52 protein-coding genes (2 of these 52 cut by a window edge) are annotated in these 57,671 nt (G+C 30.3%); 33 read left to right on the top strand and 19 right to left on the bottom strand.

From position 1 onward, the window contains the following. Positions 1-532, top strand: the 3' portion of a protein-coding gene (locus FYJ83_RS02070) for an NAD(P)H-dependent oxidoreductase (protein WP_154438599.1). Its footprint begins 770 nt before the window's first position; the window shows 532 of its 1,302 coding nt (coding positions 771-1,302); the start codon falls outside the window, past its left edge; the stop codon is at positions 530-532. 10 nt (positions 533-542) lie between these two features. Here FYJ83_RS02070 and FYJ83_RS02065 read toward each other — a convergent pair whose 3' ends face one another. Next, positions 543-1,184 (bottom strand): hypothetical protein, encoded by a 642-nt coding sequence (locus tag FYJ83_RS02065; RefSeq protein WP_154438597.1) that lies wholly within the window; start codon positions 1,182-1,184, stop codon positions 543-545. 206 nt (positions 1,185-1,390) lie between these two features. Here FYJ83_RS02065 and FYJ83_RS02060 point away from each other — a divergent pair, with 206 nt between their 5' ends. From FYJ83_RS02060 to FYJ83_RS01970, 19 genes are all read left to right on the top strand, one after another. Then, positions 1,391-2,773, top strand: coding sequence for a Wzz/FepE/Etk N-terminal domain-containing protein (locus FYJ83_RS02060; protein WP_154438595.1), 1,383 nt, complete (start codon positions 1,391-1,393; stop codon positions 2,771-2,773). Between the two features lie 21 nt (positions 2,774-2,794). Beyond that, positions 2,795-4,705, top strand: a complete 1,911-nt coding sequence (locus FYJ83_RS02055) for a polysaccharide biosynthesis protein (protein ID WP_154438593.1) — start codon at positions 2,795-2,797, stop codon at positions 4,703-4,705. A gap of 186 nt (positions 4,706-4,891) precedes the next feature. Next, the gene (locus tag FYJ83_RS02050; protein ID WP_154438592.1) at positions 4,892-5,521 is read left to right on the top strand and encodes a winged helix-turn-helix domain-containing protein; all 630 of its coding nucleotides are present in this window, start codon (positions 4,892-4,894) and stop codon (positions 5,519-5,521) included. Between the two features lie 12 nt (positions 5,522-5,533). Further along, positions 5,534-6,646 (top strand): DegT/DnrJ/EryC1/StrS family aminotransferase, encoded by a 1,113-nt coding sequence (locus FYJ83_RS02045; protein ID WP_154438590.1) that lies wholly within the window; start codon positions 5,534-5,536, stop codon positions 6,644-6,646. Between the two features lie 12 nt (positions 6,647-6,658). Continuing rightward, complete coding sequence (locus tag FYJ83_RS02040; RefSeq protein ID WP_154438588.1) at positions 6,659-7,294, top strand: sugar transferase; 636 nt, start codon at positions 6,659-6,661, stop codon at positions 7,292-7,294. Beyond that, positions 7,287-7,832: a GNAT family N-acetyltransferase gene (locus FYJ83_RS02035; protein WP_154438586.1), complete on the top strand. Its 546-nt coding sequence runs from the start codon at positions 7,287-7,289 to the stop codon at positions 7,830-7,832. Before FYJ83_RS02040 ends, FYJ83_RS02035 begins: the two co-directional genes overlap by 8 nt. 6 nt (positions 7,833-7,838) lie before the next feature. Then, positions 7,839-8,771: a 1-aminocyclopropane-1-carboxylate deaminase/D-cysteine desulfhydrase gene (locus tag FYJ83_RS02030; protein WP_154438585.1), complete on the top strand. Its 933-nt coding sequence runs from the start codon at positions 7,839-7,841 to the stop codon at positions 8,769-8,771. Continuing rightward, positions 8,764-9,738, top strand: coding sequence for an ATP-grasp domain-containing protein (locus FYJ83_RS02025; protein ID WP_154438583.1), 975 nt, complete (start codon positions 8,764-8,766; stop codon positions 9,736-9,738). The genes FYJ83_RS02030 and FYJ83_RS02025 overlap by 8 nt, the downstream gene beginning before the upstream one ends. A gap of 8 nt (positions 9,739-9,746) precedes the next feature. After that, positions 9,747-10,973, top strand: coding sequence for a glycosyltransferase family 4 protein (locus FYJ83_RS02020; RefSeq protein ID WP_154438581.1), 1,227 nt, complete (start codon positions 9,747-9,749; stop codon positions 10,971-10,973). Further along, positions 10,966-11,985 carry a polysaccharide biosynthesis protein gene (locus FYJ83_RS02015; RefSeq protein WP_154438579.1) on the top strand — a complete coding sequence of 340 codons (1,020 nt, stop codon included), beginning with the start codon at positions 10,966-10,968 and terminating at the stop codon, positions 11,983-11,985. Before FYJ83_RS02020 ends, FYJ83_RS02015 begins: the two co-directional genes overlap by 8 nt. After that, complete coding sequence (locus FYJ83_RS02010) at positions 11,985-13,094, top strand: capsular polysaccharide biosynthesis protein CapF (RefSeq protein WP_154438577.1); 1,110 nt, start codon at positions 11,985-11,987, stop codon at positions 13,092-13,094. Before FYJ83_RS02015 ends, FYJ83_RS02010 begins: the two co-directional genes overlap by 1 nt. Positions 13,095-13,099: 5 nt before the next feature. Further along, positions 13,100-14,224, top strand: a complete 1,125-nt coding sequence (gene wecB, locus FYJ83_RS02005; RefSeq protein WP_154438575.1) for a non-hydrolyzing UDP-N-acetylglucosamine 2-epimerase — start codon at positions 13,100-13,102, stop codon at positions 14,222-14,224. 446 nt (positions 14,225-14,670) lie between these two features. Next, positions 14,671-15,450 (top strand): O-antigen ligase family protein, encoded by a 780-nt coding sequence (locus tag FYJ83_RS02000; protein WP_195837890.1) that lies wholly within the window; start codon positions 14,671-14,673, stop codon positions 15,448-15,450. Next, positions 15,440-16,501, top strand: a complete 1,062-nt coding sequence (locus FYJ83_RS01995) for a glycosyltransferase family 9 protein (protein ID WP_195837889.1) — start codon at positions 15,440-15,442, stop codon at positions 16,499-16,501. The genes FYJ83_RS02000 and FYJ83_RS01995 overlap by 11 nt, the downstream gene beginning before the upstream one ends. Positions 16,502-16,522: 21 nt before the next feature. After that, positions 16,523-17,971: a D-glycero-beta-D-manno-heptose-7-phosphate kinase gene (rfaE1, locus tag FYJ83_RS01990; protein ID WP_154438569.1), complete on the top strand. Its 1,449-nt coding sequence runs from the start codon at positions 16,523-16,525 to the stop codon at positions 17,969-17,971. A gap of 15 nt (positions 17,972-17,986) precedes the next feature. After that, the gene (locus FYJ83_RS01985; protein WP_154438567.1) at positions 17,987-18,568 is read left to right on the top strand and encodes a D-sedoheptulose-7-phosphate isomerase; all 582 of its coding nucleotides are present in this window, start codon (positions 17,987-17,989) and stop codon (positions 18,566-18,568) included. Positions 18,569-18,639: 71 nt separating this feature from the next. After that, positions 18,640-19,284: a D-glycero-alpha-D-manno-heptose-1,7-bisphosphate 7-phosphatase gene (locus tag FYJ83_RS01980; RefSeq protein ID WP_229768458.1), complete on the top strand. Its 645-nt coding sequence runs from the start codon at positions 18,640-18,642 to the stop codon at positions 19,282-19,284. A gap of 189 nt (positions 19,285-19,473) precedes the next feature. Then, positions 19,474-21,027, top strand: coding sequence for a murein biosynthesis integral membrane protein MurJ (gene murJ, locus FYJ83_RS01975; RefSeq protein WP_154438565.1), 1,554 nt, complete (start codon positions 19,474-19,476; stop codon positions 21,025-21,027). Positions 21,028-21,266: 239 nt separating this feature from the next. Then, on the top strand, positions 21,267-21,734 hold the full coding sequence (locus tag FYJ83_RS01970; protein ID WP_154438563.1) for a VanZ family protein: 468 nt from the start codon (positions 21,267-21,269) through the stop codon (positions 21,732-21,734). On the opposite strand, the gene FYJ83_RS01965 is transcribed toward FYJ83_RS01970, so the two are convergent. The 3 genes from FYJ83_RS01965 to FYJ83_RS01955 all read right to left on the bottom strand — a co-directional run bounded on the left by FYJ83_RS01965 (position 21,706) and on the right by FYJ83_RS01955 (position 24,432). Next, a complete protein-coding gene (locus FYJ83_RS01965; RefSeq protein WP_154438561.1) occupies positions 21,706-22,503 on the bottom strand; it encodes a DUF92 domain-containing protein in 798 nt (265 codons plus the stop codon). The genes FYJ83_RS01970 and FYJ83_RS01965 overlap by 29 nt on opposite strands. Positions 22,504-22,515: 12 nt before the next feature. Continuing rightward, a complete protein-coding gene (locus FYJ83_RS01960; protein ID WP_154438559.1) occupies positions 22,516-23,181 on the bottom strand; it encodes a diacylglycerol/polyprenol kinase family protein in 666 nt (221 codons plus the stop codon). Between the two features lie 252 nt (positions 23,182-23,433). Further along, positions 23,434-24,432: a stalk domain-containing protein gene (locus FYJ83_RS01955; protein ID WP_154438557.1), complete on the bottom strand. Its 999-nt coding sequence runs from the start codon at positions 24,430-24,432 to the stop codon at positions 23,434-23,436. 205 nt (positions 24,433-24,637) lie between these two features. On the opposite strand from FYJ83_RS01955, the gene FYJ83_RS01950 reads away from it, so the two are divergent. Next, entirely contained in the window at positions 24,638-25,804 is a 1,167-nt protein-coding gene (locus tag FYJ83_RS01950) for an ATP-binding protein (RefSeq protein WP_154438555.1), read from the top strand. Between the two features lie 83 nt (positions 25,805-25,887). Here the strand turns inward: FYJ83_RS01950 and FYJ83_RS01945 are convergent, their stop codons facing one another. The 4 genes from FYJ83_RS01945 to FYJ83_RS01930 form a co-directional block, all read right to left on the bottom strand. Then, a complete protein-coding gene (locus FYJ83_RS01945) occupies positions 25,888-26,808 on the bottom strand; it encodes an SGNH/GDSL hydrolase family protein (protein WP_154438553.1) in 921 nt (306 codons plus the stop codon). 10 nt (positions 26,809-26,818) lie between these two features. Then, positions 26,819-28,174: an MBOAT family O-acyltransferase gene (locus FYJ83_RS01940; RefSeq protein WP_229768457.1), complete on the bottom strand. Its 1,356-nt coding sequence runs from the start codon at positions 28,172-28,174 to the stop codon at positions 26,819-26,821. 194 nt (positions 28,175-28,368) lie between these two features. Beyond that, the gene (locus FYJ83_RS01935; RefSeq protein ID WP_195837888.1) at positions 28,369-28,920 is read right to left on the bottom strand and encodes an RNA polymerase sigma factor; all 552 of its coding nucleotides are present in this window, start codon (positions 28,918-28,920) and stop codon (positions 28,369-28,371) included. Further along, positions 28,910-29,407: a hypothetical protein gene (locus FYJ83_RS01930; protein ID WP_154438548.1), complete on the bottom strand. Its 498-nt coding sequence runs from the start codon at positions 29,405-29,407 to the stop codon at positions 28,910-28,912. Before FYJ83_RS01930 ends, FYJ83_RS01935 begins: the two co-directional genes overlap by 11 nt. A 351-nt stretch (positions 29,408-29,758) precedes the next feature. On the opposite strand from FYJ83_RS01930, the gene FYJ83_RS01925 reads away from it, so the two are divergent. After that, positions 29,759-31,513 carry a methyl-accepting chemotaxis protein gene (locus FYJ83_RS01925; RefSeq protein ID WP_154438546.1) on the top strand — a complete coding sequence of 585 codons (1,755 nt, stop codon included), beginning with the start codon at positions 29,759-29,761 and terminating at the stop codon, positions 31,511-31,513. Between the two features lie 47 nt (positions 31,514-31,560). Here the strand turns inward: FYJ83_RS01925 and FYJ83_RS01920 are convergent, their stop codons facing one another. Genes FYJ83_RS01920 through FYJ83_RS01910 form a run of 3 tightly spaced genes read right to left on the bottom strand, consistent with a single transcriptional unit; the run spans position 31,561 to position 32,187 of the window. Further along, complete coding sequence (locus FYJ83_RS01920) at positions 31,561-31,701, bottom strand: YvrJ family protein (RefSeq protein WP_154438544.1); 141 nt, start codon at positions 31,699-31,701, stop codon at positions 31,561-31,563. 17 nt (positions 31,702-31,718) lie between these two features. Next, complete coding sequence (locus FYJ83_RS01915) at positions 31,719-31,937, bottom strand: DUF2922 domain-containing protein (RefSeq protein WP_154438542.1); 219 nt, start codon at positions 31,935-31,937, stop codon at positions 31,719-31,721. Between the two features lie 31 nt (positions 31,938-31,968). Further along, positions 31,969-32,187 (bottom strand): DUF1659 domain-containing protein, encoded by a 219-nt coding sequence (locus FYJ83_RS01910; protein WP_195837887.1) that lies wholly within the window; start codon positions 32,185-32,187, stop codon positions 31,969-31,971. A 160-nt stretch (positions 32,188-32,347) separates the two neighbouring features. Between FYJ83_RS01910 and FYJ83_RS01905 the strand changes: the two genes are divergently transcribed. From FYJ83_RS01905 to FYJ83_RS01895, 3 genes are all read left to right on the top strand, one after another. Then, positions 32,348-34,342: a methyl-accepting chemotaxis protein gene (locus tag FYJ83_RS01905; protein ID WP_154438538.1), complete on the top strand. Its 1,995-nt coding sequence runs from the start codon at positions 32,348-32,350 to the stop codon at positions 34,340-34,342. 129 nt (positions 34,343-34,471) lie between these two features. Next, on the top strand, positions 34,472-36,256 hold the full coding sequence (locus tag FYJ83_RS01900; protein WP_154438536.1) for a 5'-nucleotidase C-terminal domain-containing protein: 1,785 nt from the start codon (positions 34,472-34,474) through the stop codon (positions 36,254-36,256). 96 nt (positions 36,257-36,352) lie between these two features. Continuing rightward, positions 36,353-37,975, top strand: a complete 1,623-nt coding sequence (locus FYJ83_RS01895) for an amidohydrolase (RefSeq protein WP_154438534.1) — start codon at positions 36,353-36,355, stop codon at positions 37,973-37,975. A 42-nt stretch (positions 37,976-38,017) separates the two neighbouring features. Here the strand turns inward: FYJ83_RS01895 and FYJ83_RS01890 are convergent, their stop codons facing one another. Next, complete coding sequence (locus FYJ83_RS01890; protein WP_154438532.1) at positions 38,018-40,240, bottom strand: methyl-accepting chemotaxis protein; 2,223 nt, start codon at positions 40,238-40,240, stop codon at positions 38,018-38,020. Between the two features lie 261 nt (positions 40,241-40,501). Between FYJ83_RS01890 and FYJ83_RS01885 the strand changes: the two genes are divergently transcribed. The 8 genes from FYJ83_RS01885 to murJ (FYJ83_RS01850) all read left to right on the top strand — a co-directional run bounded on the left by FYJ83_RS01885 (position 40,502) and on the right by murJ (FYJ83_RS01850) (position 49,724). Further along, positions 40,502-41,665, top strand: a complete 1,164-nt coding sequence (locus FYJ83_RS01885) for an ABC transporter substrate-binding protein (RefSeq protein WP_154438530.1) — start codon at positions 40,502-40,504, stop codon at positions 41,663-41,665. A gap of 21 nt (positions 41,666-41,686) precedes the next feature. Continuing rightward, on the top strand, positions 41,687-42,577 hold the full coding sequence (locus FYJ83_RS01880) for a branched-chain amino acid ABC transporter permease (protein ID WP_154438528.1): 891 nt from the start codon (positions 41,687-41,689) through the stop codon (positions 42,575-42,577). Between the two features lie 3 nt (positions 42,578-42,580). Then, on the top strand, positions 42,581-43,612 hold the full coding sequence (locus FYJ83_RS01875; RefSeq protein ID WP_154438526.1) for a branched-chain amino acid ABC transporter permease: 1,032 nt from the start codon (positions 42,581-42,583) through the stop codon (positions 43,610-43,612). Further along, positions 43,599-44,363 carry an ABC transporter ATP-binding protein gene (locus FYJ83_RS01870; RefSeq protein ID WP_154438524.1) on the top strand — a complete coding sequence of 255 codons (765 nt, stop codon included), beginning with the start codon at positions 43,599-43,601 and terminating at the stop codon, positions 44,361-44,363. Before FYJ83_RS01875 ends, FYJ83_RS01870 begins: the two co-directional genes overlap by 14 nt. After that, entirely contained in the window at positions 44,363-45,070 is a 708-nt protein-coding gene (locus FYJ83_RS01865; protein WP_154438522.1) for an ABC transporter ATP-binding protein, read from the top strand. The genes FYJ83_RS01870 and FYJ83_RS01865 overlap by 1 nt, the downstream gene beginning before the upstream one ends. Positions 45,071-45,217: 147 nt before the next feature. Continuing rightward, the gene (locus FYJ83_RS01860) at positions 45,218-46,084 is read left to right on the top strand and encodes a protease complex subunit PrcB family protein (RefSeq protein ID WP_154438521.1); all 867 of its coding nucleotides are present in this window, start codon (positions 45,218-45,220) and stop codon (positions 46,082-46,084) included. 96 nt (positions 46,085-46,180) lie between these two features. After that, the gene (locus tag FYJ83_RS01855) at positions 46,181-48,202 is read left to right on the top strand and encodes a sensor domain-containing protein (RefSeq protein WP_154438519.1); all 2,022 of its coding nucleotides are present in this window, start codon (positions 46,181-46,183) and stop codon (positions 48,200-48,202) included. Beyond that, the gene (murJ, locus tag FYJ83_RS01850) at positions 48,195-49,724 is read left to right on the top strand and encodes a murein biosynthesis integral membrane protein MurJ (RefSeq protein WP_154438517.1); all 1,530 of its coding nucleotides are present in this window, start codon (positions 48,195-48,197) and stop codon (positions 49,722-49,724) included. The genes FYJ83_RS01855 and murJ (FYJ83_RS01850) overlap by 8 nt, the downstream gene beginning before the upstream one ends. 132 nt (positions 49,725-49,856) lie before the next feature. Here murJ (FYJ83_RS01850) and FYJ83_RS01845 read toward each other — a convergent pair whose 3' ends face one another. The 7 genes from FYJ83_RS01845 to FYJ83_RS01815 all read right to left on the bottom strand — a co-directional run. Then, entirely contained in the window at positions 49,857-50,810 is a 954-nt protein-coding gene (locus FYJ83_RS01845; RefSeq protein WP_154438515.1) for an ABC transporter ATP-binding protein, read from the bottom strand. Continuing rightward, complete coding sequence (locus FYJ83_RS01840; protein ID WP_154438513.1) at positions 50,810-51,811, bottom strand: ABC transporter ATP-binding protein; 1,002 nt, start codon at positions 51,809-51,811, stop codon at positions 50,810-50,812. The genes FYJ83_RS01845 and FYJ83_RS01840 overlap by 1 nt, the downstream gene beginning before the upstream one ends. Positions 51,812-51,823: 12 nt before the next feature. Next, entirely contained in the window at positions 51,824-52,768 is a 945-nt protein-coding gene (locus FYJ83_RS01835; protein ID WP_280634062.1) for an ABC transporter permease, read from the bottom strand. Beyond that, positions 52,768-53,697 (bottom strand): ABC transporter permease, encoded by a 930-nt coding sequence (locus tag FYJ83_RS01830; protein ID WP_154438511.1) that lies wholly within the window; start codon positions 53,695-53,697, stop codon positions 52,768-52,770. Before FYJ83_RS01830 ends, FYJ83_RS01835 begins: the two co-directional genes overlap by 1 nt. Positions 53,698-53,744: 47 nt before the next feature. Next, entirely contained in the window at positions 53,745-55,424 is a 1,680-nt protein-coding gene (locus FYJ83_RS01825) for a peptide ABC transporter substrate-binding protein (RefSeq protein WP_154438509.1), read from the bottom strand. 277 nt (positions 55,425-55,701) lie between these two features. Then, a complete protein-coding gene (locus tag FYJ83_RS01820) occupies positions 55,702-56,619 on the bottom strand; it encodes a GerAB/ArcD/ProY family transporter (protein WP_154438507.1) in 918 nt (305 codons plus the stop codon). Between the two features lie 21 nt (positions 56,620-56,640). Continuing rightward, positions 56,641-57,671: the 3' portion of a Ger(x)C family spore germination protein gene (locus FYJ83_RS01815; protein WP_195837886.1), read on the bottom strand. It continues 106 nt past the right edge of the window; the window shows 1,031 of its 1,137 coding nt (coding positions 107-1,137); the start codon falls outside the window, past its right edge — the gene reads right to left on this strand; its stop codon occupies positions 56,641-56,643.

Here is a 57,671-nt window from a genome sequence, read left to right as displayed (position 1 = left end):
TTTAAAGGAAAATGGAGGACTATTAGATAAGTATAAAATAGTGGATTATGCCCATGGTATAGCTCCCGGAGTATTTGTGGTGGTAACCACATCTTTACCTCAAGTACATCATGAAATGCAGTTTCTAAAAATGGGAACAGGACCAAATTATGTGCTTTATAGACCATACCATTTAACAAGCTTAGAAACACCAATTTCCATTGCAAGGGCATATCTATATAATGAACCTACTATAGCACCAAAATATAACAAGCTAGTGGCAGAAGTAATTACAATGGCTAAGAAAGATTTAAAGGCTGGAGAAAGGCTAGATGGTATGGGAGAATATACAATTCTAGGAAGTATAGATACTTATGAAGTAGCCAAAAAAGAGAATCTAGTTCCCATAGGACTTATAGATAACAATACTATAGTTAAGAAAGATATTAAAAAAGGTGAGTTTATTACCTATGATATGGTGGAATTAGATAAGAATACAGAGATATATAAATTAAGACAAGAACAAGAAGGTAAAGAAAAACCATGGGTCTAGATTCCATGGTTTAATCTACATGTTTCATACCCCTATCAATTAAATCTGTTTTTTTTGCATCTTTGAAAGATGTATAATAATTTTTTATTTCTTTAGTAATAGAAGTATCATGACCATTGGATTTTAATTCTTTTTCCATTTCTTTTAATATCTTATTAAACTTAGCATCGCTAGACTTCTCAAGGTCAGCACCTATAGATAAATACTTATTGGCTAATTTAGTAGTAGATACTCCTCCATTAGAATATTCTGCAATACCTTTCTTAACTAAGGAATTCAATTGAGATTCAAATTCAGATTGTAAATCTTCAAATGTAGAATTATATCGGTCTATAATATTGATATAGTCTTTTTTTCTATCATCAGAAATATTGATTTTATTAGAGCTTTTCTTATTTTCTTTATTAGTATCCTCAATATCTTTAGAATTGTCCATAACACCTACAGATTCCAATATATCCTTTAGAGGATTATCCACAATAGGTTCATTATTTGCTTTATCGTCTATTGTAGATTCGATTTTCTTATCTTGACCATATAGTCGTAAGATACTTAATGCAAATCTAATTTTGTGAAAGTTTAAAGAAATTACAATATAAAGAATAGCTAATATTCCTATGAAAAATAGCTTACTTTTTCTGCTTTTTGTCACATTATCAACTCCTAATATGTAATAAAAATATTATATCATATATTGTTATATTTGAAATGTTTTATTTTGAAGAGTATTTGTTTGTCATCGTTGTAAAAATATAAAGATTATTATATTAAATTTTGTAAATATGTGGAATATATTTAAAAAGTTTGTTAAGATATAGATATGAATTAATGTCTATTTATGGATGAAAGGAGATTAAAATGGAAGAAAGAAACGACATAGAAGAAATTTCCCTAAGAGAGTTAATAGAAACCTTACTGAAGGGAAAAAGACTAATTGCATTAATTGTAGCAGTAACTTTAGTATTATCTTTTGGAGTATCTTTTTATATGAAAGAAAATAGTCAAAGGGCTAAAATAATTATTTCATTAAACTTCAAAGGAATTGAATCTGGACTAAATCCAGATGGCACTAAGTTTGACATCCAAAAAATTAAATCACCTACAGTTCTAATGCCAGTTATCGAAACACTTGAACTTAATGAAGAAGTAACTACAGATAGTATCAGGAGAAATATAAACATTACACCAATAGTACCTAACCATATAGTTACTTATATTCAAAAACAAAGGGAAGAAGGACAAGATTATACATATTTTCCCAATGAATTTGTTGTTACTTTAGATGTGGATAAATCAAAGGGGATTACTACTCAAAATGTAACAGAAATTCTAGATTCTATAATTGATTCCTATGGAGACTATTTTAATGACAATTATTCAGAAGAGGCAGTATTAGCAAATGCCATAGGTACCATAGACTATAGTTCTTATGACTATCCTGAGACTTCTAGAGTTATAAACAATCAAATCTCTATTATGAAGAGTTATTTAAATACTAGAATTGGGGAAGCACCTGAATTTAGATCTACACGTACAGGTATGACTTTTGCAGATATTAGTAAATCCTTAGATATTATAGATTCAGTTGAATTAAATAGAATGGATTCCTTAATAGGTGCTTTTAATTTAACTAAAAATATGGAAAAATTAATTATAAACTATGAGTATAGAATTAAAAGAGATGAACTGGAAAAAAACAAGAAGCAATCTGAATTGTCAGTAGCTAAAGGAATGATGGAAAGTTATAAAAGGGAAACCAATGCCTTACTTATTCCAGGAATGAGTACTGAAGGATTAGAGATAGATAATTCTGAAAAATATTATGATAAATTAGTAGAGAAAGCTACTAATGCAGGAGTAGATGCTAGTAATAAATCCCATGATATTAATTATTATCTAAATGAAATAGAGAAACTAAAAAATGATGATGTAGATATTGAAATCAAACAAAGAGCTGAGAAAGATGTATTAGAACTTGCAGATATTATTAAAGTAAAACTTATAGAATGGATAGATATAATCAATGAAACAGCTTCAGAATATTATGAAATTAAGTTCTCCAAAGCCATAATGAAAATATCACCAGTGGAAATATATAATGACGTAAATATGAAATTAAATGTGGCAATTGCTGGAGTTTTAGGGCTTATGTTAGGTATATTTGTAGTTTTCTTTAGAGAATACTGGAAAAATACTAACCCAAATAATACTAATCCTAAAACAGTGAAAAGTACAAAATAGAAAAGATAAAGAGTGATAGAGATGAGAAGTAGACGAGCGGTGTTTTTAATGTTTATGGATATTATCGCTATAAATATTTCATGTTTACTAGCAATTTATATTAATTTTGATAGATGGAATCCTATTTTTGAGAAGAAAGAACTAGTTGTAAGATATATGGTGGTAATAACCATAATTAAAATTATAACCTTTGGATTTTTCAAACTTTATAATAGTTTATGGGAATATGCCAGTATTGATGAAATGATAGAAGTGGTAGCAGCTGTTATTACTGCAAATATTCTATCTGTAATATTTTTAACTTTCGCAAATATAGGATTACCTAGAAGTATCTATGTAATAGCTCCTATGATGGAAGTTCTATTGGTAGGGGGCAGTAGATTTTTTTATAGAATATTTAGGCGAATAAAACATGGTATGACTAGTATAGATAATTATAAAAGGGTACTAATAATTGGAGCAGGGGCTGCAGGAGTTATGGCATTAAAAGAACTAAGAAATCATGATAACCTTAGGAGTAAGCCAATAGCTTTTATAGATGATAACCCTAATAAAAAGGGAAAACATATAAATGGAGTTCCAGTATTAGGGAATAGGAAAGATATATCAAAGATATGTAAAAAATATAATATAGATGAGATAATAATAGCTATGCCTTCTGCTAAATCAGATGATAGGAAAAGTATATTAAATGAATGTAAAAACACTAAGTGCAAGACTAGAATCTTACCAGGGGTATATGAACTTATAGATGGAAATAAAGATGGTTTTAAAATCCGTGATGTTCAAATAGAAGACTTACTAGGTAGAGATGAAATAAAACTTGACTTAGAAGGACTATCATCTTTTATCAGTGGTAAAAGAGTATTGGTAACTGGCGGTGGAGGTTCCATAGGATCCGAACTATGTAGACAAATTGCTAAGTTTAGACCTAGTGAACTGATGATATTGGAAATCTATGAAAATAACGCATACGATATTCAAAATGAACTTTTAAAAAGATATAAGGACTTAAATTTAACTGTATTTATTGCATCCATAAGAGATAAAAAGCGAATGGAAGAAATATTTGATGAAAAAAAACCTCATATTGTATTCCATGCTGCAGCACATAAACATGTACCTCTAATGGAAAGCAATCCAAAGGCAGCTATAAAAAATAATGTCTTTGGAACATTAAATGTAGTACAAGCTGCAGATAAATATGGAGTAAATAGATTTGTTATGATATCTACAGACAAAGCAGTTAATCCTACAAATGTAATGGGAGCTACTAAAAGAGTTTGTGAGATGATTATACAAACATACAATGCTATTAGTAAAACAGAATATGTGGCTGTTAGATTTGGAAATGTACTAGGCAGCAATGGTAGTGTAATACCTTTGTTTAAAAGACAAATAACAGAAGGTGGACCAGTTACAGTAACAGACGAAAGAATTATCAGATATTTTATGACCATACCAGAAGCTTGTCAATTAGTTCTCCAATCAGGTTCTATGGCAAAGGGTGGAGAGATATTTATTTTAGACATGGGAGAACCAGTTAAGATAATAGACTTAGCTAGAGATTTAATAACTTTATCAGGACTAGAGCCAGATATAGATATTAAAATAGAGATAACAGGACTTAGACCAGGGGAAAAATTATTTGAAGAATTACTCCTAAATACAGAAATAATGGAAAAAACATCTCATGATAAAATTTATATAGAAGAACCTATGGAATTTAAACATGATAAAATGATGGAGTTTATAGATGAGTTAAAATATGCTATAAAGACAAATAATTCTATGAATATAAAAAAAGTGCTATCGGATATAGTGCCTACCTATATACCATATAACCCAACAATAAACTTAGAAGACTCTTTAGCCCTAGAAGAAATAAATATGGGATTAGATGAAGTGGCAGTTAATATAGATAGCAACTAGATATTAATTTTAAAAGGTAAAGCATTAGTTGATATGCTTTACCTTTTTATATTTTTATTAAGCTTATAATAATAATTATCTTTTGCTATTTGCCAAAATATGCTATAATATTATTATTCGTTCATTGAATGATTATACTATAGCATATTTTAATTTAATGAAGAATTAAAAAGGAAGGTGGTTAACATGAATTTTATAAAGGAGATTAGATTTCTTACTCCAACATCAGAGCTTAAAGAACTGACCATACTTCAACATATAGAAAATAACGAAGATACTACACAAAAAGAATTGGCGGACATGGTCAATGCAGCGCCTTCCATGATCAATGTATATATTAATGCTTATGAAGAAAAAGGATATATTGAAAGAGAATATATATCTTCAAAGGTAGTGAAATATAAAATAACATCAGATGGAATAAGAAGAAAGAACTTTCTATTGATTACTTATTTACATGAATTGATGAAACTATATAAATTAGCTAAGGAGAATATAGAAAGGTTTATCAAAGATTTAGAAAATAGAGGATATAAAAATATACTTCTATACGGAGCAGGAGAAGTTGCTGAAACTATACTCAGTGTAATAAGAGATAGAGAAAATATTAAATTAAATATAGTAGCATTAATAGATGATGATTTATCATTACAAGACAAGATGCTCATGGGATATAAAATTATTCCATTGGAGGAAGCAAGAAACCACAATCATGATGCCATAGTTATTACCAGTTATACATATGAGGATAGTATAAGAAGGAGACTTGAAGAAGTGGGATATGATGGGGGTAGGGTAGTCAGATTTTTTGGATAGGAGGGAAGAGTAATGGATAATAAGATTTATCTTGCTTCACCACATATGAGTGATGAAGGATATGAAATGGAATATATAAAGGAAGCATTTGACACAAATTGGATAGCACCACTAGGTACAAATGTAAATGAATTTGAAAAAGAACTAGCAAGGAAAGTGGGAAGTGGATATGCCGCAGCATTAGTATCAGGAACATCTGCTATACATTTAGCTTTAAAAGCAGCTGGAGTAGGAGAAGGAGATATAGTATTTTGTCAATCATTAACTTTTTCAGCAACAGCAAATCCAATTATTTATCAAAATGCAATACCTGTATTTATAGATAGTGACTATGAAACATGGAATATGTGTCCAAAAGCATTAGAAGAAGCCTTTGAGAAATATCCAAATGTAAAGGCAGTAATAGTAGTTCATCTATATGGATTATCTGCTGACATGGATAGGATAGTGGATCTTTGTAAAAAACATAATGTAAGATTAATAGAAGATGCAGCCGAAAGTCTGGGTACTACATATAAGGGAAAACATACTGGAACCTTTGGAGATTATGGAATATTTTCCTTTAATGGAAATAAGATAATTACTACTTCAGGGGGTGGGATGCTTGTAAGTGAAAATGAAAAAAGAATAGCAAAAGTAAGATTTTGGTCAACCCAAGCAAGAGATCAAGCAAGACATTACCAGCATAGTGAAATTGGATTTAATTATAGGATGAGTAATGTGGTGGCTGGAATTGGTAGAGGGCAGTTGAAAGTGCTTGATGAAAGAGTAGCTAAGAAGAAATATATATTTGAGTTTTATAAGAGAGAGTTAGGTGAACTTGAAGGAATAGACTTCATGCCTATAAATGAATGGAATGATCCTAATTGTTGGTTATCTTGTATTACTTTAAGTGGACAAGTTAGACCTATTGATATAATGGAAGCTTTGGAGAAGGAAAATATAGAGAGTAGACCTGTGTGGAAGCCGATGCATATGCAGCCTTTCTTTGAGAAGTATGATTTTGTTGGTGGAGATGTGGCGGAAAGATTATTTGAGAATGGAGTTTGTTTGCCTAGTGATACTAAGATGACGGATGAGGAATTGGGTAGGGTAGTAGGGATTATTAAAAAACTTTGGGAGTAAGTAGGTGGTAGAATGAGAACTTTTAATTTAGTTTTAAAAAGGTTAATGGATTTCTTTGGGAGTCTAGTAGGGGTTATTATTATTTCGCCTATTTTACTAATCATAGCAATATTAGTTAAACTTAATTCAAGAGGTCCAGTGTTATTTAAGCAAGAAAGACTAGGAAAAGATGGTAAGGTATTTAAAATATTAAAGTTCAGAACTATGGTGGTAAATGCTGAAAATATTGGAGATGGGATTAGAGTAAAAAGCGAATTAGATAATCGTATTACAAAGATTGGGAAAGTGCTTCGTAAAACTAGTTTAGATGAATTGCCACAGTTAATTAATGTCATTAAAGGTGAAATGAGTCTCGTAGGACCAAGACCGCCAGTTGTATATCATCCATATAACGGATATGCCAATTATCCAGAAGGGTCAAAGAAGAGATTTTCAATGAGGCCTGGAATAACAGGATTAGCTCAAGTCGCTGTTAGAAATTCAGTAACATGGGATGAAAGAATCGTAGTAGACAATGAGTATATAAATAAATTTAATGTTTGGCTAGATATTAAAATTATTTTATTTACAATAATACAAGTTGTAAATAAAGAAAGTGTGTACGGAAATTTAAATATAGAAGTATCGGAGGATGAATTAAATGTATAGATATAAAGATTTAATAATAAGAAAGTTTAAATTTGAAGATATTCCAAATAAAATAAAGTGGATAAATGACAGTAAAAATAATACTTATTTACACTATGATTTACCTTTAGAATATGATAAGACATGTGCTTGGTTTGAAAAAAATAAAGACAGACAAGATCGATTTGATGCAGTGATTGAATATAATGGAATACCCGTAGGGTTAATTGGGTTATTATCTATAGATTATAAAAATAAAAAGGCAGAAGATTATATAGTAATTGGAGAACATCAATATAAGGGAAAAGGTATTGCAACTCGTGCAGGTCATCTTAACCAGTTATATGCATTTGAGGATTTACAATTAAATAAAGTATATGCATATACAGAGGTTGAGAATGAAAAAGCCATGAAATTAGACTTGAGAAGAGGATTCGAGGTAGAAGGTTGCTTAAAGCAAGATTTATATATGAACGGAAGATATATTGATAGGTATTGTTTGGGAGTATATAAAGACAAATATGTTATTCCAGAAGGAGTATTTAGAGAGGATGTTTAATCGATAATGGACTCTGGAGCAATTAGTAAATTAAGAAGTTGTTTGAATTTAAATAATGATTTTTATATAAAAAGAGACGACTTATTTCCCACATCCTTTGGTGGAAATAAAGCAAGAAAAGCTAAATTATTCTTTGAAGAGATAGATAAAACTAATGTAGACGCTATAATTACATATGGTAGTAGTAGCTCAAATCATTGTAGAGTGATAGCGAATATGTCAGCAATGAGAGGATTACCGTGCTATATAATTTCTCCAATAGAAAATTATAAATCGACCTTTAATAGTAAAATGATTGAGCTGTTTGGGTCAAAGATTATTCAATGTCCAGTATCTGATGTAAAAGAAACTATTGATAACAAAATACTAGAACTAAAGAATAAAAGTTACAATCCTTATTTTATCCAAGGTGGAGGACATGGAAATATAGGTACAAAAGCGTATATTGATGCATATGAAGAAATTAAAAAATATGAATCAATCGAAGGAATTAAATTTGACTATATATTTCACGCATCTGGAACTGGAACAACTCAAGCAGGATTAATTTGTGGAAAAATATTAAATAATGACATCAAAAAAATAATTGGAATAAGTATAGCAAGAAAAAACCCTTATGGGGGACAAGTAGTATTAGATAGTGTAAATAGTTATTTAGAATATCTAAAAAAGGATAAAGTGGATATAGGTAAAGTTAATTTTATAGATGATTATGTACTTGAAGGATATGGTTGTTATAATAAAGAAATTTTAGATAAGATTAAAAAGTTTCTTATAGAAGATGGAATTTATTTAGATACTACCTATACTGGGAAAGCATTTTGGGGAATGTATGAATACATTAAAAAAAACAAGATAAAAGGTAAAAACATACTTTTTATCCATACAGGAGGTACACCGTTATTTTTTGATGATTTGGAGGTATTAATTAATGAATGAAGATATTAATATACTAATATTAAGTTGTGGTACAAGAAATAAAATAGTTCAATATTTCAAAAAAGAATTAGTTGGGAAAGGACAAGTTGTAGCAACAGATTGTAGTGAACTTGCACCAGCATTATATGATGCAAATAAACACTTTATTGTTCCTAAGATGGATGAAGAAGGATATTTGGATACTATTCTTTCAATTTGTAAAGAAAGCAATATAAAAGGTGTATTTTCACTAATTGATTCCGAGCTTAGTCTGTTAGCAGAACATAAACAGAAATTTATTGAGATAGGTACAACTCCAATAGTATCAGATTATGATGTGGTAGAATTATGTTTTGATAAGTATAAGATGTATAAATTTTTGGTTAAGAATGAATTTAAAACCATAAGAAGTTATATGGATAAAGAAGAATTCTATAAAGATATAGAAAAAGAAGTGATAAATTATCCTGTATTTGTTAAGCCAGTAAAAGGAAGTGCAAGTATAAATATAAATAAAGTTAATTCAAAAGAAGAAGTAGAAGTACTATTTGGTCAGTTTGATAATCTAATGATACAGGAATTTATGAATGGAATTGAATATGGTGCAGATGTTTATATAGATATGATTTCAGGTGAGCCAGTGGCTATGTTTACAAAAGAAAAGATTAAGATGAGAGCAGGGGAGACTGATAAATCAGTGTCTATTAAGGATGAGAAGTTGTTTAGATTAATTGGAAAGCTTGTAAAGAAAGCTAGATTTAAAGGAATTATTGATATTGATATTTTTAAGGTTAATGGTGAGTATTATATTTCAGAAGTAAATCCCCGTTTTGGTGGGGGATATCCTCATGGATATGAAAGTGGAGTAAATATTCCTAAGATGATTATTGAGAATATTAAAGGAAATAAAAATGAGAATGTAATAGGGAAGTATGAAGAAGGAATTTATATGATGAAATATAATGAAGTGAAGATTGTTAGGAAGTAGGTGGAGTTTTGAATATATTATTTCTAACATTATCAAAAATGGAAGACATAAATCAAAGAGGCATATATACAGATTTAATAAGAGAATTAAGTAACAGAGGAATAAATATATATATTGTTTCTCCAAGGCAAAGACGTGAAAATTTACCAACAGAGTTATTGAAACAGGATAATATTAATATTTTAAAAGTAAAAACAGGAAATATTACTGCTACCAAGTCTTTTATAGAAAAAGGAATATCTACTTTAATGATAGAAAATCAATATTTAAATGCTATAAAAGATAATTTCAACGATATTCATTTTGATATGGTAATGTATTCAACTCCACCTATAACATTTAATAAGATTATTAAATACTATAAGAAACATCATAATAGTAAAACATATTTAATTCTTAAAGATATATTTCCTCAAAATGCAGTAGATATAGATTTGATCAAAAAGGATAGTATCTTGTATAAATTTTTTAGAAAAAAGGAAATTAACCTATATAAGAATTCAGACATAATTGGATGTATGTCTCAAGGGAATTTGGATTATATTTTAGAACATAATAACTATATAGATAAAGATAAAATGGAGATATTTCCAAATGCTATAGAACCAATAAATAGAAAAGAAAAACTAGAAAAAAATAAACAAATTTTAGATAAATATAATATTCCAGAAGACTCTACCTTATTTGTGTATGGAGGAAATCTAGGGAAACCCCAAGGAATAGACTTTCTTCTTAAAATTATTGATGAATTCTATAAAATTGATAATGGACATTTATTAATAGTTGGAAGTGGAACAGAATTCAGTAAAATAAATAGCCATATAGAAAACACCAAACCTAAAAAGGTAAGTATTTTTGAAAGATTACCTAAAGAAGAATATGATAAATTAATAGGTTGTGCTGATGTTGGGTTGATTTTTTTAGATCATAGATTTACAATACCAAACTTTCCATCGAGGCTTACTTCTTATATGGAAAATTCATTATCAATATTAGCAGCAACAGATATTAATACAGATATAAAAGATGTATTGACTCAATCAGGTAGTGGGTTGTGGTGTGAGAGTACAGATGTAGATGGATTTATCAAATATGCTCAAGAGCTATCATTGGATAAAAATCTGAGACAAGATATGGGACGGAATGGTAGAGAATACTTAGAGCAAAATTATGATATAACAAAAACAGTTGAGATATTATTAAAGCACTTAGAAGGAGAGGTTAAAAATGTTTAAAAATAAGACCTTGTTAATAACAGGTGGTACAGGATCTTTTGGAAATGCAGTTATGAAAAGGTTCTTAGATACAGATATAAAAGAAATCCGTATCTTTTCTCGTGATGAGAAGAAACAAGATGATATGAGAAAACAATATAAAAATGATAAGTTGAAGTTTTACATAGGAGATGTACGTGATTTAGCAAGTGTAAAAAATGCAATGCATGAGGTAGATTATATTTTCCATGCAGCAGCATTAAAACAAGTACCATCATGTGAATTTTTTCCTCTAGAAGCTGTAAAGACCAATGTACTAGGTACAGACAATGTTCTTACAGGAGCTATAGAGATGGGTGTTAAGAAGGTAATATGCCTTTCTACGGATAAAGCAGCTTATCCAATAAATGCTATGGGAATTTCTAAGGCTATGATGGAGAAAGTATTTGTTGCTAAATCTAAGACGGTTAATCCAGATAAAACTCTTATTTGTGGAACTCGTTATGGAAATGTTATGGCTTCAAGAGGCTCAGTTATTCCGCTATTTATTGAACAAATAAAAAATGGACAACCTTTAACAATTACAGATCCTAATATGACAAGGTTTTTAATGAATCTTGAAGATGCAGTAGAACTTGTAGTATTTGCATTTCATAATGCTAATGCAGGAGATATTATGGTTCAGAAGTCACCTGCATCTACAATAGGTGATTTGGCTCAGGCTTTAAAGGAATTATTTAATGTAGATAACGAAATCAAGATAATAGGCACAAGACATGGAGAGAAGCAGTACGAAACTTTACTTACAAAAGAAGAATATTTGCCAGCAGAAGATATGGGTGGGTTTTATAGAGTGCCAGCAGATCAAAGAGACCTTAATTATGATAAATACTTTATAGAAGGAAGTAGAGAATTATCTACCCAAAATGAATATAATTCAAATAACACAGAGATTTTAAATATAGAACAAATTAAAGAAAAATTATTACAGCTAGATTATGTAAAGGATGAATTGAAAGGTTGGAATAATTAATGAAGATATTAGTCACTGGAGCAAATGGATTTGTGGGAAAAAACTTAATTGCTGAATTAAACAATAGAGGATATAAAGATATATATAAATTCACTAGAGAAACAGATATTTCATTACTAGATAATTACGTTAAAGATTCTGATTTTGTATTTCATTTAGCAGGAGTAAACAGACCTAAAGAAGAAAAAGAGTTTATGGAAGGTAACTTTGGTTTTACATCAGAACTTCTTAGTTTACTAAAAAAATATAAAAATAAGGCACCAGTACTTATTACATCATCCATTCAAGCTGAAAGAGATAACCCTTATGGGATAAGTAAAAAGGCAGGGGAAGATCTATTATTTAAATATGAAGAAGAAACTGGAGCTAAAGCTTTTGTATATAGACTCCCAAATTTATTTGGGAAATGGAGTAGGGCAAATTACAATTCAGTAGTATCTACATTTTGTTATAACATATCTAGAGATTTAGAGATACAAATAAATGATTCAGAAGCAGAAATAGAATTAGCCTATATAGATGATGTAGTTAAAGAATTTATAAATGTATTAGAAGCAAATACATCTAGAATAGGAAGGTATTGTATCTTATCAGTTTCATACAAGATAAAACTAGGTAGATTAGCAGAAATTTTAAAAGGTTTTAAAGAAAGTAGGACTAATCTTTATGTGCCAAATATGAAAGACCCACTTACTAAAAAACTTTATAGTACATACTTAAGCTATCTGCCAGAAGATAAGTTTTCATATCCACTAAAGATGAATATAGATAATAGAGGTTCTTTTACAGAATTTTTAAAGTCTCCTGAGAGAGGACAAGTGTCAATAAATGTATCCAAGCCAGGAATTACAAAAGGAAACCACTGGCACCATACAAAAAATGAAAAGTTTCTTGTAGTAAGTGGAGAAGGGATAATAAAGTTTAGAAAGATAGATTCAGATGAAATAATAGAATACAGGGTCAGTGGGACAAAACTTGAAGTAGTAGACATTCCTACTGGCTACACTCATAATATAATAAATGTAGGGGATGAAGACTTAGTAACTGTAATGTGGGCAAATGAAACTTTTGACCCAGAAAATCCTGATACATATTTCTTGGAGGTTTAAAATTCATGAAAAAGCTAAAAGTGATGACAGTAGTAGGTACTAGACCAGAGATTATAAGACTATCTGCTGTAATAAACAAACTAGAAGAGTCAAATGCAATAGATCATGTTTTAGTACATACAGGACAAAATTATGATTATGAACTAAATGAGGTTTTTTTTAAGGATTTCAATTTAAAAAAACCCAATTATTTCCTCAATGCAGCTACAGGAACAGCAGTGGAGACTATTGGAAATATTCTTGTTAAAATAGACCCAATTCTTGATGAAGTTAATCCAGATGCATTTTTAGTACTTGGAGATACTAACAGTTGTCTTTGTGCTATAGCAGCTAAAAGAAAACATATACCCATATTCCATATGGAAGCAGGGAATAGATGTTTTGACCAAAGAGTACCAGAAGAAACAAATAGAAAGATCGTGGATCATATTGCAGATATAAATTTAACTTATAGTGATATAGCAAGGGAATATTTATTAAGAGAGGGATTACCAGCAGATAGAATAATTAAAACTGGAAGTCCAATGTTTGAAGTTCTTAATTCAAGAAAAGAAGATATAGAGAAATCAGATGTATTAGAAAGATTAGAACTTGAAGAAGGAAATTATTTTGTTGTATCAGCTCATAGGGAAGAAAATATAAATTCAGAAGAGAATTTCTTAGATTTAATAGAAAGCCTTAATGCTGTAGTAGAAAAGTATAATATACCTTTAATAATAAGTACACATCCTAGAACTAGAAATATGATTGAGTCTAAAGAAATTGAATTCAACCCATTAATTAAGATCTTAAAACCTTTAGGATTTAATGACTATGTAAAACTTCAATTGAAATCAAAAGCTGTTCTTAGTGATAGTGGAACTATAAGTGAAGAATCTTCAATTCTTGGATTTAGAGCACTGAATATAAGACAAGCCCATGAAAGGCCAGAAGCAATGGAAGAAGCATCAGTTATGATGGTAGGTCTTAAAAAGGAAAGGATACTTCAAGGATTAGAAGTATTAGAGACACAAGAGAAAGATACTTTGAAACTAGTTGGGGACTATAGTATGCCTAATGTGTCGGAGAAGGTACTTAGGATAATATTGAGTTATACTGATTATGTAAATAGAGTTGTTTGGGGCGAGTAGTTTAGTTATGACAATAAAGATATAGTAGGTAGATAATAATGTATAATATAAAAAAACAAAATAGCAAAAAACATATTAATTTTTTATTAATTTTTTTAATATTTATTCCTTTATATAATTTTGAGAATATTTACTTCAGATATTTAGGGATAAGCTTTATAGGGCTTCTCTTTTTCGTAAGTAGTTCGTATTTGTTCAAGTTACGAGGTGAAAATAAAGATTATTATTTAAATAAAAATATGATAAAGCCAATAGTATATAGTTTTATGGTTATATGCAGTTATATTATAACAATAATGATAGATTTTAGTATAATTAATATCAAGCCATTAATACAATTTATATTATTATTAGTATACCTTTTATTTTTAGTCAATATAAATTTTTCAAAAATATGTTATAAAAAGTTAGCCTATGTTTTTCTAATTATAATTTTTTTATGCTATATGCCCATGTTTTTAGGATATGGTTTCATTCCCATAGGATATAAAGCATTTTTTTCAACAACCACATTTTTAGGTATATTTTCTCTTTTGCTTATAGAATTATCATTTTTAGCATATAAATTTAGTGAAAAAAAGATTTTTGTTCTATATATATTTTTATTCTTAAACTTAATGCTCAAAGCACAAACTAGAGCAGCTTTATTAGGGCTAATCTTAGTAGTTTTTACTTATTTACTATTGAGTTTTAAAAGAGTTAGGGCATTTACTTGGAAACTTTCAAAAATAATTCTTGTTACGTTGTTAATAGGATTTATTATTATATATCCTAATTTAGAGAAATTTAGTTGGTATCCTAAACTTGCAGAATTAGTTTATAGTATGACAGGAAAAATTTTAATGTCAGGGAGAAATAATATTTGGATTTATGCTGTTGATTTGATTAAAAATAGAGCTATATTTGGTTATGGATTTAGTGCATTTTCTATATTTAATATTTCACCCCATAACTCTTATATTGGAATTACACTTCAAAGTGGATTGTTTGGATTGGCTACAGTCATCCTTTTTATTAATAGTATATTCAACCTTATGCATAAGTGTAGAAAAGATCCTATAGTTAAGAGTTGTACATGTTTTTTTATTGGTAATCTAACAGTTTCTGCTTTTGAAGTTATGTTATTTCAAGGGCAATTAGCATTAAGTCTATTTTTATGGTTGATTGTTGCTATAGGGATTAATAGAGTGTTAAACTTACAAAGGAGCAATGCAAATGAAATATAATAAAATATTAATTGAAATTCATCATGGACTAGGCGACGTAGTTCAAATTATACCTTTAATTAATAATTTACGTAAAAACTTTACCGAAGCGAAAATTTCAGTTATTGTAGCATCTAGTATCCATGCAGAAATACTTGATTGTACAGGTTTAGTAGATACTTATTATTTCTTAAATCTTAGAAATATGAAATTCAATGAAATCATCAAATTTATCAGACAAATAAGAAGAGAGAATTATGATATAGGGATATTATCACCAATATCTAATAGACGATTAGGAGCAATATTACTTTATATTTTAGGATGTAAAAATAGAGTTGGAGAAGTATCAAAGGCTGATAAAAGATTATTAATAAAAAACAATATTACTATGGATGGAGATAATAGCTTACACAAAGTTGATAGAAATCTAAATCTCTTAAAACCATTGGATATAACTATATATGATTCTAAACCTTTTATGAATATAAATAAAGGTAATGAAGAAAATGCAAAAAATAAACTAGATATTTTTGATAAAAAAGATAAATTAATAGGAATATGTATAGGTACTAATCCTGTGGAGCAGAAAAAAGGTTTTAATAGAATACCATATGAAGCCAAGAAATGGGAGATAGAAAACTATATGGAATTAATAGAGAGATTAACAAATGATTTTAATATTATTTTATTAGGTGGGAAAAAAGAAGAACAAGAAATCAAGGAATATGAAGAAAAATTAAAGGATAATAAAAATGTTATAAATTATATTAATAAGACTACAATAATGGAATCTGCAGCTTTAATTAATGAGTGTGATTTAGTTATTGGTGGTGATACAGGTATGCTACATATTGCAGACGCATTAGGTAAGTATACGTTGACTATTTTTGGACCTACAGATCCAAAAATAGTAGGGCCATATTCAGAAAAGAGTAATAATATAACATTAAATATAGATTGTCAGTATTGTTATGGTACAGATAAATTATTTGAATGCAATAACAGAAAATGTCTAAATGATATTACAGTAGAACAAATATATAATAAAGCAATTGAAATTTTAAATTAGAGATAAAAGGATGAGTTTATTATGAAATCATATGTTAATTTACGAAATTCAACATCTAAGATTTTAGTTATAGGTGATGTTATGCTTGACCAGTATTATTCTGGATATGTTACAAGAATTTCACCTGAATCACCAGTTCCAGTATTCAGTTATAAGGATAATTATTATAGACTTGGAGGAGCAGCAAATGTAGCTGCAAATCTAGTATCAATATGTGGACAAGTATTTCTAATGTCAGTAATTGGGAATGATATGTATGGTAGTATATTTAAAGATATTTTAAAAGAGTCAAATATTGACTATAGATTTATTGTATCAGATGAGGAAAGAACTACCACTGTAAAGACTAGACTATTAGCACAGAATAATCAACAAATGATTAGAATAGATAGGGAAAATAATGAAGAAATAAATATTAATCTAAAGACTATACTTTTAGAAAAACTAGAATCTAATATTAAAGAGTTTGATATTGTTTTAGTATCAGATTATTTAAAAGGGTTACTTACTCAAGATCTTTTACAAGATATTATTCAGATATGCAATGAAAATAAAAAGAAAGTATTAATTGATATAAAGGGGAGTAATCTAGATAAATATAAAGGAGCATATTTACTAAAACCAAATAATAAAGAATTAGAGGATATATTAAATTGTAAAATATCAAATGATAATGAGTTGGTTGAAGCAGCTAAGAAACTTAAAATGTTATCAAAGACTAATGCTATTTTAGTTACTCGTGGTGAAAAAGGTATGGTACTCATTGATGGAGATGACAATATAAATCACATACCAACTATGGCTAGAGAAGTGTTTGATGTAACGGGAGCAGGAGATACTGTACTTTCTTATTTAGGTGCTTCTATTGCGAATGATATGTCTCTTTATGATAGTGCTGTAATAGCTAATGCTGCTGCAGGTATCAAAGTCGGTAAAGTTGGAACTAGTATAGTTAAACTTGGAGAAGTTGAGGCATATTTTAACAATAGCTCTGATAGTATAAAAAAGCTTGTTACACTCGAAGAGTATCTAAATATTAAGAAAGAACATCTAAATAAAACTGTTGTCTTTACAAATGGATGTTTTGATATACTACATGTAGGACATGTTAGATACCTTAAACAGGCTGCAGAACTTGGAGATGTATTAATTGTTGGAGTGAATAGTGATAGATCTATAAAAAATTTAAAGGGTGAAAAAAGGCCTATAGTTTGTGAGAAAGATAGGATAGAGATGCTAGCCAATTTAAACTTTATTGATTATTTGGTAGTATTTGATGAGGATACTCCCTATGAATTGATTAAGATAATTGAACCAGATTTATTAGTAAAGGGTGGAGATTATAGTATTGAAGATGTTGTAGGAAAAGATATAGTTGAGGGAAAAGGTGGTAAAGTTATTTTGATACCATTAGTTGAAGGGATTTCAACTTCTAATATTGTAGAAACGATTTTATCAACATATGAATAGGGGGGGTTATAATAGATGGAAAAAATAATTAAAAAAGGGTTTGAAGAAAGTATAAATATAAAAAACAAAATATTAAATGATCAAGAATTGTGTGGAATTATTCAAGAGGTGTGTTTAACAATTATTGAATCTTATAAAAATGGTGGAAAAATTATTCTTTGTGGAAATGGGGGGTCAGCTTCAGATGCTCTACATATAGCAGGAGAATTGATAGGAAGATTTCAGATGGAACGAAAATCATTACCAGCTATTGTATTAAATGCTGATATTGCCACAATGACAGCAATTGCCAATGATTATGGTTATGAGAATGTGTTTAGTAGACAAGTGGAAGGTCTTATGGCAGGAGAGGATATTCTAATAGGTATAAGTACAAGTGGAAATTCGGACAATGTTTATAGAGCTATTATAAAGGCCAAAGAAATTGGTGGGCGTACAATAGGTCTACTTGGTGGTAATGGTGGTAAAATAGGTGGTGTTGCAGATTTTTCTATCATAGTTCCATCAGATGTAACTGCTAGAGTACAGGAGAGTCACATAACAATTGGTCATATAATTTGTGAAATAGTAGAATCTGTTATATCAGAATTATGTTAAATAAGTATTATATAAAATAAAATTTATTTTTAGATAGTAATAATACTCAATTAGAAAAAGGTGATGAGTAATTGAATGTTCAGAAAATGAAAGCGATATTTTTAGATCGTGATGGTACAATTAATAAAGAAGTTAATTATTTATACAAACCTTCAGACTTCTATTTTATTCCAGGATCTGAGGAAGCTATTAAAATTTTTCATGATTTAGGATTTATAGTAATTGTAGTAACTAATCAATCAGGAGTTGCTAGAGGATATTACACAGAAGATGATATAATAGTATTACATAAATATATAGAATGGGAATTAAATAAAATATCAACTAAAGGCTTAGAATTTGACGATAAAAGAGCAATTGAGGATGAGAAAAATAATGGATATTATATTGATTCTTATTATTATTGTCCTCACCATCCAAAAGGGATTATTGAGAAGTATGCTATTAATTGTGATTGTAGAAAGCCAAACACTGGAATGGTTGACAATGCTATAGATGATTTTAAAGGGAAAGGGATCTATATAGATGTATCACAATCATATATAGTGGGTGATAAAGAGAGTGATATTCTTACAGGCAAAAATGCTGGATTCTATAAAACTGTATTGGTATGTTCAGGACATGAAGTAGATAAATCTAATAGTGAAGCAGATATGATATTTGAAGATTTATTTGAGTTTGCACAAAGTTTAAAAAGTTCTTTAAGTAAGATATAATATTTTATTATAATTAACAAATAATTTATTAAGCTTTATTATTAGTTAAGCAAATATATTGACAATACCTATAAAATACGAAACTATAAAGATTTACCATTATGAATACTTTCTAATATATATTAGAAAGTATATTTCGTTAGTATGTTCTATTTTTTAAATAACTAAAAATCTATATGGGGGTAATATATGTCTAAATCAAACAAAACAGCAAAATCAGCATTAATAATAATAATCTTTACCCTAGGAAGTAAATTCCTAGGGTTTCTTAGAGAAGTTCTTATAGCAGCTAAATTTGGATCTGGTATGGAAACAGATACATTTTTTATAGCTTTAACAGCTACTAGTTTAGTAACAGGGTTTCTTAGCAATGCTATCAGTACAACTTTTATACCTGTTATTTCAGAAATAGAATCTAAAGAAGGGAAAAAAGGAAAGATAGAACATACAAACAATATGATTAATGTTATATTTTTTGTATCCTTGATCTTAGTAATAATAGGCTTACTAGGAACTCCAATAATAATCAAATTATTAGCCTCTGGATTTGAAGGCGAACAATTCAACTTAGCTGTTAAGTTAACTAGAATAGGTTTACCTATGATTTTATTTAGTGGGGTTATAGGGGTAATGACAGGATACCTTCAATCAGAACAAAGATTCAATGCTACTGCTATGATAGGAATTCCTTTTAATTTTATTTATATATTTTTCTTGTTATTTTTATCTTCCATATTTGGTATAAGAGGATTGATGGTTGCAGGAGTAATTGCTGTATTCTCACAATTATTAGTGCAGATTCCAGAAGCAAGATTATCAGGCTTTAAATATAAATTTATATTCGATTTAAAAGATAAATATATTAAAAAAGTTCTATATCTTAGTTTACCAGTTCTTATAGGTGTAGCCATAAATGATCTAAATGCTATAGTAGATAAAACCTTAGCCTCATCTTTAGTATCAGGAAGTATTTCAGCATTGAATTATGCTAGCAAGCTAAATGGACTTATACTAGGTGTGTTTATATCTGCCATAACTACTGTAATATTTCCAGTATTGTCAAAGGAAGCTAATGATGATAATATAGATGGGGTTGAAAGTACCATGAGCTATGGAATTAATCTTATATTATTAATTACCGTACCTGCTACAGTAGGAATGATCGTATTAGCTAAACCAATAGTTGAAATTGCTTTCCAAAGAGGAGAATTTGATGCTATAGCTACTTTAATGACTTCACAGGCTCTTATATTTTATTCTATAGGACTTGTGGCTATGGCATTAAGACTACTTATAACTAGAGTATACTACTCTTTGCAAGATACTAAAACTCCGATGATAAATGGTGCTATATCTGTAGGATTTAATATAGTCTTAAACCTTATATTAGTTAATTTCATGGCTCATGCAGGATTAGCTTTAGCTACGAGTATAGCTACAACAATAGCTGCAATAATGCTATTATATGGCTTAAAAAAGAAGATTGGTTCATTAGGTACTAAGGAATATATAATAACTTTCCTTAAAACTGGCCTAGCTTCAGCTATAATGGGGATAGTAGCTTATATAGTTTATCACGGATTATATGGTATTTTAGGAGTATCTAAACTACATAATTTAATTTCCTTATTAGTTGCAGTAGGACTTGCAGTTATAGTATATGGAGTATTATGTTACTTACTAAAAATAGAAGAAGTAAGATATATGGTGAATAAAGTTAAAGAAAGATTTATTGGAAACTAAGATTAAAAAATAGAATAAAATATAAAAAGAATCTTATGAAAAAATATTTATGAGATTCTTTTAAATTATATTTACCAATAAAATTAGTTTCAAAGTTTAGAGTAGAGGACTATATTCGAGAAAGTTCTTAAATAATATTTTATTGTGGAAAGTAATATATCCGTATCATTCTTGTTAACTTTCATAATAGTTTTGTGTTATAATATAAAAAATACAAAATTATACTAAAGGACTTAAATATGAATAAATTTAAAATTACAGATAATTATAAAAGGATATTATTTTGTTTAGCTGTTATCTTTTGGATGGCACTAATATTTTACTTATCTTCTCAACCAGTTCAACAATCTAATGGATTAAGCAAAAAAATTACCAAGGTTGTTGTAGACACTATAGAAAAGATAGTGCCTAAAGCAGAGTTGAATCCTAAAAGGGTTAATCATATTCTAAGAAAAAATGCACATTTCTTTGCATATCTATTACTTGGAATATTAGTAATGAGTATGCTAAAGATAGCTAAAGTTCATATAACTAAGGCTGTAATACTTGCCTTAATAATTTGTATCATTTATGCAATATCAGATGAATTTCATCAACTATTTGTACCAGGTAGAGGTGCTCAAATAAAAGATGTAATTATAGATACTGCTGGGGCAATTACTGGTATAATATTACAAGTTAGTATAACCAAAAGACTATCAAAGTAGATATTAAATTACTGGCAAAGTTTACAGCATCATTATTTACAATATAGTACCCTTTAACAAGCCTATTAGGCTTGTTTTTATGTATTTTTCTTTCTGTAAAGGATTTAGTAGACTCACAGTAGTATTGAGCTTGTATAGAAGCACCCAGTATGCTATCTATAATTGATCCTATGAATCCTAGAATTAGACATATGGAGAAATAAGTAAGGCCTTGTCTTATATCATTATATAATGCAATATATGCAATAAAAAATATTATAGCTATAAATGCAGAGCCTAAAAATGAGAATACAGTCCCTAGTGTACTTATACCTCCAGACATTCCTCTTTCTATAGTTCTAAGATTTAATATAGATAATGGTTTGTTTTTGCTCAATACTCCTATTTCGGAGGCCCAGGTGTCTGAAGTTGCTACACCGAAGGATACAGAATAAGCTAATAAGAATATAGGTTCTTTATATATATAATGCAAAAAAGCTAGAATAAGTCCTATTCCTCCATTGACAAAGACTTGAATATAGTCACGTTTCCCACCTTTCTCATTCAACTTATTAACATTATTTTTATTTGTATTTTTAAATTTGGTTAAAAAACTAGATGATATGAAAAATCCTATCATTATATTGAAAAACCATAAACCTCCAAAAAAATAAATTGCAGTACCTAATATTGTAGCAGCCAAAAAACCACTTATATTTAGTGATGATTTTTTATAAGCTATAAAAGAAATTAAAAAAGAAGAAATTAATCCTATTGTAAAATCTAACATTATAACCACTTCCTAAACTTGTAATAATATAGTGTAAAAAAATATTGCAGAACCTAATGGAACAGTAAGGTTGTCCAATCCAAACGGAGAAAATAACTCTAAAATAGTACTAAGAGCTGCTAGTATAAAACTAAATAATAATATATTATTAGGATTAAATATATATAATATTATTATAGAAACTATAAATGAGAAAGTAAACATGGCTAGGCTACCTTCTATACTTTTATAATTTCCAAATATTTTAAATTTATGTTTTCCAAAGTTTATACCTACTATTGCAGCAAAACCATCACCATACCCCATGATTAATATGCCTAGTGCACCTATATAGGACAGTTCTTTGTCCTTGAAAGTAATTAATGATAAAATTAGTAAAGATAAAGCATAGTATACAGTTCCTAAATCCTTTTTTGATTCATTTCTTTCCATAGCACTAAATAGCTGTTTTGTATAAGATATATAATTAATGATAACAAAAAATCCAGGAACTACAGCTGCACTTATATTATTATCAAAAAAGATCATGGAAATAATACACCAATTAGAAACACCTATATGTATAAATTTTCTACTACCTTCCATAGATAAAATACCTAAGTTTTTCATAAATGAAGCTATAATTATGATCAAAAATACAAAAACTATAGATACTAATATGCCAATTATATTATTCAACTCAAGTTCTCCTACCTTTCTAATTATAAACCATACATAGTATATCATACCATTATTTTACAAGAATTAAATAGTAAACTATAATAAACTATAACAAAATGTATTAATAAAATACTTGGAAGCTATATATGTAGTATTAAATGTTACTTAATAATTTTATGCATATGAAAACAACGACCAAAATTTTGGTCGTTGTTTTTTATTTTATTCACTTTTATAAATTATCTATATATTTTTGTCAGACTGCCTTTTTTAATAAGATATATCAGCATTAATATAGATGTTTAGTTCTCTTTCAAGATCATATATTATATCCTTTATTTCACGTTTATCATTATCAGAGGGACTATAACCAAGAGAAATTTTAACATATACAGTTGAACTATTTTCGCTACTAGCTCTTACGATTGCATTACGGAAACGTGCCTTATATAAATCCTCTTCTAAATATTTTTCTACATCATATAATAAATCATCTGATCTATAGTCTCCATAGCCGTCTCTATCACTAATTGTAACTTTACCATTGTTATTCATAGTAAAGGTATATAGTGTATATCTTTCATAGTTATCGTAGATGCTACCTTCTACCTTATGGTTTTTGAATACTTTACTAATATCATCAGCTATATCTTCCATTAAGGATTTTTTGTCGGATACCTTCATTTTCCTCCAAGCATTTCTTTCGGAACTATTTCTAGTGTCTATAGTTATATTAGCTGTAATTCTACTGCTAGTTTCTTTTAAAGTTATATCAAAACTAACATCATCTATTACTCCATATTCTTTATTTAATTTCTTTTCTAGTTCTTTAATATCAGTTTTAGATGATTCTTCTTTCTTTTCTTCTTTAACTTTATTTTTTAGTTGATTAATCTCTGCTTGTAATGCTGCTATTTCTTGATCTTTTAGCTCAAGTTGTTTGTTTAATACTAGCTTTTCAGAATCTACAAAGCTTGCAGTATGAGTTGAACTATCATAAGTAACGCTTACACCCATAATATCAGCTAAGGCTCTAACAGGTACATAAGCTCTGCCATCATATTCTTTTACGGTAAAAGCTGGAGCACCATATTTATCTTCGACTGATTTGGTAATATCTTCACCTTGGTAACTTAGCTTAATCCTACCATGAGTAGCAGTAATCTTTTTATCAAATATTCCATTAGCTGCAAAAGCTACTGTACTCAATAACATAACTCCTAACAATGAACTCACAACAATCTTTTTTGTTTTTTTACTTCTAAACATTAATCCCCCTCCTAATTTAATATAGTATCTTACTATAATAATATCATTTTTTAACTTTATATTCAATAAAAGGAAGGGAAATTACATAATTTACCTAATTGTACTAGCTTAAATTCGTAAGTATAGAGAGATTATACTTGAAAGAATTACTAAAAAAATTAAATTAGTGATATAATATATACATAAGGTGGAAAGGGGCGATGCAATGTTAAGTCAACAAGATTTAATAGAGATAATAAGCAAAGGTGAAAACCCCTATATAGAATTCAAGGAGGAGAAAATAAGACCTAATGATCTAGCTGGGGAAATTGTTTCATTTGCCAATATGGAAGGCGGTACAATAATAATTGGTGTATCAGATGATGGAATAATAAAAGGTGTTTTTGCCGAAGATATAGAAGAAAAAATAATGAATATTTGTAGAAATAATTGTATACCAAATATAATTCCAATATATAAAGAAATAAATATAAATGGATTGAAGGTTGTTGTTCTTACGATTCCAAAAGGAATCAATAAACCATATTACACTGTTGATAACAAATATTATATCAGAGTAGGTACAACTAAGAGAATTGCTTCAAGAGAAGAATTAATGCGACTATTTCAAGCTAGTGGAGCAGTACATTTTGATATATCATCAGTTGAAGGTACTACAAAAAAAGATATTAATATGGATTTAATAAGAGATTACTTTTTAAAATATAATATGTTTGACTTATATGAAGAAACTGAGGAAGCAGTAGATAGAATTCTTGTAAATGCAGATATATTAAAAGAAGGAATAAATACTAAAGAGTGTACAGTTGGTGGATTACTTATATTCGGTAAAAAAGTAGAAGATAAGCTACCACAAAGTGGTATTAGTTTTGCACATTTTAAAGGAAATGATATAACGGAAGAACTAATAGATAAAAAACAAATAGTAGGGAATTTACCAGATATAGTAGAACAATCTTTAGTAATAATAAAAAACAATATAAAAACTCCCTCAACTATTGTAGGTGCACTAAGAGAAGAAAAAGAAACATATCCAAGCGTAGTACTTAGAGAAGCTTTAGTTAATGCAGTTGTACACAGAAATTATAGTATAATTGGTTCTAAAATAAGAATACTAATGTTTTCAGACAGAATAGAATTTCATAGTCCAGGAAAACTACCTAATACTGTTACAATTGATAAGATGAAAATAGGAGTATCCTATTCTAGAAATCCATTTTTGGTAAAGTATATGGAAAATCTAAGATATATTGACCAATTAGGTAGAGGTATACCAATGATTATAAAGAATATGAAAGACCTTGGTGCAAGGGAACCAGAGTTAAGAGAAATAGGAGAAGAGTTTGTACTAACAATATATGAATCGGATTAAATAATATTTTAAAAGACAAATATAAAACCAAAGGCTTAGAGTAGATAGACTTCTAAGCTTTTGGTTTGTATTAATTACATAATTTACCTAATTTCTTCAAGTATAATCTTGGTAAAAAGTTTGCCCCCTTCTATATTCAAGTGACTTGAATCAAAGAATAATTCTTCATTATTTTCAAATCTAGGGTCATGGGAATAGTCTAGGTATTGTATATCTGGATATTTTTCTAGTAATCCATCTATGGTATCTTGAAATTCCTTATAAAAGTCCTCTGAAAAATGTTCATTATAGTATTTAGTAAAAGGTGTAGTTGTAATTACAGGTCGTATATTATGTTCTATAGCTGTAGCGATTATATTATCTACAATGGCTACAAACTTATCTTTATCTTTTCTTCCTTCTTCTATAAACTCCAAATGTCTTCCTGCTGTATCATTGCTTTCCTCTTTCATTTTATCTATAGGTATTGTAGAGGTTTTATAGACTGATTTTGGCTCATGTGCCTTTTCTTCTTTTATAAAGGCATATTTAATATTTGACTCTGCTGTAACTACTGGTAACGCCTTGTACTTTAAGTATTCACTAAGCTTTGGTTTTTTAATGTCTTTTAAGCTTAAAAATGGATAATACATTTTATTGAAATCTTCAAAGTTTTCATTATCATATCCTAGATAAAAGGATATATAGGATATGGGAATAATAACTGTAGAGCCTTCCTTAAAGTTTTCAATATATTTTTCAAAAAGCTTTTCATCATAGAAAACCCTTTGGGCAGGTAGGGCAAAGTTGAAGCCTACTAAATCCAAGTCCTCATATACAAAGGCATATTGGGCATGGGATGTGCCAAGGTTGGCTATGTCTATATTTTGTGGAACATAATAAAACTTGTCTGTTCCGTTTATAGATTTATATATATTTGTTTCTTTATATCTAGCATTTACATATCCTACCATTAATGAAAGGATTAGTAAAAATACTATGGTCTTTTTTATAAATCGAAACATATTCTCACCTCTAAAATTGGAAATAGATAAATTCTTGAGAACCAAAAGTGCCTAAAAGGATTATACATAATACTAAGATATAATATAGACTCCATCTTATCCAAATTGGCTTAGTAGATATGATTTCTCGTATAGTCTTCTTCTTATATTCCTGTATTAAATGTACTAACTCCATTACTCCTATGGATAAAAAGGCTACTTTAAGTTGGAAGCTATCTAATCCTAGTTGATCTATTGGAACTCCATTACCTATATTTGTAAACATATTTTTTACAACATAGATTGCATCTGATATATTATTTGCCCTAAAGAATATCCAGCCAAAGCATACTAAGGTAAAGGTTAGAATTATCTGAAGGATACTGTGTAATGTTGGAGTTTTATCTAATCCTATTAATTTAACAATTCTCTTTCTTATACTAGATGTCCATATGGAAAATATTTGATAAAATCCATGGATTGCTCCCCAGACTACAAAGGTCCAATTGGCTCCATGCCATAATCCTGATATTAAAAATACGGTGGCTAAATTTAGCTGCCATTTCCATTTAGATACTCTATTTCCCCCTAAAGGTATATAAATATAGTCTTTAAACCAAGTACTAAGGGAAATATGCCATCTTCTCCAAAATTCCGATATAGACTTCGCAAAGTAAGGTCTTCTAAAGTTTTCCATCAATCTATATCCCATGAACTGAGCTGAACCAATGGCTATATCTGAATATCCAGAGAAATCACAGTATATTTGAAATGCAAATAATATAGTAGCAAGTATAAGAGGAAATCCTGTATAATCATGGACATTATTATATACTGTATTGACTAATATTGCTACTCTATCAGCTATAACTACCTTCTTGAATAGTCCCCATGCTATAAGCTTTAAACCATTGGTGGCTAAATCATAATCAAAGTCATGTTTTTCTCTAAATTGAGGTAAGAGATTTTCTGACCTTTCAATAGGGCCTGCTACTAACTGTGGAAAAAATGTTACATACAAGGAAAAAATTCCAAGATGTTTTTCTGGCTTTATAACACCCTTGTACACATCAATGGAATAACTCATTGTCTGGAATGTATAAAAGGAAATACCCATAGGTAGCAGTAATCTAAACTGTGGGAGGTAAAATGGAATATTAAGATACTCTAACACAGTTTTAGCTGAGTCATTAAAGAAATTAAAGTATTTAAATAAGAACAATAAAGAGAGATTAGAGACTAGAGATAGTATAAGGTATTTTTTTCGTTTTTTCTTGTCATCTGTTCTTCCCATCATTATTCCTGCAAAATAGTCTATTAATGTGGAGATTATAATAAGTATAATATAAGCAGGTTTCCATGCCATATAGAAATAATAACTTGCCATAAGCAACAAAATCCACCTAAATCTATATGGAATCAGAAAATATGCCCCTACTACAAGGGGAAAAAATATTAAGTACTGTAAAGAATTAAAAAGCATAATTTCACCTAATTTCTCTTTATTTTAACATTAATATTATATATTATAATCCTTGTATTTTCAATAGAAAGGGAACAGTTGGTAAAACTGTTCCCTTTCTATGGTTTTATCCATTTTTTCAAATTATTTACTGCTGTAGTTTTTAGATTTACTACAGTTCTATAGCTTATACCTAATTCCTTTCCTATTTCATACATATTCATGTTTTCCATATAAAAGAGAAGGATGACTTGTTTTTGCCTTTCTGTTAGTTTATCTAAAGATTTTTTGATTAAGGTACTGGTTTCATCTTCTATAATGATTTCAATTGCATCTTTATGGTCTGATACTAAAAGATCTATTATTTCTCCATCATCTTCTCCAATAGGTTCATTGAGAGATAGGTGGATTTTTTCTTTATGTTTATTTAGATAAAGATATTTGAGTTTTGATTTTATATATCCTAGGAAATGTACTTCCTTAGATTCATCAAATTCCTTTATAGACTCTAATATGCAGATTATTCCATCCTGCATTAAATCATCATATTCATTAGGTTTATTATAGTATCTTCTAATGGAACTAACTAATAAAGGTCTTAGATTACTTATAATTTCATCAATAGAAGTTTTATCTCCTTTTTTAGCTTCACTAACTAACTTATCCCACATAATCTTCCTCATGTTCCGCTACATTTATATAGTAATCCTTATGGAAGTTCTTTATTATGTAGCCATTTCTTATATGATTTTGCACTGTAGATAAGCTAGATATGGATTTAATTATTTTTCCATCACTAAGACAAACTTCTCTATGGCTTTTTTCATCTCTTACTATATAGATATGTTTTATATTTACATAACTAAAGGCACCATCATTTTTACAAATAGTAGTTCTAGTTTTAATAGGAACAAAGATATTATCTTTATTAAAGGGCATAGGTATTAGGTTTGTTGATGATATAAGATTCTTATATTTTCTTTTTACTTCTGTAGGACTTATTTTGTAGTGTTTTTCCAATGATTTAGTTACAGTTTTAATAGATCTTTCAATTACAAAGGGTTCCATATTCTCTATATATACTATGGTACAATTTCCCTTTGCTTTCACATATTCTGGCAACAATGCCATAAGTTCATTTTCAAATAATCTCTCCATATGTTATTACCTCCTTTTATAACCAATAGGAAAGTTCTATTTTTTTATCTTTTATAAATAATGAACTTTCCACAACCTAAATGAGTTTAACAAAAGCTTTTGCCATAAACAGAACTAACGTTCATGCTTAAGAATATAATACCAGAACGTTAGTTCTAAATCAATAGAAAATATAGTTACAAGGACTTTAGGAAAGTCATCTTACAAAATATTTAAAATTCATAGTTTATATCAACTTTTTTTTACATATTTCCCGGGAAAACAACAAAAAAATTAATTGTAAATAGAATTTGTAGATTTATATCGTAATTGGGTATATATGTAAAAAAATAGGAAAAGGAGGAGAATCAATTGTTAGAAAAAAGACATTCTATTACAGGCAAAATATTTATAATTACAGCATTAGCACTTATAATATCAAATATTTCCATTGGTATATTAGGATATAATACGGCTAAAAGAGAATTAAGTAAACAAGGTGAAGATATTCTGAAAAATGGACTAAAGGCCGCCAACAATATGATACATATTGCCCAGAACTCTGTAAAAGATGGAGGACTTACTTTAGAAGAAGCAGAGAATTTAGTTAAGGAGAATTTAATTGGAAAGTTAAATCCAGATGGAACACGTGATACTTCTCAAACCATAGATTTAGGGGAAAATGGCTATTTCTTTATATTAAATGAAAAAGGGGATTTGCTAGGACATCCATATTTAGAAGGACAAAATACTTGGGATTTTAAAGATGAGTCTAAGAAAGAGGTTTTATTTGTTCAGGAAAGTATAGAAACTGCCTTAAATGGAGGAGGTTTTATTTATTATGATTGGAAGTTTCCAAATAGTGATGGAGTTGGAAGAAAGATAGTTTATAATGAAAAAGATACAGAGTGGGGATGGATAATTTGTGCTGGTAGCTATGAGAAAGATTTTAATAAAGGTGCTACAAAAATACTTAAAGCAACTATTTTTAGAGCCATAGCCTTTCTTATAGTGGGAGATGTAATCGTATATATATTGACTCATAAAATAGGAAATTCTCTAAGGGCCATTACATCTAGAGCTGATGATATTGCCAATTTAGATATAAGTGATAAAGTTTCAGATATGTTGACTAAGAGGAAAGATGAGGTAGGTATATTAGGAGGAGCATTCCAAAAGATAATTGACAACCTAAAGGGATTTGTAGACCATATATCCCATACTTCCCAAGACCTTGCCTTATCATCACGGGAACTTAGTCTATCTAGTGAACAATCTTCTGCATCTATAGGGGAAATAGCCAGAGCTATTGAAGATATTGCAGAAGGTGCTAGTAAACAAGCTATGGATATAGAAAATGGAGTAGCCCATATAGATGATTTAGGTAGATTAGTGGAGAAAAATCAGGAGTTTTTAAAGGAGCTTAATGATTCTACCTTGGAAATTGAAAAGATTAAAGACGAAGGTCTTGAAATCCTTATGGAACTAGTAAGAAATACTGAAACCAGCAATAAAGCAACTACAGATATTCAAAATGTAATTTATGATACTAATGAAAGTGCAGAGAAAATAGAAAAAGCTAGTAATATGATAAGAAGTATAACTGAGCAGACAAATATACTTGCCTTAAATGCAGCTATAGAAGCAGCAAGAGCAGGAGAAAGTGGTCGTGGCTTTGCAGTAGTTGCAGATGAAATAAGAAAACTTGCAGAACAGACTAATGGGTTTACTAAGGAGATAACATTGGTTGTATCTGATCTATTAGATAAGACTAAGGAAGCTGTAAATACTATGGATAATGTGGTAGAGGCAAGTAAAATCCAAAGTAATAGTGTAGAAGAAACTAATGAGAAATTTGATGGTATTAGAAAAGCTATAGAAAGTTCTAATAGTATAATAGAATTAATCAACCAATCAGGTATAGAAATGCTTCAGAAAAAGGAAGCCATAGTAGATATAATCTATGAATTATCAGCAATATCACAGGAAAATGCTGCTGGAGCAGAGGAAGCAGCAGCCTCCATAGAGGAACAAACAGCAACTATGGCTGAAATCGCCAATGCCAGTGAGTTATTGTCTCAATTGGCAAAGGACATGGAAGAAAATTTATCTAGATTTAAATATTAAAACAAATAACCCCGACTTTTGATTATCAAAAGTCGGGGTTATTATAATTATATATCAGCTATGGTTTTAGATAACTCTGTGATGCTTTCCGATAGCTGATTTAGTTTTCCTTCTATTCTTACTAATAAGTATATAGATAGAACTATGGGAAAACCTAGATTGGCTATACCAGAATATATTTCTTCCATTATATATCACCTTCCTACTAAATATCCAGCTTAGTGATTGTTGTATATACTATTCTAGCTTCTGAAAGACCTATTATATCACTATTTGAGGATACAAATATATTTGATGCAAGGATTGCTTCCATTGCTTCCTTTACTTCTTCAGAATCTAGGTCTGATTTTGGTTCATCTATGGATAAGACAAATTTTTTATTTGCTTCATCCATAAACTCCATTTCTAATTTAGTTTTTTCCATTATATCACCACCTTTCTATGAAGAAATTTTACTACTCAGTAAGAGTAGTGATTTCTACTTTTTGTACCTTTAACAAATTCTTTTGCTGCAACGATGCAATAATTGTAGCTGCATTATATAGGTTTTGGTCTTCTGCTGTAGCTTTAATTTGTGTAAAGGATTTTGGATGGATTTTTTGTTTGCCATCAATTATTCCACCATCCAGTTCAAGTTTCAAGGACATTTTCTCTTTAACTGTTTCTATAGCCATCATATCACCTCCTTGTTTAATATATAGGGTTGAAAAGTGAAAGTTACTAGAGCAATTTTAACTAAAGCTATAATAACCATTAATTTTTGAGCAATAACTCGATAAATGGAGTTATTTGTCGAAATATGGGTATATATAAAAAAAGTAAGGGGGAGAAAAAATGAAACTAAAGGCAAAGTTACTTATATTTACTGCTTTTATATGTATTTTTTCAATTTTATTTATCTCGATTATTAACTATGCTTTAGCAATCAAGGAATTGGAGGAAAAGATTAATGAAAACACTATACTGGAGGCGCATAACACTGCTGGTAAAGTAAATCAATGGGTAATTCAGCAGAAAGAATCTCTAAAAGCTGTACTAGATATGATTATATATAATAATAATTACGAAAAGGACTATATGGAAGGATTAATGACCAAACTATTTAATGAAAACCTAGATAATAGTTATTATATATCCTATGGAGACAATACCTATTTTCAAGAAGGAATGAATGTAGGAGAAGGATATGATGCCACAACTAGATTGTGGTATATAGGGGCAATGGCAACAGAAGATTTCTTTATTTCAGAGCCATATATAGATGCTGCTACTGATGAAATGGTAATCACCATGTCTAAGAAATTTAAAACTCAAAGTGGTATTGATGGTGTAATAGGTACTGATATATCTATTAGTTATTTAGTAGATTTCATAGCTCAGGCTGATTATGGAGAAGGTTCATACGCATTTTTAATAGATGATAAAGGTAATATATTGACTCATTTAAATGATGAATATAAGCCTAATAAAGATGGAAACTTTAAGAATATAGATGACTTGGGAAAAGTAACAGAGATAATTAGAGCTGAAGGATTAAAACTTAAAGATAGAAGGACACAGGACTTTGATGGAGTCAATAGATTGTTTTTCTATGCTCCAATAGAAGAAAGCAATTGGACAGTAGGAGTGGCTGTAGAAAACAATCATGTAATGGGTACTATAAATAGAGTAAATACTCTTACTTTAGTTGCTACAATAGGTGTAACCTTTATTTCCTTAATATTTGTATTATATTTGTCAAACAGTATAACAAATCCTATTAAGGATTCTGTAAAGATTGCTGAAGATATATCTAATTTAAATTTATCTAAAGCCATAGATGAAAAGAAGTTAAATAGAAAAGATGAGTTAGGTGAAATATACAATTCTTTTAATCTTATTATAGAAAAGCTAAAGGTCTTTATGGGAGATATGAAAGAATCCATAGAAATAAGCAATGAGGTAAGTGAGGAAACTTTAAATAAGGTTCACTATTTATTAGGTCAAGCAGAGGATACTTCTGCTACAACGGAAGAATTATCTGCAGGTATGGAGGAGACTTCAGCTACTACTATATCTATAAATGAGTCTGCACAGGAAATAGAAAGGGCATTATCAGATTTTGCGGAGAAGGTAGAAGATGGTGCAAATACATCTAATGAAATAAGTATAAAGGCAGATAAACTAAGTCATCAATTCATTACTGCTAGAGACAAAACTATGAATATATATTCTGAGGCAAAAAATGAAATAGATAAGGCTATTACTTCATCTAAGGAAGTAGAAAAAATAAATATACTATCTAATGCAATACTGGAAATATCAGAACAAACATCTTTACTATCCTTAAATGCAGCCATAGAAGCAGCAAGGGCAGGAGAATCTGGCAGAGGTTTTGCAGTAGTTGCAAATGAAATAGGAAAACTGGCAGAAAATTCAAATAAGACAGTAGGAGAAATACAGGCTGTAACTGAGGGAATTACAAAATCAGTTGGAGATTTAATAAAAAGCATATCTCTTGTAATGGGTTTTATGGAAAGTGATGTATCTACTGATTATGAGTTAATGGTAGAGGCAGTAAGTCAATATAGGGAAGATGGATCACATCTAAATAATATAATAGCAGATTTAAGTGCTACAGCAGAAGAACTTTCAGCAACTGTAAATGAAATCTCCATAGCTATTAAAGAAGTATCTACTACAGTGGAAGAATCAACTGTGGCTACTACAAATATTGCAGACAAGAATATGAATATTGTAGATGCAGTAAATGATATAAGTAAAATAATAGAAAGAAATAAATATATATCAGATAGATTAGAAGAAATCGTTTCACAAGTAAGACTTTAGACTTAACTCCAGTTTTTGGTATAGTTTACCAAAAACTGGAGTTATTTTTGAAAAAGGGTAGGAAATTTGTTAAATTTGGTTTATAATGGATATAATCTAAATAATTAATAAATTTAAGGGGGTTTATAAATGAATTTTAAAAACAAAAGAATTTTAAGCTTCTTCTTATCAATAACCCTTGTAATAGGTATATTGATAGGAGCTAATCCAGCGTCAGCTGAAGAGGCACAGAAACTAATTATAGTACATGTTAACGACGTACATGGTAATGTAACTGATGATGGTGAGAATATAATCGGATTTGCAAAGTTGAAAACTATTGTAGATGAATTAAAGGCTAAAAATCCAAATGTTCTTTTACTTAGTGGCGGAGATATGATTCATGGAACTAACTTAGCAACATTAAGTAAAGGAGAGGTTATGGTAAACTTAATGAATGCTTTAGAATTTGATGCTTCAGCCATAGGAAATCATGAGTTTGATTATAATACTGAAAGATTATTAGAGTTAAAAGAAAAGGCTGAGTTTCCATTCTTAGGAGCAAATATAGTTAAAAAAGATGGAAGCAAATCAGACTTTGAAGAATATACAATTAAAGAATTAGAAGGATTAAAGATTGGTATTTTTGGTTTGGCTACAGAAGAAACAGTATATAAAGCTAATCCAACATTCTTTAAGGACATTAAATTTGAATCCCCTATAGAAGTAGCAGAAAAAATGGTTCAAAAATTACAAGATGAAAAGGTGGATATAATCATTGCTTTAACCCACCTTGGCTTAGACGAAGAATCTAAAAAAGCTGGTGCTACTTTATCTACAGATGTGGCAGAAAAAGTAAAAGGAATAGATATTATAGTTGATGGACATAGCCATACTGAATTACCAGAAGGTAAGTTAGTAGAAGATACTCTAATAGTTCAAGCTAATGAACATATGAAGAGAATAGGAATAGTAGAATTAGAAATAGCAGACGGTAAAATAGCTAAATCAACGGCTAAATTATTAGACTATGAAGGAACTAAGGAAGTAGTACAAAATGAAGAAGTAAAAACGGCAATTGAGAAAATAGAAGAAGCAAATAAAGAGATATTAGAAACAGTTGTAGGAAAGACAACAGTTAAGTTAGAAGGTGAAAGAACAGTAGTTAGAGCAAATGAATCTAATTTAGGAAACCTTTTAACAGATGCAATGCTTCATGTAAGTGATGCAGATGTGGCAATTACCAACGGTGGTGGAATTAGAGCTTCCATAGAAGAAGGAGATATTAAACTTGAGCATATTCACACTGTATTCCCATTTTCTAACTATCCAGTAGTTATAGAAGTAACAGGAAAAGCTTTAGTAGAAGCTTTAGAATTTGGTAATGATTCATATCCAGAGGTAGCAGGAAAATATCCTCATGTTGCTGGAATGACTTATAAAATAGACCCAAATAAAGAAGTAGGAAGTAGAATAACAGATTTATTAGTTAATGGTGAAAAAATCGATTTAGATAAGAAATATAAAGTAGTTACAAACGACTTTATGGCAGTAGGTGGAGATGGATATACAATGTTCGCAGGTGCTCCAGTATTAGCTCAATACGGTTTATTATCAGAAGTTATAGCAGAATATATAACTGAATTAGGAGAAGTTGCACCTGAAGTAGAAGGCAGAGTAATAGGCTTACCACTGGAAGTTACTGAAGCAGAACCTGTGGAAGAAATTAAGGAAGTAGTAGAGCCTGTAGAAGATAAAGAAGAAGTAAAGGCTCCAGAAGTTAAACCAGAACTAAAGAAATATACAGTAAAATCTGGAGATGTTCTTTGGAAAATTGCTAGACAGTTTAATACTACTTGGGAAGAATTAGCAAAAATCAACAATTTAAAAAATCCACACCTAATATTCACAAATCAAGTGATATTAGTTCCATAAATTTTAAAGATAATTCCAATTTTGGTGCTTTGCATTAGAAATTGGAGTTATTTTTTCTTTATTATAGTATAATATCTTTAGAAGGAGGTTGAAGAAATGGATTTAATTTTAACCAATGGAAAAATCTATACTATGGATAAAAATAGGACTGTAGCTGAAGCTATGGCAGTAGAAGATCATATAATAAGAGCTGTTGGCAGTACAGAAGAAATGTTAAAGCTTAAAAAAGATAATACAATAATCTATGATTTAGAAGGAAAGACGCTGTTACCAGGATTTAACGATAGTCATATGCACTTAGTGAATTATGGATATTCTTTAACTCAAGTAAATTTAATTGGTATATCCTCTATAGAGGAATTAAACAAGAGAGTATCTTATTTTATTGATGAAAATAAAATAGAAGAAGGTAGATGGATAAGAGGAAGAGGATGGAATCAAGATTATTTTACAGGAGAAAAAAGATTTCCAAGTAGATATGATTTAGATAAAATTTCTGCTACAAACCCTATAGTAGTTACAAGGGCATGTGGTCATGTTGTAGTTGTAAACTCTAAGGCATTGGAGGTACTAAATATAGGCAAAGAGACAGAGCAAATTGAAGGAGGACAATTTGATTTAGATGAGAATGGAGAGCCTACTGGTGTATTTAGAGAAAATGCTGTTGGATTAGTATATGATAATCTACCAACTCCTACAATTGAAGAAATAAAAGATATGATGAGAAACGCCATAAGAGATATGAATAAAGCGGGAATTACTTCTGTAGGAACAGATGATTTTGAGGCATTACCAGATAGGAATTATGAAAACATTTTAAAAGCTTATAAGGAATTAAAAGAGGAAAATAAATTAAACATTAGAATATATGAACAATGTTTATTATCAAATATAGATAAGTTACAAGGATTTATAGATAAAGGATATAGAACCTCCATGGGAGATAATTTATTTAAAATAGGACCACTGAAATTATTAATAGATGGTTCTTTAGGTGCTAGAACTGCTGCATTAATGAAACCCTATTCAGATGATCCTAATACTGTAGGAATTACTACAGCCACCGATAAGGAGTTATATAACTTGGTAGATTTAGCCCATAGAAATAATATACAAGTGGCTATTCATGGTATAGGTGACAAAGCTATGTATATGGCGTTTTCTGCAATAGAAAAGTCTTTAAAAAATAGTCCTAAAGAAAATCATCGTCATGGAATAGTTCATTGTCAAATAACTGATGAATATTTATTGGATAAGTTTAAGGAATTAAATGCTATTGCATATATTCAGCCTATATTTTTGGACTATGACTGGAAAATAGTAAGGGATAGGGTAGGAGAGGCAAGAGAAAAGACTTCATATAATTGGAAGACCATGGTAAACAAAGGAGTAGCTATAACATGTGGTTCTGATAGTCCTGTGGAGACGTTTGATGTAATGAAGGGAATATATGAAGCTGTCACAAGGAAAGATTTAGATGGAAACCCTAAAGATGGATGGCTGCCAGAACAAAAGTTAACAGTTGATGAAGCAGTGTATGGATATACCATGGGAGGGGCTTATGCTTCCTTTGAAGAAGATATAAAAGGGTCGTTGGAAGTAGATAAGTTGGCTGATATGGTTTTACTATCAGAAGATATATTCAATATAGATGAAGAAGATATAAAGAATGTAGATATTCATATGACCATTCTTGGTGGAAAAATAGTATATATATAAAACAACTCCGATTTTTGGTAGCCAAAAATCGGAGTTGTTTTATTAAAGTTTTATATTTTTCAGTATTCCCTGTAAAGAATCTGCTAGATTTGCTAATTCGTCTGTTGATGTGGTAATTTGTTCCATAGATGCCATTTGCTCTGTTGTTGCAGTAGATATATTGTGAATTTGTTCTGTTACTTCCTTTGATATGGATTCAGATCTTTCTATGGAAGTTACAGCTTCTTCTACACTAACGGAGACATTGGAAATAGCATCTATTGCATTTGACATACCTAAATTTATTGTACTTATGATTTCTGCTATATGATCAAAAGCTTTCTTAGTATCATTTACTTTATAAGTACCTTTTTCCACTTCTTCATTGCTAAATTCCATATTCTCATTTGCATCTATAATTAATTCGTGGTTTTGTTTAATGATTTTTCCTATTTCAGATGTGGAATTTTTAGTTTGTTCTGCAAGTTTTCTTATTTCATCTGCGACTACTGAGAAACCACGGCCAGCCTCTCCTGCTCTTGCTGCTTCTATGGCTGCATTTAAGGCAAGTAAATTAGTTTGATCTGCTATACCTTGGATAACCACAAGGATTGCATCCATTTTCTTAGAACTGCTATTAATGTTTTCTAAGGAGGATTTTACTTTATGTGTACTGGATTTAATATTATCCATCTGTGCAATTACTTCATCTACTACTGTTTTTCCTTCTTCTGTAACAACTAAAGCTTTTTCATTAGATTCTTCAACTAATTTACTTTCATTTAATGCTAATTGAAATTCATGACTTACATTATTCATCATATTTGAGATGTTAAGCATTTCTTCTAATTGAGACTTAGATTTATCAGAGATTTCATTGGCAGCTTCTGATATGGAAATAGATGCAGCTGATGATTCCTCCGTAATAGCTGCCAGTTCTTCTGATGATGCAGCCAAGGATTCGGATGATTCTTGGGTTTCTAAGGCGAAGGTTTTGATACTGTCTATTACTCTTTGAATAGACTGACCCATTAATCCTAGTTCATCTTTTCGTTCAAGGATTTTATCATCTATAGTAAAACTTAAATCAAGATTAGACAAATCTCTAGTTTTTTTACTTATATCTATGATTCTATCAGTTATTCTTTTACTGGAAAGATAGGATAAAATAATTCCAATTACTAAGGATACTGCACCAATAGATAATAGTGTTTGTTTCAATGAACTTAATCCGCTTAGTATATCCTTTTCTGTAATATTTACAATAAGACTCCATCCCTTAGAACCAATAGGAGCATATCCCACATGGATCACTTCTTTATCTAGCTTATAACTTGTTATGCCAGAGTCTTTATTTGATATGGATTCAAATAAATTTTCAATAGATGATTGAGAATTGGGAGCAACTCTATCTATTAGAGAATGAAAATTTATACTTGGTGCTTTTGTACTGGCATTTGGTATTATAGTGGGATGAGAGATAACATCTACCTGCTCGTCCAATATATAAGCAGAGCCACTTTCTCCAAGCTTTATATCATTTACAGTTTTATATAATTCATTTGCATTTTTATAGGCTATGATTGAACCTACTATTATCTTTTTATGTTTAAGTGGTACTGATATGGCTATGTCCATGGCTTCTGATTCTTCTCTGTAGAAGGGTTTAGAGAAAAATGAAGTACCACCATTTGATGATTTAAAATAGTCAGTATCCTTTATATTTATTTTTGTGTTATCATCTAAAACTAGATTTCCTTTAGTGTCAGATATTCCTATACCAGAAAGTTTCAATCTAGCCTTTTCCGTCCTTAAAAGAATAAGCTTTTCTTCCCAAGATACTTCAGAGTCTCCTAGAAACTCTAAACTTCCTAAAGGTTCAATGGAAAGAGTATAATTTTGAATCTGTTCATTTACAATATTTGCAGAATCCGTTGCTTTATTAAGAAGTAGTTCGTGGGCATTTTTCATTAAAGATTTTTGACCAATCATATAGGCTGTACTACTTACAACAATAGAAAGAGCAATGATTAAAAGACTAATGGTTAGTACCAAAGATGTACCTATACTCCTTTGTGTTGCCTTTTCTCTAATTAGATTTTTCATACTATGTTTTCTAGACATAGGTTTTATAGGCGATTTGTTAAATAGATTTTTAATACTATCTTTTTTAAGCAGAGGTTTTATTCTTAGCTTTTTAAACAAACTTTTCATACTCTGTTTCTTAGGTAGATATTTTACATTCCGTTTTTTAAACAGATATTTCTTTTCCCGTTTTTTAAACATATATCTCACTCCCTAGATAAAAATTATGATAAAACAATTATATACCAAATTTACCATAAAGTCACATAAAACATAAAATTCTAAATATATTTATAATAGTTATCCAAATTATTAGGTAAAAAGCTATACTGTAAATTGTTTGAAAATATGGAATTTATTGACTTTATGGAGTTACAGTAGTATACTATTACCATGAAACTTTGACAGTATTGCTCCTACAAAATTTTGATTGGTTTAAATTAAAAAAAGGGAGGAATTTTTATGAAGAAAAAGGTATTGTTATTTGTTTTGTCAGTAGTTTTAGTATTATCGGTTTTATCAGGTTGTGGAACTAAGGAAACATCTGGTAATGATTCAAGTGATGTAATAAAAATAGGTGTACTTGAGCCTATGACAGGTTCCAGTGCAGCAGGCGGAGAGATGACCGTAGAAGGCATTAAACTTGCCAATGAAAAGGTAAGCACAGTTTTAGGAAAAAAAGTGCAATTAGTTATAGTGGACAATAAATCTGATAAGGTGGAGGCAGCCAATGCAGCTTCTCGTCTTGTAGATAAGGATAAGGTAGTTGCCATTATAGGTAGTTATGGTAGTTCATTATCCATGGCAGCAGGAGATATAGTTAAGAATGCAAAGGTTCCAGCTGTAGGTTGTTCACCTACCAATCCTCTAGTAACTTTAAACAATGATTATTATTTTAGAGTATGCTTTATAGACCCATTCCAAGGTACAGTTATGGCAAACTATGCGTTTAATGACTTAGGTGCAAAGAAGGCTGCCATAATCCAAGACGTACAACAAGACTATTCAGTTGGACTTTCCTCATATTTTAAAAAGGCATTTGTAGAATTAGCAGGTTCAGAATCTTCAATAGTAGGAGAATCATCTTATAATACAGGAGATCAAGATTTTTCAGCTCAGCTTACAAATATTAAGTCTCTTAATCCAGATGTAATATTTGCCCCTGGAAACTATGGTGAATCAGCACTATTAATTAAACAGGCAAGAGAATTAGGTATTACTGTACCAATTCTTGGTGGGGATACTTGGGAAGCTGAAGAATTCTTAGAAATAGGTGGAGATGCAGTAGAAGGGGCAGTATATAGTACCCACTTTACATCAGAGTCTCCAGTTACTGAAGTATCTAAGACTTTCCTTGAAGATTATAGAAATAAATTTAATAAGGAAGCAAACGCTTTTGCTGCTTTAGGATATGATGCCTATATGATTATTATAGATGCCATTGAAAAAGCTGGTGAGGCTGATTCAGTTCTTATAAGAGATAATATTGCAGCTACTGAAGGCTTTATAGGAGCTACTGGAAATATTTCTCTAGATATAAATGGAGATGCGGTTAAGTCTGCTGTTATCAATAAAGTACAAAATGGTAAGTTTGGTTATTTGACTACAATAGAACCAATAAAATAAAACTTTACTGGAGGAATTATTATGAATAAAGAGTTCCTACAACATATGGCTAATGGTATTTCACTAGGGAGTCTTTATGCTCTAATTGCCATTGGATATACTATGGTTTATGGAATACTAAGGCTAATTAACTTTGCCCATGGAGATATTTTTATGCTTGGTGTTTATCTAACTTTCTATGGCATAACATATACTTCCATACCTTGGTATATAGTATTTATTCTTGCTTCAGTTATTACTGGATTTTTGGGAGTGACTTTAGAGAGACTTGCTTATAAACCTTTAAGGGGTTCTCCTAGAATTACTATTCTTATATCAGCCATAGGTGCATCATTTTTATTACAAAATGCAGGAGTATTAGTATTTGGGGGAAGGCCAAAGGCTTTCCCCACTCCTGAAGTATTCAACAAGGTAATAAGTATTGGAGAAATTTCTGTGGCTTTAGTTAATTTTATAATTCCAATTGTTACACTGATTCTTTTAGTTATTTTAAACTTTTTTATTCAAAAGACAAGAACGGGAATGGCTATGAGGGCATTATCGAAGGACTATGAAGCTGCTAGTCTTATGGGCATAGATATTAATAATACAATATCTATTACTTTCTTTATAGGTTCATTTTTAGCAGCAGTAGGAGGTATTATGTGGGGAATAAAATATCCTCAGCTTATGCCTCATATGGGTGTATTACCTGGTCTTAAATGTTTTATAGCAGCAGTTATAGGTGGCATAGGGAGTATATCAGGAGCAGTCCTTGGAGGATTTATTCTAGGTCTTGGAGAAATACTTCTTATAGCATTTTTGCCTAGTTTAACAGGCTATAGAGATGCGTTCGCCTTTATATTATTAATTATTATACTCCTAGTAAAACCAACAGGTTTAATGGGAGAAAAAATAGCGGAGAAGGTGTAGCCTATGAAGAAAAACACTGTTTTTAATATAATATTAATTGCATTAGTCCTTGGTATATTAATATTGATGAATGTATTTTTGGATAATTATAAGGTAACAGTTATAAATCTTTGTGGAATCTATATAATCCTTGCTTTAAGTATGAACTTAATCAATGGTTTTACAGGGTTATTTTCTTTAGGTCATGCAGGGTTTATGGCCATAGGTGCTTATACTGTAGCTATACTTACTATGCCTGTAGCCACTAAGGAAATGAATTTTTATATGAAACCAATGGTTCCATTTTTATTAAATCTTAATATGCCTTTTATATTTGCTTTAATATCAGGTGGATTAATGGCTGCACTATTTGGATTTTTAATTGGTGCACCAGTGCTTAAATTAACTGACGATTATTTGGCAATTGCAACTTTAGGGTTTTCAGAGATTATTAGAATTGTAATTGTAAATCTTCAAAGTATAACCAACGGTTCATTGGGACTTAAAGGTATACCAAAGCTTACTATAAATAATAAACCTAACCTTTTATGGTCTTGGGGTATAGCCATCCTTATTATTGTATTTATGAATGTTCTTATGAAGGGAAGTTATGGTAAGGCTTTTAAGGCAATTCGTGAAGATGAAATTGCTGCAAGGTCCATGGGAATAAATTTATTTAAACATAAAGTCCTTAGTTTTACCATAGGTTCATTTTTAGCAGGAATAGGTGGTGGGCTTCTGGCAACATCTTTAGGAACTATAGACCCTACACAATTTAAATTTGCCCTTACATTTAATATTCTTCTAATGGTTGTTTTAGGTGGTATGGGTAATATAAATGGAAATGTGGTATCAGCCATAGTTATAACCATAGCCATGGAGGCTTTAAGGTTCTTAGATGAGCCTATTAATTTAGGGTTTACTGTAACTTCTGCATTACCAGGACTTAGAATGGTAGTGTTTTCTTTAATTTTAATGCTAGTAGTTATATTTAAAAAAGATGGATTTGTGAAAAACACCCTAGAGAAAGTGAGGGGTAAATATGCTAAAAATTAGCAATGTAACTATGAAATTTGGAGGAGTAGTTGCAGTAAATAATTTTACAGCAAATATCAACAAAGGAGAAATTGTAGGTCTAATAGGACCAAATGGTGCAGGAAAAACTACTGTATTTAATGTGGTTACAGGAGTATATAAACCTACAGAAGGGCAGGTTTTGTTTAACTCAGGAGACGAAAAAGTAATATCCACGTTGAGACCAGATGAAATAGCATATCTGGGAGTATGCAGAACTTTTCAGAATATAAGATTGTTTAAAGAACTATCGGTTTTAGATAATGTTTTTATAGGAGGACATTTAAGACTAAAATCAAATGTATTTTCTTCCATACTAAGACTTCCAAGTTATAACAGAGAAGAAAAGGAAATGTTGGAGAAGTCTAATTATCTCCTTGAAAAAGTAGGTCTATATGGTGAAAGAAATGAAAAGGCATTTTCTCTGCCCTATGGGAAACAAAGACGGCTTGAAATAGCCAGAGCTTTGGCTACAGACCCTAAGCTACTGCTTCTAGATGAACCAGCAGCAGGAATGAATCCTCAAGAAACAGGAGAGCTAATGGAATTTATTTCTGTGATTAAGGAGGAGTTTGATCTAACTATATTTTTAATAGAGCATCATATGGAAGTTGTAATGGGAATTTGTGAGAAGATATATGTGTTAGACCATGGGACTCTAATAGCAGAAGGAAATCCAGAGGAAATCCAAAATGACTCTAAAGTTATAGAAGCATATCTGGGGGTGGACTAATGCTAAGTATAAAGAACCTTCATGTTAGTTATGGCGGAATCAAGGCCCTAAGAGGAATTAATATTGATATAGCAGAAAATAAAATAGTTACTTTAATAGGTGCCAATGGTGCAGGAAAATCTTCTACTTTAAGGGCAATTATGAACTTAGTAAAGAAGGAAGATGGAAAGGTTGAATATAATGGTGATGATTTAACTAATCTTAAAACCATGGATATAGTTAAGAAAGGCATAGTCTTGTCTCCAGAAGGAAGAAGAGTATTTGCCAACCTTACTGTAGAGGAAAACCTTATTCTAGGAGCCTATACCAGAAAAGACAAAGCTGGAATAAATGAAGATATAGAAAAGATATATAACTTGTTTCCACGGCTTAAAGAAAGATCATGGCAAAAATCAGGCACTCTATCTGGAGGAGAACAGCAGATGCTTGCAGTTGGAAGAGCCATGATGATAAGACCAAAGGTACTGATGCTAGATGAACCATCTTTAGGTTTGGCACCGCTATTGGTTAAAGATATATTTGATATTATAAAGGAGATACACAGTCAGGGAAATACGATTCTATTAGTAGAGCAAAATGCAAAGAAAGCCTTAGAAATAGCAGACTATGCTTATGTATTAGAAACAGGCTCCTTAGTGTTAGAAGGAAAAGGAGAGGAACTACTGAATAATTCCAAAGTAAAAGAAGCCTATTTAGGTAGCCAATAGTAAATAAAATAACTCCGATTTCTATTAACAAAAAATCGGAGTTATTTTATTTGTAATAGTAATGTAACTTCTTTTTTGTCTTATTTGGGTATAATATAATTAACTAAAAATTTAAAATTGTCAGTGTGAATAAAAGGGGGAGATTATATGAAAAAAATTGTATCTTCATTGTTATTGGTAATTATTTTATTAACAAGTACCTTGTCTTTTGCCTCTATGGAAGATAAGCTAAGTAAACATTGGGCTAAAGATTTAGTAGATAAGGAATTCCTATCCTATTATTTTCCTTATTTTGCTAAGGATAGTTTCAGTAAATTTGAGCCAAATAAAGAGATGTCTAAGAAAGATTTTGCACTTTCATTGGCTTCACTTTTTAAAAACTATGACATAGAACCTACAAATAGTATTGTAGTAGATAGTATTTTAACTAGGAGAGAAGCAGTAGAGCTTATTGGGGAAAAACTAGTTGAATTAGAAAATATTATAGACAAAAAAGAAGAAATTCCTTTCAAAGATATTAATACAATGGACGAAGAAAGCATAGAATTATTAGTAGTACTATTTAATTTGAAGATTATTTATGGTGTTTCAAATACAGAGTTTATGCCAGATGGTAATCTAACTCAGATAGAATCCATAATAATCTTACAAAGGCTGAAAGGAGTCTTGGAAGAAATGAGAGGAATAAGAGAAGTATCATTTAATGTTTCAGGTATAGTTGAATCTTATAACAATCAAGAATCAGTAATAGTAAAGGAAGATAAGGACAAAGTATTAGTAACTATTACGAAAGAGTTTCCTACTCCAGGATATTCCCTTGGAGTTGAGAAAGTAGTAAATGGAGGAGGGAACTACAAAATATACTTGGATATTAAACCTCCAAAAGAGGGAATGATGCAAATGCAAGTTATAACCTATAAAACCATGACTATAGAGATTCCAAAGGAAGAATCTATGAAGCCACCATATATTTTTAATGTAATTGGATTAGAAAGCAATCTATTTAGAATATAGATTGCTTTTTTCATACATATAATGGTAATATTAGTGACACTAAGAAAGAAATTTGATACAATTAGTATAATGCAAAATAGATAGGTGGTGGTATTGGTGGAAATAGATGAAAAAGATATATTGAATTTAAAATATTTATCACCCAAAAAAGAATCATTGAGAGTTTCTATTATTTATTTAATCTTAAGTTTCATAGGAATGTATTTGTCATATTTATTTTTATATAAGAATAATAAGCTGGAAACATATAACTCTGTACAGTTTTACAATAGCCTAGGCTTTATAATTATAACTGATATTATAATATATTTTTCAATTTATAAAAGACTAAATAAGATAAAAGATATAAGCTCTGTTTTACATAAAAATATGGACAAATTATCTGTAGCTAAAAAAGACCTTGTAGATATGGAAGGAAAATTAAATAAAGAAAAGACCTTATCTGATAGTATATTGAAAAATTCTACTCTTGTAATATTTACTTGGGATTTAGAAGGAAGGATTACAAGCTTTAATCCTTATGGAGAAGAGATAACAGGATATAAAGAAGATGAGCTAATAGGAGAATCTTGGATAGATTTGTTTCTACAAGAAGAGGAAAAACCTAAAGTTGAAAATCTTATTAAATACATAAAAACAGGTAAATCTCTTAAAAACAGTATAGGAGATATATGGACTTCTAAGGAAGGCAGAATACTTGAGTTTATATGGACAGATTGCCCTGTCTATGATGAAAATAAGAATGTAGTTGAAATAATTTCCTTTGGTACAGATATAACAGAACAAAAAAATCTCGTAAAAAAACTAAAAGATTTGGCATACTTCGATAGTATGACTGGTCTTCCAAATAAAAGTATGTTTAAAATTGAAGGAGAAAGACTGATAGAAGAGGCAAAAGAAAAAGATATAAAACTATCACTTTTATCTATAGATATAGACGATTTTAAACAGATAAACGACGCATTGGGACATGATTTAGGTGATGAATTGTTAATCCATATATCATCTGTACTGGAAGAATTTAAAGGGGTGGATAATTATCTATATAAATTAAGTGAAGATGAATATGCCATTATTTTATATGATATAAAAGACCATAAAGATGTACAGTTAAAGACAGAGAGAATATTACAGGAAATTCAAAAACCTTGGTGTATTAATCGAGAAGAATTTATTGTGTCAGCCAGTGTAGGTATAGCAATATATCCTAGAGATGGAAGTAATTTCTCACAGATGACTAGATCCTCCAATATGGCAATGCAGCATATGAAGAATAAGGGAAAAAATGGATATACCTTCTATGAAAATAAAATGGGCAAAAGAATACTTGAAAATGCCTTTATGGTAAATCAAATAAGAAAAGCCATAGAAAAGGAACAGTTTAGTCTTCATTATCAGCCTATTATAGATATAGAAAGCAATACTATTTATGGAGCAGAGGCTCTTATTAGGTGGTTTCATCCAGAAAGAGGATATATTCCTCCAATGGATTATATACCATTAATAGAAGAAACAGGACAGATATTTGATATAACTTCTTTAGTTTTGCAAATTGGATTTAAACAAAAGATGATTTGGAATGAAAAAGGATATTCTAATCTAAAGTTATCCTTAAATATTTCAAGTAAATCTTTAGTAAATAGGAATATAAATGATGAAATAGAAGGACTTTTAAAGAGATACAATATAAAACCTAATGAAATTATATTGGAAATTACAGAAACTTCTTTTATGGATAATATAGACAATTCCATAAATGTATTGACTAAACTTGAAAAGTCAGGGATAGGAATATCTTTAGATGATTTTGGAACTGGATATTCATCTTTGGCTCAATTAAAAAGGTTGCCAGTTCACAATGTAAAAATGGATAGGGAGTTTATTAGAACTATGAAAAGGCATAGTGAAGAAGAAGTAATAGTCAAATCCATTATAGAATTGGCTCATACACTAGGTCTTAAAATAACAGCAGAAGGTATAGAAACAGAAGAACAAAAAAATATTCTTTTAGAAGGACGATGTGATTATGGTCAAGGATATTATTTATCCAAACCAGTAGAAGCAAGTTCCTTTGAAGGAATATTATTAAATTATAAAAAGGTGACAAGCTATGAGTAAAAAACGAGAAATTGCTGGAAATGCTTTGATGATTTCTATATTTACACTAATATCTAAGGGCTTAGGTTTTATTAGGGAAGTTATGATTGCTAACAAGTTTGGCTCTGGTATGGAGACAGATACTTATTTTGTAGCCATTACTGCCACTGTAATTATAATGACAACCTTAGGGGCGGCTTTAAACACTACTTTAATACCTATATTCTCCGAGATTGGTGAGAAGCATGGCAGAAGAGGTAAATTAAAATATTTAAATAATATATTAAATATAGTATTTATAATTACCATATTTATAGTAATATTTGGATATATATTTTCGCCATGGATAATTAAAGTATTAGCCAATGGATTTCAAGGAGAACAATTTGAGTTAGCTGTAAAATTAAATAGAATAGGACTTCCCATAGCTATATTTTTGGGTATTAACTATGTGTTTTCAGGGTTGCTGAATAGCAGTCAAATTTTTGGTCCTCCTGCCATATCTGGATTACCATATAATTTTGTATTTTTAATTTATTTATTTTTCTTTGCAAATGAAGGAAGTATTATAACCTTAATGATAGTTTCTGTAATAGCGGCTCTTTTACAGCTTTTAATTTTAGTACCAGCAGTTCATCATATGGGATACAGATATAGTCCAAATGTGAATTTGAGAGATAAATATTTGAAGAGGGCAATGGTACTTATAGGACCAGTTCTTATTGGTTCAGCAGTACAGCAAATAAACGTAGTTATAGATAAGACTTTGGCATCAGGTTTAATAGAAGGAAGTATATCTGCATTAAACTATGCCTCAAAGATTAATGATATGGTTATAGCAGTATTTATAATGGCAATAACTACAGTAATATTTCCAATGCTTTCTCAAGCTTTTTCACAAAATAATAATGAAAAGGTAAAAGAAATATTAGGACAGGGAGTAAATATTATACTGATTGTAACAGTGCCTGCAACTATTGGATTACTAATACTAGCAGAGCCTATGGTATACTTATTTTTCCAAAGAAATGCCTTTGATGAACTGGCCACTTATATGACAAGTCAAGCTCTTATATTTTACTCCATAGGTCTTATAGGTGCATCTCTTAGATTGATGTTAAATAGAGTATATTATTCATTACAGGATACAAAGACACCTATGATAAATGGAATCATAGCAGTAATTATAAACTTAGTGTTAAACTTAGTCTTAATAGAACCTATGGGTCATGCAGGATTGGCTTTGGCAACTAGTATATCAGCTACAGTAACTACAATTATGCTATTTGTATCCCTAAGAAAGAAAATAGGACCTATTGGGTTATTCAAATATCTTCTATGCTTTGCAAAAACTTTAGCTGCCTCCTTATGTATGGGAATAGTAGTATATTTAATATACTATAAACTAGGGGCAGTTATAGGAACTACGAAACTAATACAAATGGTATTATTACTAGGTTCTGTAGTAGTGGGGGCAGCACTTTATTTTGGACTTTGTATAGTCTTTAAGGTAAAGGAATTGGGAATGATATTTAAAAGATAGTGAATAGTGAATAGTGAATAATTTGGATGACCTTTGGTCATCCTTAGTTAAAGAGCTAATAGTTAAAAGATTAATCTTTTAACTATTAGCTCTTTTTTTTAAAACTATTCACTATTCACTATTAGTTATTCACTATAAATTATGGCAGGCTACAAAATGTCCTTTTATTCTTTCTTCAAACTTTGGTGTTTGTTTTCTGCATATGTCTAAAGCATGGGTACATCTATCTACAAATCTACAGCCTTCTTTGATATTAATTGGACTTGGTACGTCTCCGTGAAGCATTATCCTTTTTCTATTCCTTTGTATATCAGGGTCTGGTATTGGTATAGCTGATAGTAAAGCTTTTGTATAAGGATGTAGTGGATTTTTATATAGTTCTTCTGAATGGGACAATTCCATCATATGACCTAAATACATTACTCCAACTCTATCTGAAATATATCTTACCATGGATAAATCGTGGGCTATAAAAAGGTAAGTAAGACCAAATTTTATCTGTAATTCTTTCAAAAGATTAACTACCTGTGCTTGAATAGATACGTCTAAGGCTGATATAGGCTCGTCGCATACGATAAACTTTGGATTTAATGCTAAGGCTCTTGCAATTCCTATTCTTTGCCTTTGTCCTCCAGAGAATTCATGGGGAAAACGCATGGAATGTTCTTCGTTTAATCCTACTAGTTTAAGTAACTCTATTACTCTTTCTCTACGTTCCTCTTTATTTGTGTATGATTTGTGAATATCTAAAGGTTCTGCTACTATATCTTCCACAGTCATTCTAGGATTTAGGGAAGCATAAGGGTCTTGAAATATCATTTGGAAGTTCTTTCTTACTTCCCTCATTTCGTTTATGGAAAGGTCATATATATTTCTTCCATTAAATATTAATTCTCCATCTGTAGGGTCATATAGCCTTATAATAGTACGACCAGCAGTAGACTTTCCACATCCAGATTCTCCAACTAATCCAAAGGTTTCACCAGGGTATATATCAAAAGTAAGCCCATCTACAGCTTTAAGCTTTCCTTCTCCTACATCAAAATATTTTTTTATATTTTTTGCAGATATTAAAGGTACTGTCATTAGGATTCACCCCTTTCAGAGTCTTTTGCCATAGGATGATTTAACCAGCAACGACTTCTATGGGTTGCACTGCGACTATGAAACTCAGGCATATAATCTTTACATATTTTCATGGCATTTTCACATCTATCATAGAAGGAGCAACCTTTAGGTGGTATATAAAGATCTGGAGGTGTTCCGTCTATGGAGTGAAGTGGCTCGTTTCTTGACATATTTAAGCTTGGAACAGATGCAAGCAGTTTTATTGTGTAAGGATGACAAGGAGCTTTAAATATTTCATCAGTTAAACCTTCTTCCAAGATTTGTCCTGCATACATGACTATTACCTTGTCGCTCATATCTGCGACGACTCCCAAATCATGGGTTATTAAAATAATTGCCATCTCCAATTTATTTTGAATTTCCTTCATAAGCTCTAAGATTTGTGCCTGTACTGTAACATCAAGGGCTGTAGTTGGTTCATCAGCTATAAGCAGCCTTGGAGTAGATACCATTGCTAAAGCTATCATTACACGTTGCCTCATACCACCAGAAAACTCATGAGGATATTGATTGACTCTTTTTTCTGGTTCAGGAACTGCTACTAAGTTCAACATTTCTACTGCCTTTTTCTTTGCTTCTGATTTTGATAATCTTTGGTGTCTTATTAATCCTTCTACAATTTGTTTTCCTATTTTCATAGTTGGATTTAAAGAAGTCATAGGGTCCTGAAATATCATGGATATTTCATTGCCACGAACAACCTCCATTTCTTTATCAGATTTATCCAGTAGGTTTTTTCCATTGAATATTATTTGTCCATTTTTAAAAAAAGCAGGTGGCATAGGAAGCAGTTGCATTATGGAATTTGCCGTAACAGATTTTCCACATCCAGATTCTCCAACTATGGCTACAGTTTCTGAGCTTCCTACATCAAAACTAATATTTCTGACTGCTTCCACTTCTCCAAAGAAAGTTTTAAAGGATACTGATAGGTTTTTAACTTCCAGTAGTGTTTTCATTTCTCCACCTCTCTATTTACGTAGTCTTGGGTCTAGTGCATCACGAAGCCCATCACCAAGCACATTAAATCCAAACATAATAAGGGAAATAAATATGGCTGGTATAATTATTTGGTATCCGTTACCTACGGCAAGTCCTGCTAATCCATCATTCGCTAAAGAACCAAGGCTTGATTTTGGTGCTTGAAGCCCAAGTCCTAAGAAGCTTAATGTGGCTTCAGCAAATATGGCTCTAGGAATAGTAAGGGTAATATTTACTAGAATAGGTCCCAATGTATTTGGAATTATATGTTTTCTAAGTATCCATGGCTTGGTTGCTCCCAAGGATTCAGCAGCTAAGGAGTATTCTGACTCTTTAAGCTGAAGGACTTGACCCCTTACTAAAATTGCCATAGGTACCCAGTCTGTAAGAGTCATGGCAAGTATTAATACAAATAAGGAAGTGCCAGAGCCTTCACTGGAGAAGACTACTGATAAGAGAATTACTATAAGTAAATAAGGGATACTATATATTACTTCTGCAATTCTCATCATAATATTGTCAACTTTTCTTGTTGCTATACCAGAAAGTCCTCCGTATAAAATACCAATGATAAAATCAATTGTTGCAGCAAGGATTCCTATTATTAGGGAGTATCTAGCTCCAAACCAAATTCTTGTAAACTGATCCCTGCCAAGTTCGTCAGTACCGAACCAATGAATGGCATTGGGATGTAGATTGATTTTACTATAATCTTGTTCAAAATAACTATAACCGTTAATAAGCGGTCCTATAATGGACATTAAAATCATAAGAAGTATTATAGTAAGACCTACCATGGAAAGTTTATTTTGTCTCAGTCTACGCCAAACATCAGACCAATATTTTATACTGGGACGTCTGATTTTCTCTGGGTTTCTATCTTCATGAGGTACAGGGCGAAACATATCTTTTGATAAATTGATTTGATTATCCATTAGCGTCCCTCCTTGGTAAGCCTTATACGTGGGTCAATAAATATATATGCTATATCTACTAAGAGAAGCAAAACTATCAATATAATTGCATAGAAAATAGTTGTCCCCATTATAAGTGTATAATCTCTGTTATTAATTGATTGAACGAAGAATTTTCCGAGGCCAGGTATTCCAAAGATTTTTTCTATAACAAAACTACCTACTAAAAGGTTAGAGATCAATGTTCCAAGGACAGATATTATTGGGAGAACTGCATTTCTTATGGCATGTTTCAATATAACTATAGATTTAGATAATCCTTTAGATTTTGCAGTTTTGATATAGTCTTGACCTAAAATTTCTAACATACTGGAACGCATAAGCCTTGCCATATAAGCCAAAGGCATTAAAGACAAAGCCACTGCTGGAAGGAAAGTATGTTTAAATTCTCCCCAACCTCCAATAGGAATCCAACTAACATTTTTAGCTACAAATTGAATAAGTATTGTACCCATTATAAAGCTAGGGACAGAAATACCTATAATGGCTATTATCATAGAGATATAGTCTGGAAACTTATTTTGATATAATGCAGCTAATGCGCCTAAAGCTGGTCCAAATATTAATGCAATAAATAGGGCTTCTAAACCTAAATAAGCTGAAACTGGAAAGCCTCTACGAATCATATCATTTACAGTTTCAACCTTTGATTTCATAGAGTCTCCAAAATCTCCTTTTAAAAGATTTTTTAGATAGATAATATATTGTTCTGGAAGTGGTTTATCTAAACCATATTTTTTCTGTAGATTTTCATAAACTACCTGAGGCATTTTACCTTCCTTTCTGAAAGGGTTACCAGGAATGGAGTGCATTAAAAAAAATGTAATAGTTATAATAGCCCAAAGAGTAATGGCAGACATAATAATTCTTTTGAAAAGGTACTTTTTCAATTTTTTCCCTCCTTATATAGTAGGGCGAGCTAGGCTCGCCCGTACCTTTATTTATTTATATCAGCATAAGTCAGCTTTGGATAGTTTACCAATGGCTTATATACACCTGTTACATAGGATTTTTGTGCATATGGTTGTGTATAGAAATAAACAGGCACTATAGGCATATCTTCCATAACAATCTGTTCTGCTTTTCTCATTGCATCAAAACGCTCATTAGGATCAGGGCTAGTTTTGGCTATTTTCACCAATTGGTCGTATTCAGGGCTATTATATTTTGCATCGTTGAAAGAGGAGTTGCTTTCCCATAGTTCAATAAATGTAATAGGGTCCATATAGTCTCCAATCCAACCAGCACGGGATATATGATAGTCTCCAGCTTTTTCTCTATCAAGCTTAACTTGGAAATCAACGTTTTCTAGCTGGATTTCAATACCTAAATTAACTCTCCACATTTCCTGTGCTGCTTGAGCAATTTTTTTATGAGCCTCAGAAGTATTATATAGAATGACTATATTTTTAAAGTCTTCTATTTTCATACCTTCTTCAGCTAAACCTTCTAGGAATAACTTTTTACCTTCTTCCACATTATATTCTACTAGTTTTCCTACAGCATCACGATATTCTTTACCATTTTCATCAGGTAGTCCAAAAGGAACAACACCTTCAGCAGCAATTTGACCGCCTTGAGCAATCTTATCAACTATAGTTTGGCGATCTAAAGTCATAGACAGCCCTCTTCGAACCTTAATATTGTTAAATGGTTTGACTTTAGAGTTTAAATTATAGTAATAAGTACCAACCTCAGCACCTATGATTAATTCAGGGTTATTATTATCCTTCATTTGAGCTACTACAGCCTGTGGCAATGGAGTTAAGAAATCATAATCTCCACCTTCGTATTTTTGCCATGTAGTATTTTCATCATCAATAATATCAAAATCTACTCCATCTAATTTGACACTGGCTGAATCATAATAGTTTTCATTTTTTCTAATTTTAATAGTAGCATTATGCTCCCATTCAGTTAAAGTAAATGGTCCATTGGACACATGAGTACTGGCATTCTTTGCCCAATCAGGATCAGACTCTACAACTTTTTTATTTACAGGATAAAGTGTATAAAATGCTGTTAATTCTAAGAAGTATGCAGTAGGTGCTTCAAGAGTTACTTCAAGTGTTTTGTCATCTAAAGCTTTAACTAATACATCATCAACTGTTCCTTCCCCAGTATTGTAAGCTTCGCCACCTTTAATATAATAAAGTTGATGTGCATAGTCTGAAGCTAATTCGGGGTCTAAGGCTCTTTTCCATGCAAATTCAAAGTCATGGGCAGTAACAGAGTCACCATTTGACCATTTAATATCATCACGGAGAGTGAAGGTATAAGTCAAACTGTCATCTGAGATCATATATTCCTCTGCCATACCAGGAACAACTTTTAAGTCTGGATCAATTTTCATTAACCCTTCAAATGTATGGTCTAATACCCAAGATTCATGGGTTCCTTGAGCCAACGCAGGGTCCAATGAACCTGGTTCACTGCCATTGTTTGTCCTTAAAATCTTTGCTTCTTTTTTACTTTCACTAGGTGGTGTAGCAGATGAATCTGTACTTGGTGTATCTGTAGGTTCCTTTACTTCATCTCCACCTTTAGGTACACAGCCAGTGATTAATAAGGCTATTACAAGTAACAGGCTCATTATTACTATAAAACTTCTCTTCATATTAAAGCCCCCTTTTAAATATTTAAAGTAATACTTAAGTAATTATATTTATTTTTCAAAAGGAATAGAACTTTAAAGAAATAATAAAACAACTCCGATTTTTAAAGTTAGTTTTAAAAATCGGAGTTGTTTTTAAGATTTCTTTTTTTTATAACACCTATAGTTAAAGTAAGTAAAGGAATTATGAATTGAAATGGTATAACATAGTACTGATAAAAGCTAATAAATCTTGCCATATCCATAGTACTTTTAAAAATAAATCTAGATAAGATTACCATTATAATACATAGGATAATGAGAAATCTTTTATGTTTTTTATGTTAAAGAGCTTTATAAACCCAAGGGATGCAGCATATAAATAAGTTGTAGCCTTTGCAAAGCTAGTCAATGTTAGATTTGAGGAAACAATGATTTCGATTCTTTGAATAAAATTAGAAATCGTTATTATGGAGGTAGCAAAGTCAGATCTAAAAAGTACATTATTTACGTTTGGAAAACCTAATAATAAAATATTTCTAAAGACATTAATGAATAGAAAAAAGCCACCTATGAGAATACCATGGATATATACCTTAGTAAAATCATTATTGTCATCAGCATAGGCCGAAAATACTAAGAATACTATAGTTTCAGCAAAGGGGAAAGTAATAAATAAATAACTATTAACCATGACTGGCTTTAATCCATTATACAGTATGGGCATAAGATAGGAATAATCAAATTGATTGAATCCTAAAATGATTGTAGTAATAATCAAAAGTATAACAATAGGTAGAATTAGTTTCGCCCATGTAGAAAAAGCAGAAAGACCAGCATTTATAGTATAAATAATAAGAATCCCTGTAGTATATTGAGAAGTATCAGGTAAAGAGGCTACTTGAATATATTCTGTCATAGATCTTAAAATCATAGTGGCTAGATGAAAAAAATGAAAGCTATAAGCCAAAATAAAAAACTTACCTAAAACTTTACCATATGTCTTTATAAAAATATCAAAGAGCCCCATTTTAGGGAATAACTTTGCTATTTTGCCATATATAAGTGCAAGAGGCATAGACATTGCTATTGCTATTAAAATAGAAATCCAAATATCTTCTTCTCCATGGATATTTCCAACGAATATTAGAGAAGTTCCAAATATAAATATAACCATCAATGATTTATACTGTGAGCTACTAATTTTTTTATTTTCCATCAATTTTACCACCTCTTAGGGTTACTGTTTTTCTGTTATATTTTTAAATAGGTTTCCACTACCTCTAATATGAATATCTGCATCTACATCTATATCTAATTCTTTAAAAATACTATCCCAATTAGTTTCAATTTCCTTCCATAAATCAGGCATTCTCTGTTTTACTATATTGCCAAATCCAAATATATCTAACCCATAATCAGTTTGTATAGTTTTAATAAATTGAAGAATATCATCTTCCAGTGATGTTTCAGCTATAGTTTTAATTCTATTAATACTATTTTCATGAAGAGTATCTATTTGCCCATTTGTTTCTCCTATGCTTACTATGGTTTTTATTTTAATTTCCATGACCAGTTGATTATTTACTATCTTTGGTCTAACTTTTGTTTTATTTTTAAATATCTCTAAGGAGATAGTAGTATTTGAAATATCAAAAATAAAAAGTCCACCTTTAATTTCATTTCTAATAAAACGAAGACACTTAATATCATCTAGTCCTAAAAATCCCTCTAATGTATCTTGTTTGAAAATAGCACCACCAGATAGTACGATGGTTTCTAATCCTTCATTTACTTCCATACTAACAGTAGGAATTACAGGATATAATCCTGGAGTTCCTATATGATTAGCTAATTGATAAACAGAAGTATTGGGAACTTTAGATAGTTGGTCATTAGAAACAATCATGGTGTCTATTTCAAAGGAACGAATATCAGTAGATACAGATTTGAGATGAAGTATTTCATTGGCAGTATACTCATCAGAAACCACCATATACATATTGATTCTAGGCTCCGCGTCTCTAAATATGAAATCTATTATAGGTATAATACCATCCTTAGCCACATCCTTACTCACTATGACTACTGACGTATGTCCAAAATATAATTTCTTTGCCGTAAGATTAATCATATTTCTAATACAATCAAAAATTGATTTTCCTTCTGTACTCAATTTTAATGAAACAAACTTTGGTTCTTTATTAGACTCATCTACATCTATGATTTCTACAGTCAATTTGTAGCCAATAGGACTTTTATCTATGGCTA

The organism is Tissierella pigra, from assembly GCF_009695605.1.
GTDB classification, from domain to species: Bacteria; Bacillota; Clostridia; order Tissierellales; family Tissierellaceae; genus Tissierella; species Tissierella pigra.
This window is presented reverse-complemented; position numbering and strand designations above follow the sequence as displayed.

Bases quoted from the DNA above. Each gene is read 5' to 3' on its own strand.
- FYJ83_RS02025 (WP_154438583.1), top strand. From the start codon at position 8,764: ATGAATGAAGATATTAATATACTAATATTAAGTTGTGGTACAAGAAAT.
- FYJ83_RS01820 (WP_154438507.1), bottom strand. From the start codon at position 56,619: ATGGAAAATAAAAAAATTAGTAGCTCACAGTATAAATCATTGATGGTT.
- FYJ83_RS02035 (WP_154438586.1), top strand. From the start codon at position 7,287: ATGTATAGATATAAAGATTTAATAATAAGAAAGTTTAAATTTGAAGAT.
- FYJ83_RS02045 (WP_154438590.1), top strand. From the start codon at position 5,534: ATGGATAATAAGATTTATCTTGCTTCACCACATATGAGTGATGAAGGA.
- FYJ83_RS01935 (WP_195837888.1), bottom strand. From the start codon at position 28,920: ATGTGGGATAAGTTAGTTAGTGAAGCTAAAAAAGGAGATAAAACTTCT.
- FYJ83_RS01930 (WP_154438548.1), bottom strand. From the start codon at position 29,407: ATGGAGAGATTATTTGAAAATGAACTTATGGCATTGTTGCCAGAATAT.
- FYJ83_RS01835 (WP_280634062.1), bottom strand. From the start codon at position 52,768: ATGGATAATCAAATCAATTTATCAAAAGATATGTTTCGCCCTGTACCT.
- FYJ83_RS01875 (WP_154438526.1), top strand. From the start codon at position 42,581: ATGAAGAAAAACACTGTTTTTAATATAATATTAATTGCATTAGTCCTT.
- FYJ83_RS02060 (WP_154438595.1), top strand. From the start codon at position 1,391: ATGGAAGAAAGAAACGACATAGAAGAAATTTCCCTAAGAGAGTTAATA.
- FYJ83_RS01885 (WP_154438530.1), top strand. From the start codon at position 40,502: ATGAAGAAAAAGGTATTGTTATTTGTTTTGTCAGTAGTTTTAGTATTA.
- FYJ83_RS02015 (WP_154438579.1), top strand. From the start codon at position 10,966: ATGTTTAAAAATAAGACCTTGTTAATAACAGGTGGTACAGGATCTTTT.
- FYJ83_RS01915 (WP_154438542.1), bottom strand. From the start codon at position 31,937: ATGGAAAAAACTAAATTAGAAATGGAGTTTATGGATGAAGCAAATAAA.
- FYJ83_RS01955 (WP_154438557.1), bottom strand. From the start codon at position 24,432: ATGTTTAGAAGTAAAAAAACAAAAAAGATTGTTGTGAGTTCATTGTTA.
- FYJ83_RS02000 (WP_195837890.1), top strand. From the start codon at position 14,671: ATGCCCATGTTTTTAGGATATGGTTTCATTCCCATAGGATATAAAGCA.
- FYJ83_RS01950 (WP_154438555.1), top strand. From the start codon at position 24,638: ATGTTAAGTCAACAAGATTTAATAGAGATAATAAGCAAAGGTGAAAAC.
- FYJ83_RS01965 (WP_154438561.1), bottom strand. From the start codon at position 22,503: ATGTTAGATTTTACAATAGGATTAATTTCTTCTTTTTTAATTTCTTTT.
- FYJ83_RS02010 (WP_154438577.1), top strand. From the start codon at position 11,985: ATGAAGATATTAGTCACTGGAGCAAATGGATTTGTGGGAAAAAACTTA.
- FYJ83_RS02030 (WP_154438585.1), top strand. From the start codon at position 7,839: ATGGACTCTGGAGCAATTAGTAAATTAAGAAGTTGTTTGAATTTAAAT.
- FYJ83_RS01880 (WP_154438528.1), top strand. From the start codon at position 41,687: ATGAATAAAGAGTTCCTACAACATATGGCTAATGGTATTTCACTAGGG.
- murJ (WP_154438565.1), top strand. From the start codon at position 19,474: ATGTCTAAATCAAACAAAACAGCAAAATCAGCATTAATAATAATAATC.
- FYJ83_RS01905 (WP_154438538.1), top strand. From the start codon at position 32,348: ATGAAACTAAAGGCAAAGTTACTTATATTTACTGCTTTTATATGTATT.
- FYJ83_RS01920 (WP_154438544.1), bottom strand. From the start codon at position 31,701: ATGGAAGAAATATATTCTGGTATAGCCAATCTAGGTTTTCCCATAGTT.
- FYJ83_RS01865 (WP_154438522.1), top strand. From the start codon at position 44,363: ATGCTAAGTATAAAGAACCTTCATGTTAGTTATGGCGGAATCAAGGCC.
- FYJ83_RS01945 (WP_154438553.1), bottom strand. From the start codon at position 26,808: ATGTTTCGATTTATAAAAAAGACCATAGTATTTTTACTAATCCTTTCA.
- FYJ83_RS01825 (WP_154438509.1), bottom strand. From the start codon at position 55,424: ATGAAGAGAAGTTTTATAGTAATAATGAGCCTGTTACTTGTAATAGCC.
- FYJ83_RS01900 (WP_154438536.1), top strand. From the start codon at position 34,472: ATGAATTTTAAAAACAAAAGAATTTTAAGCTTCTTCTTATCAATAACC.
- wecB (WP_154438575.1), top strand. From the start codon at position 13,100: ATGAAAAAGCTAAAAGTGATGACAGTAGTAGGTACTAGACCAGAGATT.
- FYJ83_RS01860 (WP_154438521.1), top strand. From the start codon at position 45,218: ATGAAAAAAATTGTATCTTCATTGTTATTGGTAATTATTTTATTAACA.
- FYJ83_RS01870 (WP_154438524.1), top strand. From the start codon at position 43,599: ATGCTAAAAATTAGCAATGTAACTATGAAATTTGGAGGAGTAGTTGCA.
- FYJ83_RS01910 (WP_195837887.1), bottom strand. From the start codon at position 32,187: ATGGCTATAGAAACAGTTAAAGAGAAAATGTCCTTGAAACTTGAACTG.
- FYJ83_RS02040 (WP_154438588.1), top strand. From the start codon at position 6,659: ATGAGAACTTTTAATTTAGTTTTAAAAAGGTTAATGGATTTCTTTGGG.
- FYJ83_RS01845 (WP_154438515.1), bottom strand. From the start codon at position 50,810: ATGACAGTACCTTTAATATCTGCAAAAAATATAAAAAAATATTTTGAT.
- FYJ83_RS01890 (WP_154438532.1), bottom strand. From the start codon at position 40,240: ATGTTTAAAAAACGGGAAAAGAAATATCTGTTTAAAAAACGGAATGTA.
- FYJ83_RS01895 (WP_154438534.1), top strand. From the start codon at position 36,353: ATGGATTTAATTTTAACCAATGGAAAAATCTATACTATGGATAAAAAT.
- murJ (WP_154438517.1), top strand. From the start codon at position 48,195: ATGAGTAAAAAACGAGAAATTGCTGGAAATGCTTTGATGATTTCTATA.
- FYJ83_RS01940 (WP_229768457.1), bottom strand. From the start codon at position 28,174: ATGGCAAGTTATTATTTCTATATGGCATGGAAACCTGCTTATATTATA.
- FYJ83_RS01840 (WP_154438513.1), bottom strand. From the start codon at position 51,811: ATGAAAACACTACTGGAAGTTAAAAACCTATCAGTATCCTTTAAAACT.
- FYJ83_RS01970 (WP_154438563.1), top strand. From the start codon at position 21,267: ATGAATAAATTTAAAATTACAGATAATTATAAAAGGATATTATTTTGT.
- FYJ83_RS02050 (WP_154438592.1), top strand. From the start codon at position 4,892: ATGAATTTTATAAAGGAGATTAGATTTCTTACTCCAACATCAGAGCTT.
- FYJ83_RS02055 (WP_154438593.1), top strand. From the start codon at position 2,795: ATGAGAAGTAGACGAGCGGTGTTTTTAATGTTTATGGATATTATCGCT.
- rfaE1 (WP_154438569.1), top strand. From the start codon at position 16,523: ATGAAATCATATGTTAATTTACGAAATTCAACATCTAAGATTTTAGTT.
- FYJ83_RS01985 (WP_154438567.1), top strand. From the start codon at position 17,987: ATGGAAAAAATAATTAAAAAAGGGTTTGAAGAAAGTATAAATATAAAA.
- FYJ83_RS01995 (WP_195837889.1), top strand. From the start codon at position 15,440: ATGAAATATAATAAAATATTAATTGAAATTCATCATGGACTAGGCGAC.